Origin of the sequence: Pseudoalteromonas sp. CO325X (assembly GCF_004208955.1) — a bacterium.
Lineage (GTDB): Bacteria > Pseudomonadota > Gammaproteobacteria > Enterobacterales > Alteromonadaceae > Pseudoalteromonas > Pseudoalteromonas ruthenica.
The window spans coordinates 173015-230685 of sequence record NZ_SGPG01000026.1; the positions used below are offsets into that span (position 1 = coordinate 173015).

The 57671-nt window shown below is 42.8% G+C and carries 53 protein-coding genes (2 of these 53 running past the window's edge); 36 read left to right on the top strand and 17 right to left on the bottom strand.

All coding sequences use genetic code 11. From position 1 onward, the window contains the following. From EXT46_RS14835 to wecA, 13 genes are all read left to right on the top strand, one after another. Nucleotides 1–966: the 3' portion of a GspE/PulE family protein gene (locus EXT46_RS14835; protein ID WP_130148179.1), read on the top strand. It extends 696 nt beyond the left edge of the window; only the last 966 of its 1662 coding nucleotides appear in the window; its start codon lies off the left edge, out of view; it ends in the stop codon at nucleotides 964–966. Continuing rightward, a complete protein-coding gene (locus tag EXT46_RS14840) occupies nucleotides 963–2156 on the top strand; it encodes a type II secretion system F family protein (protein WP_130148181.1) in 1194 nt (397 codons plus the stop codon). Before EXT46_RS14835 ends, EXT46_RS14840 begins: the two co-directional genes overlap by 4 nt. Next, nucleotides 2143–2529, top strand: coding sequence for a prepilin-type N-terminal cleavage/methylation domain-containing protein (locus EXT46_RS14845; protein WP_276319723.1), 387 nt, complete (start codon nucleotides 2143–2145; stop codon nucleotides 2527–2529). The genes EXT46_RS14840 and EXT46_RS14845 overlap by 14 nt, the downstream gene beginning before the upstream one ends. After that, complete coding sequence (locus tag EXT46_RS14850) at nucleotides 2526–2939, top strand: prepilin-type N-terminal cleavage/methylation domain-containing protein (RefSeq protein ID WP_130148185.1); 414 nt, start codon at nucleotides 2526–2528, stop codon at nucleotides 2937–2939. The genes EXT46_RS14845 and EXT46_RS14850 overlap by 4 nt, the downstream gene beginning before the upstream one ends. Beyond that, on the top strand, nucleotides 2936–3676 hold the full coding sequence (locus tag EXT46_RS14855; protein WP_130148187.1) for a prepilin-type N-terminal cleavage/methylation domain-containing protein: 741 nt from the start codon (nucleotides 2936–2938) through the stop codon (nucleotides 3674–3676). The genes EXT46_RS14850 and EXT46_RS14855 overlap by 4 nt, the downstream gene beginning before the upstream one ends. Beyond that, a complete protein-coding gene (locus EXT46_RS14860) occupies nucleotides 3673–4521 on the top strand; it encodes a type II secretion system protein GspK (protein ID WP_130148189.1) in 849 nt (282 codons plus the stop codon). Before EXT46_RS14855 ends, EXT46_RS14860 begins: the two co-directional genes overlap by 4 nt. Beyond that, nucleotides 4505–5491 carry a hypothetical protein gene (locus EXT46_RS14865; protein ID WP_130148191.1) on the top strand — a complete coding sequence of 329 codons (987 nt, stop codon included), beginning with the start codon at nucleotides 4505–4507 and terminating at the stop codon, nucleotides 5489–5491. The genes EXT46_RS14860 and EXT46_RS14865 overlap by 17 nt, the downstream gene beginning before the upstream one ends. Further along, complete coding sequence (locus EXT46_RS14870) at nucleotides 5478–6026, top strand: hypothetical protein (protein ID WP_130148193.1); 549 nt, start codon at nucleotides 5478–5480, stop codon at nucleotides 6024–6026. The genes EXT46_RS14865 and EXT46_RS14870 overlap by 14 nt, the downstream gene beginning before the upstream one ends. Then, nucleotides 6023–6505: a hypothetical protein gene (locus tag EXT46_RS14875; RefSeq protein WP_130148195.1), complete on the top strand. Its 483-nt coding sequence runs from the start codon at nucleotides 6023–6025 to the stop codon at nucleotides 6503–6505. Before EXT46_RS14870 ends, EXT46_RS14875 begins: the two co-directional genes overlap by 4 nt. Further along, complete coding sequence (locus EXT46_RS14880) at nucleotides 6502–8550, top strand: secretin N-terminal domain-containing protein (protein WP_130148197.1); 2049 nt, start codon at nucleotides 6502–6504, stop codon at nucleotides 8548–8550. Before EXT46_RS14875 ends, EXT46_RS14880 begins: the two co-directional genes overlap by 4 nt. Before the next feature lie 28 nt (nucleotides 8551–8578). Beyond that, the gene (locus tag EXT46_RS14885) at nucleotides 8579–9796 is read left to right on the top strand and encodes a hypothetical protein (protein ID WP_130148199.1); all 1218 of its coding nucleotides are present in this window, start codon (nucleotides 8579–8581) and stop codon (nucleotides 9794–9796) included. Between the two features lie 111 nt (nucleotides 9797–9907). Beyond that, on the top strand, nucleotides 9908–11122 hold the full coding sequence (locus EXT46_RS14890) for a polysaccharide pyruvyl transferase family protein (protein ID WP_130148201.1): 1215 nt from the start codon (nucleotides 9908–9910) through the stop codon (nucleotides 11120–11122). Nucleotides 11123–11232: 110 nt separating this feature from the next. After that, nucleotides 11233–12297: a UDP-N-acetylglucosamine--undecaprenyl-phosphate N-acetylglucosaminephosphotransferase gene (gene wecA, locus EXT46_RS14895; protein WP_130148203.1), complete on the top strand. Its 1065-nt coding sequence runs from the start codon at nucleotides 11233–11235 to the stop codon at nucleotides 12295–12297. Between the two features lie 8 nt (nucleotides 12298–12305). Here wecA and EXT46_RS14900 read toward each other — a convergent pair whose 3' ends face one another. From EXT46_RS14900 to EXT46_RS14930, 7 genes are all read right to left on the bottom strand, one after another. Then, complete coding sequence (locus EXT46_RS14900) at nucleotides 12306–13154, bottom strand: hypothetical protein (RefSeq protein ID WP_130148205.1); 849 nt, start codon at nucleotides 13152–13154, stop codon at nucleotides 12306–12308. After that, complete coding sequence (locus EXT46_RS14905; RefSeq protein ID WP_130148207.1) at nucleotides 13154–14161, bottom strand: Gfo/Idh/MocA family oxidoreductase; 1008 nt, start codon at nucleotides 14159–14161, stop codon at nucleotides 13154–13156. Before EXT46_RS14905 ends, EXT46_RS14900 begins: the two co-directional genes overlap by 1 nt. Continuing rightward, the gene (locus EXT46_RS14910; protein ID WP_130148209.1) at nucleotides 14158–14919 is read right to left on the bottom strand and encodes a WecB/TagA/CpsF family glycosyltransferase; all 762 of its coding nucleotides are present in this window, start codon (nucleotides 14917–14919) and stop codon (nucleotides 14158–14160) included. Before EXT46_RS14910 ends, EXT46_RS14905 begins: the two co-directional genes overlap by 4 nt. Nucleotides 14920–15053: 134 nt before the next feature. Next, complete coding sequence (locus EXT46_RS14915; protein ID WP_130148211.1) at nucleotides 15054–15941, bottom strand: hypothetical protein; 888 nt, start codon at nucleotides 15939–15941, stop codon at nucleotides 15054–15056. A 331-nt stretch (nucleotides 15942–16272) separates the two neighbouring features. Further along, nucleotides 16273–17334 carry a glycosyltransferase gene (locus EXT46_RS14920; RefSeq protein ID WP_130148213.1) on the bottom strand — a complete coding sequence of 354 codons (1062 nt, stop codon included), beginning with the start codon at nucleotides 17332–17334 and terminating at the stop codon, nucleotides 16273–16275. A gap of 14 nt (nucleotides 17335–17348) precedes the next feature. Next, nucleotides 17349–18269 carry a Wzz/FepE/Etk N-terminal domain-containing protein gene (locus EXT46_RS14925; protein ID WP_165381138.1) on the bottom strand — a complete coding sequence of 307 codons (921 nt, stop codon included), beginning with the start codon at nucleotides 18267–18269 and terminating at the stop codon, nucleotides 17349–17351. Nucleotides 18270–18377: 108 nt separating this feature from the next. Beyond that, nucleotides 18378–20108: a tetratricopeptide repeat protein gene (locus tag EXT46_RS14930; protein WP_130148217.1), complete on the bottom strand. Its 1731-nt coding sequence runs from the start codon at nucleotides 20106–20108 to the stop codon at nucleotides 18378–18380. A 160-nt stretch (nucleotides 20109–20268) separates the two neighbouring features. On the opposite strand from EXT46_RS14930, the gene EXT46_RS14935 reads away from it, so the two are divergent. The 10 genes from EXT46_RS14935 (at nucleotide 20269) to EXT46_RS14980 (ending at nucleotide 32252) form a co-directional block, all read left to right on the top strand. After that, nucleotides 20269–21651, top strand: coding sequence for a phosphomannomutase CpsG (locus EXT46_RS14935; RefSeq protein WP_130148219.1), 1383 nt, complete (start codon nucleotides 20269–20271; stop codon nucleotides 21649–21651). Nucleotides 21652–21723: 72 nt separating this feature from the next. Next, nucleotides 21724–23163: a mannose-1-phosphate guanylyltransferase/mannose-6-phosphate isomerase gene (locus EXT46_RS14940; RefSeq protein ID WP_276319722.1), complete on the top strand. Its 1440-nt coding sequence runs from the start codon at nucleotides 21724–21726 to the stop codon at nucleotides 23161–23163. A 12-nt stretch (nucleotides 23164–23175) separates the two neighbouring features. Continuing rightward, nucleotides 23176–24486 carry a nucleotide sugar dehydrogenase gene (locus tag EXT46_RS14945; RefSeq protein ID WP_130148221.1) on the top strand — a complete coding sequence of 437 codons (1311 nt, stop codon included), beginning with the start codon at nucleotides 23176–23178 and terminating at the stop codon, nucleotides 24484–24486. 1 nt (nucleotide 24487) lies between these two features. After that, nucleotides 24488–25432, top strand: coding sequence for a Gfo/Idh/MocA family oxidoreductase (locus EXT46_RS14950; RefSeq protein WP_130148223.1), 945 nt, complete (start codon nucleotides 24488–24490; stop codon nucleotides 25430–25432). Between the two features lies 1 nt (nucleotide 25433). Then, the gene (locus EXT46_RS14955) at nucleotides 25434–26024 is read left to right on the top strand and encodes an acyltransferase (RefSeq protein ID WP_130148225.1); all 591 of its coding nucleotides are present in this window, start codon (nucleotides 25434–25436) and stop codon (nucleotides 26022–26024) included. Between the two features lies 1 nt (nucleotide 26025). Next, nucleotides 26026–27108: a DegT/DnrJ/EryC1/StrS family aminotransferase gene (locus tag EXT46_RS14960; protein WP_130148227.1), complete on the top strand. Its 1083-nt coding sequence runs from the start codon at nucleotides 26026–26028 to the stop codon at nucleotides 27106–27108. Between the two features lie 7 nt (nucleotides 27109–27115). Then, nucleotides 27116–28894: a hypothetical protein gene (locus tag EXT46_RS14965; RefSeq protein WP_130148229.1), complete on the top strand. Its 1779-nt coding sequence runs from the start codon at nucleotides 27116–27118 to the stop codon at nucleotides 28892–28894. Nucleotides 28895–28904: 10 nt separating this feature from the next. Then, nucleotides 28905–29969: a UDP-N-acetylglucosamine 2-epimerase (non-hydrolyzing) gene (gene wecB, locus EXT46_RS14970; protein ID WP_205988246.1), complete on the top strand. Its 1065-nt coding sequence runs from the start codon at nucleotides 28905–28907 to the stop codon at nucleotides 29967–29969. Continuing rightward, nucleotides 29959–31041: a hypothetical protein gene (locus EXT46_RS14975; RefSeq protein WP_130148231.1), complete on the top strand. Its 1083-nt coding sequence runs from the start codon at nucleotides 29959–29961 to the stop codon at nucleotides 31039–31041. The genes wecB and EXT46_RS14975 overlap by 11 nt, the downstream gene beginning before the upstream one ends. A gap of 11 nt (nucleotides 31042–31052) precedes the next feature. Continuing rightward, nucleotides 31053–32252, top strand: coding sequence for a hypothetical protein (locus tag EXT46_RS14980; protein ID WP_130148233.1), 1200 nt, complete (start codon nucleotides 31053–31055; stop codon nucleotides 32250–32252). A 101-nt stretch (nucleotides 32253–32353) separates the two neighbouring features. Here the strand turns inward: EXT46_RS14980 and EXT46_RS14985 are convergent, their stop codons facing one another. After that, nucleotides 32354–33370, bottom strand: coding sequence for a glycosyltransferase (locus tag EXT46_RS14985; protein WP_130148235.1), 1017 nt, complete (start codon nucleotides 33368–33370; stop codon nucleotides 32354–32356). Next, nucleotides 33370–34632 carry a hypothetical protein gene (locus tag EXT46_RS14990; protein ID WP_130148237.1) on the bottom strand — a complete coding sequence of 421 codons (1263 nt, stop codon included), beginning with the start codon at nucleotides 34630–34632 and terminating at the stop codon, nucleotides 33370–33372. Before EXT46_RS14990 ends, EXT46_RS14985 begins: the two co-directional genes overlap by 1 nt. Nucleotides 34633–34697: 65 nt before the next feature. Between EXT46_RS14990 and EXT46_RS14995 the strand changes: the two genes are divergently transcribed. The 6 genes from EXT46_RS14995 to galE all read left to right on the top strand — a co-directional run bounded on the left by EXT46_RS14995 (nucleotide 34698) and on the right by galE (nucleotide 40097). Further along, nucleotides 34698–35843: a glycosyltransferase gene (locus EXT46_RS14995; RefSeq protein WP_130148239.1), complete on the top strand. Its 1146-nt coding sequence runs from the start codon at nucleotides 34698–34700 to the stop codon at nucleotides 35841–35843. Next, nucleotides 35840–36997: a glycosyltransferase gene (locus tag EXT46_RS15000; RefSeq protein WP_130148241.1), complete on the top strand. Its 1158-nt coding sequence runs from the start codon at nucleotides 35840–35842 to the stop codon at nucleotides 36995–36997. Before EXT46_RS14995 ends, EXT46_RS15000 begins: the two co-directional genes overlap by 4 nt. Then, a complete protein-coding gene (locus EXT46_RS15005) occupies nucleotides 36998–37693 on the top strand; it encodes a glycosyltransferase family 2 protein (protein ID WP_130148243.1) in 696 nt (231 codons plus the stop codon). A gap of 16 nt (nucleotides 37694–37709) precedes the next feature. Then, entirely contained in the window at nucleotides 37710–38069 is a 360-nt protein-coding gene (locus EXT46_RS15010) for a DUF2304 domain-containing protein (RefSeq protein WP_130148245.1), read from the top strand. A 105-nt stretch (nucleotides 38070–38174) separates the two neighbouring features. Then, nucleotides 38175–39050, top strand: a complete 876-nt coding sequence (gene galU, locus EXT46_RS15015) for a UTP--glucose-1-phosphate uridylyltransferase GalU (RefSeq protein ID WP_130148247.1) — start codon at nucleotides 38175–38177, stop codon at nucleotides 39048–39050. 15 nt (nucleotides 39051–39065) lie between these two features. Then, on the top strand, nucleotides 39066–40097 hold the full coding sequence (gene galE, locus EXT46_RS15020; protein ID WP_130148249.1) for a UDP-glucose 4-epimerase GalE: 1032 nt from the start codon (nucleotides 39066–39068) through the stop codon (nucleotides 40095–40097). 410 nt (nucleotides 40098–40507) lie between these two features. Here galE and EXT46_RS15025 read toward each other — a convergent pair whose 3' ends face one another. The 3 genes from EXT46_RS15025 to rsuA form a co-directional block, all read right to left on the bottom strand. Next, entirely contained in the window at nucleotides 40508–41866 is a 1359-nt protein-coding gene (locus EXT46_RS15025; protein ID WP_130148283.1) for an MBL fold metallo-hydrolase, read from the bottom strand. Nucleotides 41867–41962: 96 nt separating this feature from the next. Next, nucleotides 41963–43594 carry a methyl-accepting chemotaxis protein gene (locus tag EXT46_RS15030; protein ID WP_130148251.1) on the bottom strand — a complete coding sequence of 544 codons (1632 nt, stop codon included), beginning with the start codon at nucleotides 43592–43594 and terminating at the stop codon, nucleotides 41963–41965. 127 nt (nucleotides 43595–43721) lie between these two features. Continuing rightward, the gene (gene rsuA / locus EXT46_RS15035; protein WP_130148253.1) at nucleotides 43722–44423 is read right to left on the bottom strand and encodes a 16S rRNA pseudouridine(516) synthase RsuA; all 702 of its coding nucleotides are present in this window, start codon (nucleotides 44421–44423) and stop codon (nucleotides 43722–43724) included. Between the two features lie 69 nt (nucleotides 44424–44492). Between rsuA and zapE the strand changes: the two genes are divergently transcribed. Next, a complete protein-coding gene (gene zapE / locus EXT46_RS15040; protein ID WP_130148255.1) occupies nucleotides 44493–45611 on the top strand; it encodes a cell division protein ZapE in 1119 nt (372 codons plus the stop codon). Between the two features lie 529 nt (nucleotides 45612–46140). On the opposite strand, the gene slmA is transcribed toward zapE, so the two are convergent. Both slmA and coaBC read right to left on the bottom strand, forming a co-directional pair. Next, complete coding sequence (slmA, locus tag EXT46_RS15045; protein WP_022946032.1) at nucleotides 46141–46728, bottom strand: nucleoid occlusion factor SlmA; 588 nt, start codon at nucleotides 46726–46728, stop codon at nucleotides 46141–46143. A gap of 94 nt (nucleotides 46729–46822) precedes the next feature. Then, the gene (gene coaBC / locus EXT46_RS15050; RefSeq protein WP_130148257.1) at nucleotides 46823–48010 is read right to left on the bottom strand and encodes a bifunctional phosphopantothenoylcysteine decarboxylase/phosphopantothenate--cysteine ligase CoaBC; all 1188 of its coding nucleotides are present in this window, start codon (nucleotides 48008–48010) and stop codon (nucleotides 46823–46825) included. 105 nt (nucleotides 48011–48115) lie between these two features. On the opposite strand from coaBC, the gene radC reads away from it, so the two are divergent. The 3 genes from radC to rpmG all read left to right on the top strand — a co-directional run bounded on the left by radC (nucleotide 48116) and on the right by rpmG (nucleotide 49418). After that, nucleotides 48116–48790 (top strand): DNA repair protein RadC, encoded by a 675-nt coding sequence (gene radC / locus EXT46_RS15055; RefSeq protein WP_130148259.1) that lies wholly within the window; start codon nucleotides 48116–48118, stop codon nucleotides 48788–48790. 223 nt (nucleotides 48791–49013) lie between these two features. Further along, nucleotides 49014–49250 carry a 50S ribosomal protein L28 gene (gene rpmB, locus EXT46_RS15060; RefSeq protein WP_022946035.1) on the top strand — a complete coding sequence of 79 codons (237 nt, stop codon included), beginning with the start codon at nucleotides 49014–49016 and terminating at the stop codon, nucleotides 49248–49250. Nucleotides 49251–49262: 12 nt separating this feature from the next. Beyond that, on the top strand, nucleotides 49263–49418 hold the full coding sequence (gene rpmG / locus EXT46_RS15065) for a 50S ribosomal protein L33 (RefSeq protein WP_022946036.1): 156 nt from the start codon (nucleotides 49263–49265) through the stop codon (nucleotides 49416–49418). A 41-nt stretch (nucleotides 49419–49459) separates the two neighbouring features. Here rpmG and EXT46_RS15070 read toward each other — a convergent pair whose 3' ends face one another. Continuing rightward, entirely contained in the window at nucleotides 49460–51313 is a 1854-nt protein-coding gene (locus EXT46_RS15070; protein WP_022946037.1) for a sodium:proton antiporter, read from the bottom strand. Between the two features lie 571 nt (nucleotides 51314–51884). Between EXT46_RS15070 and putP the strand changes: the two genes are divergently transcribed. From putP to EXT46_RS15085, 3 genes are read left to right on the top strand one after another with little or no spacing between them, the layout of a single operon-like run. After that, nucleotides 51885–53381 carry a sodium/proline symporter PutP gene (gene putP, locus EXT46_RS15075; protein WP_045980355.1) on the top strand — a complete coding sequence of 499 codons (1497 nt, stop codon included), beginning with the start codon at nucleotides 51885–51887 and terminating at the stop codon, nucleotides 53379–53381. A 23-nt stretch (nucleotides 53382–53404) separates the two neighbouring features. Continuing rightward, entirely contained in the window at nucleotides 53405–54511 is a 1107-nt protein-coding gene (gene proB / locus EXT46_RS15080) for a glutamate 5-kinase (protein WP_022946039.1), read from the top strand. Beyond that, nucleotides 54508–55755, top strand: a complete 1248-nt coding sequence (locus EXT46_RS15085; protein WP_022946040.1) for a glutamate-5-semialdehyde dehydrogenase — start codon at nucleotides 54508–54510, stop codon at nucleotides 55753–55755. Before proB ends, EXT46_RS15085 begins: the two co-directional genes overlap by 4 nt. Before the next feature lie 57 nt (nucleotides 55756–55812). Here the strand turns inward: EXT46_RS15085 and EXT46_RS15090 are convergent, their stop codons facing one another. Next, complete coding sequence (locus tag EXT46_RS15090) at nucleotides 55813–57033, bottom strand: methyl-accepting chemotaxis protein (RefSeq protein ID WP_205988247.1); 1221 nt, start codon at nucleotides 57031–57033, stop codon at nucleotides 55813–55815. A 102-nt stretch (nucleotides 57034–57135) separates the two neighbouring features. Next, on the bottom strand, nucleotides 57136–57671 hold the 3' portion of the coding sequence (locus EXT46_RS15095) for a glycerophosphodiester phosphodiesterase family protein (protein ID WP_022946042.1). Its footprint extends 163 nt past the window's final position; 536 of the gene's 699 nt are visible here — the last part of the coding sequence; its start codon lies off the right edge, out of view; the stop codon is at nucleotides 57136–57138.

Genomic DNA, 57671 nt, shown 5'->3' on the forward strand with positions numbered 1-57671 from the left:
GCTGAAAAGCGGAGGCCTCAAGACGGGAAAATAGAGATGAGAGCCGGTAGTACCGACCTCGACATTCGTTGCTCATCTTTGCCTCTTGGTAGTGGCGAGAGTATGGTTATGCGTTTTTTAATTAAAAATGCTGTTCGCTTTGACATTGCAAAGCTAGGTTACTCGCGTGACTTAATTGAGCAGATCAATGAAGATTTAAAACGGACTTCCGGTGTTATTTTAATGACAGGTCCTACCGGTTCGGGTAAAACAACGTCCTTATATTCGTTTCTAAACCAGATTAATACCACTGATGTAAAAATTGTTACCTTAGAAGATCCCATTGAGTATCAGCTATCTGGAATAAACCAAGTGCAAGTTAATCCTGATATAGGGTTTGACTTTTCTGCTGGTCTTAGAAGTATTGTCCGTCAAGACCCTGATGTGATTATGGTAGGTGAAATTAGGGACAATGAAACAGCAAAAATAGCACTTCAATCCGCTCTGACAGGACACTTAGTTTTCTCGACTGTACATACTAATGATGCACCTACAGCCTACACTCGCCTAATGGATCTAGGTGTAGAAGAATACCTATTAAATGCGGGGTTGGTGGCTATAATGGCGCAGAGATTGGCAAGAACGCTATGCCCGCATTGTAAAGAGCGCCATAGCCTTGAAAGTGAGCTAATAGAGCGCTATGAACTAAACCGTGTAGCAGAGAAATATTCCATTGAAGATATTAGCTTGTACCAACCTGTCGGTTGCGAACAGTGCGAACAAACTGGCTATGCTGGGCGTGTTGCCTTTTTGGAGTATTTACCTTGTACCGACGAAGTTAGGCGTATCGCTAAGGATGAAAAGCTATTAGACAACTTGTATGACTTAATGAAACGAGAGCAGTACCGAACTCTCAAAGAAGATGGATTTTTAAAAGCCTTGCAGGGTGTTACAACAGTTGATGAAGTACTGAGGGTATCGGGTTGAGTAGCGTTTTTAAGTATGTCGCTTATGACAGTGAGGGAGAGAAAAGAAAAGGCGAAGTGGTCGCTGTCAATGAAAGTGAGGCGGAGTCGATGCTTATTGGTGAGGGATTATCACCGTTATCAATCACAGAGGCAACTCGTGGAGGAATATTTGATAATACCATAACCTTAGCCGACATTGAGCAATCCACAAGCCAAATGGCCATCCTATTGAACAACGGATTAAAAGTCGATAGGGCGCTGTCTGTGTTAGTTCAATCTTGTGGAAAAAGTGCTATAGCGGGTCTTTGGAGCTCGGTTTTAGATGATGTCAAAAAAGGCACAGATCTCAGTGCCGCAATTAAAGAAAGGGAATCAGTCTTTACAAGTTTATATGCTGAAATGGTAAAGATTGGCGAAAGTACCGGTAACCTATCAAATATTTTTAGTCGCTTAGCAGATAACCTAGCTTTTCAAATCGCTTTAAAGAAGAAAGTGATACAGGCCGCTACCTACCCATTCTTTATCTTAATTGTCTGTGTCGTTGCTATATTGGCGATTTTTAACTTTGTTGTTCCAAGTATGTCGAGCGTTTTCAGTTCAATGGAAACCATCCCAAGTTATACCCAGGTTTTACTTGATACAAGTAGTTGGATGAGGAACAATCAACAATACCTATTTGCTGCTCTTGTCACATTAATTGTACTCTTCGTTTTTTCTATCAGAAACCCAGAATATAAAAAGGCGTTACAGCAGAGGTTTATAAAACTCCCGGGTGTTAAGCGTGTAGTAGTCAAAGTTGATAGGATAAGGTACGCGACTGCCTTACAATTAACTTTGGAGAGCGGTGTCAATTTATCTGGGGCCTTGGATCTATCTTCAAGGACAGTGCTGAATGAGATGCTACAGAAACGTCTCATCCATGTAGGTAAGCAAATTGCCTCGGGCAATTCTCTAGCGGATTCTTTGCGAACCTTAGATTTTTTCGATGAGCTTTCGCTTTCCCTAATTGCTGTAGGTGAAGAAAGTGGTAGCTTAGATAACTCTTTTTCAGAAATCGCTTCTAGAGCTCGTAATGACTTTGAGTCTTGGTTGATGAAGTTTACAGCCTTATTAGAGCCTTTACTAATTCTTATAATGGGTGGTCTAGTTGGTTCAGTAGTTGTCACCATGTTGCTTAGTATCGTTTCAATAAATGATGTCTCATTCTAAAGTTAAAGGGTTCACTCTAATAGAGTTACTCATAGTGCTAGTATTGATGGGGTTAGCGCTATCAATTGTTTTGCCTAACTTACAAAAACAAGTTGATAAGATACGCTTTAAAGGTGAGCTGCAAAGACTTGAGCACATCGGAGAGTATGCCCGGTACCATACTTATTTTACAAACAGCCCCCTAGTCATAAAGTTTAATGACAAGCAAATACTTGTCACTTCTGAGGAACAAAAAGATATTGTGCTTAGGACATTCGAATTTAAAAGTCTCACTTTCCCATCTAAAGAGTTACGTATAACACCGAAAGAAAATCAACCGCAAACAGTTTCTTTCACTACTCCTAAGGGAGAGCAGCAAGAGATTTTACTATGATTCATCAAAGAGGTATGACTCTTATAGAGGTGCTCATAGCAGGAATTATTCTATTCATTGCTATCGCAGCATTGTCTTTTGTTGCAAGAGTTCAGGTGGAACATCAAATACGCTTTGAGAAAACTATCGAACAAGCTTATTTAAGCGAGTTTTTAGTAGATAAGGTGAAATACCATCTCAATTATACAGAGCAGCAATCTGGAACTATCGATTATAGGGGACAGCTATTTGAGTGGCGGGCAAAGTTATCAAAACAGAAAAGCGTAGTGATGGGGGTATCTCCAGAAGATAACTTTGATCAAGGAAGAGGTGTTGCCCAATTGTATAGCGTCGATATAAGTCGGGTCGAGCATAATAAAAGTGTCAAAGTGTTGAACTTTACTCAGCTTGTTTGGAAGCCAGTAGGATGAGTGTATGCAAATATAGGGGATTCACTCTAGTTGAAGTGTTGATTTCTATGGTGATCATGTCCCTCATTATTACTCTAGCTGTATCGAGTTATCGATACTTCTTTAACTTTGGCAACCAAGATAATATCCAAGATCAGGATAAGGCTTTAAAGCGGTTAACAGAGTTACAGCCTATTAATAATGCGGTGCGCTCAAGCCTCGCTTATTATTACCTATCAGGTTATGAGCAACAAAAAAAGATTTTTTTCCAAGGTGAGCAACGTGCGTTGAGCTTTATCACAACCAAACCTGCATTAATAGACTCGCCATTAGCGATTGGTATATTGCTTGTCAGGATAGATGGGGCAGAAGACCAGCTTTTGTATTGTGAATTACCATTGGGGTCTAGAGATTTATCAACTTTCAAGGTCGTTGATTCAGATTGTGATGAAGGGAGCAAGTTCGAGTATTTAAGGGCTAATGATATTTCAATTGATTACTTCGGTTGGGAAAGTCGAACTGATATAGAGAACTTCACATCAGGGTGGTTCGGCCGTGCAGAGGTTAACTTGACTCCTAAGTGGTTTCAAAATTACGACAGTGGTAAAACTAAATTACTACCTGCTTATATTCGCGTTACTAGTATATATGAGGTTGGAAAAAAGACATGGCTCCCAGAGGAGTTGATGTGGAAGTTATCCGAGGAAAACCCGGACTCTATGCGTGGAAACAGTAATTCGGAGTTTGAAGACTTATGATGAAGAGTCAAGGCTCTGCGCTACTTTTAGTACTTATGATTACAGCAATAATGACGTCAGTTATGTTGTTAATGATGAGTCAGAATAATTACCACATGAAGATGTCTCACCTAGTGAAAACGCAAGCACAAGAGCGTCTTAACCTTTACTCTATACAGTCGAAGCTTAACTTCGATATTATGACGTCTAACATCCATATTTATGGGCCTAAAGGTACAAATAATAAGACAACAGACTTAGAGAGCTTTCAGGGTGAAAGGTTCGATTATCTTGATGCCAGCGTGTCTATATCAGATAAATCAGGTCTCGTTTCTCTTAGGCCTTTCAATAAAGAAGTTTTTGTGAAGCTTCTGAGAACTCTTGGAGCTGAAAAAGACCATGTGACCGAGATCGTCGACCGTTTTGAGGATTGGCAGGATCCCGATGGAATTGCGAGATTTAGAGGGGGTGAGCGCGGCAGTTACGATGAGCCTTTTCTTCCAAGTAACAACGATATCGTAGCTAAAGAAGAGCTGAACTATATATTTGACGGCCATAGCGAGTTGTTAAAAAAAGTACTTCCTTATCTGTCGATGTATGCCGTTAAGGATATTAATCATAGTTACATTTCTAAGCAGCTACAAAAACAACTCTATCAAGGAAAAAGTGGATCTGATATATTGCCGCAACCAGCTCCCCGTGGCGAATTCACTGAGGACGAGGGAGGAGGAAGCTATTCTTCCGGTAAGTATTACATTGTAATTCATTCTACCGCAGACGGCTTTAACATCTCTCGAGAATATGAGCTTATTAGAGGATTAGGGACATACAAACCCTTTTATATAGTGAATGAAGTCTATAGATAAAACTAAATTTTTTCCATCAGTTGCCCAAGCCGTCAACGTTGTTGCGACATATAGCAAAGCTGAAGGTCTCAAGAGCATTGCCAACGGCGAACAAGGAAAAAAAAGGATTGGGCGGCTTTGTCTGCTGATGCCAGATGCCTTTTTACGAGTAACCAGAACCCTAAAAGCATCTAACCCCATTGACTTGCTCAAGCTAGCCAAACTTGAGTCAAAAAGAGTATCCCCTTTTCCTGCTCATGTATGTTGGCAGGCGATGGATGTGCAATTAAACCAGGTTACGGTAGAATTTTATTGTATTCCTCTGGATGTTTACAAAACCGTCTCTGGTGAAAGTGAATTTATATATCCAGTTACAGACTCACGCAGTGCAGCTGAGACTTTGATTGTATCAGCAGATAAAAAGCCTCTTTTCTCTGCTAACTGCCAATCTACATTGGAGCTACTGAAGTCAACCCCCGCTTGGTGTTTAGTTGGTTTGCGTACTAAGGAGTCTCGCAGTTCCTCTAAGAGCTTGTTAACCTGGAAACAGTCGTTATTTGCAGGCGCCTCAGTAATTGCTATCTACATGGCTCTAACTTCATTTTACCTGTCTCATACTGTTAATTCATTGGAACAAAAAATAGCTGAGCAGTCTTCTTCTGTAGACGAGGCTCTAGAAGTTCAGCGTTTGGCGAAAAGTTTTGGTTCGGACTTCGAGCAACTGCAAAAATTCATGAAAAATAATACAAGCGCTTTACCGGTCCTCTCTTCGTTTGAGTTGGAAGGCAACCAATATACCCTAAATAGAATTGAAGTTTTTCCAAACACACTAGCGCTATATGGTGAGACTAGAGGGAGTGCTACAGAGCTTTTACAATCCGTAACGAGAAGCAAGAATCTTGCTGAGGTAAAGTTTGGATTACCAGTGAATAATAGGCGAGGAAAAGAGTTATTTATTATTGAGGCGGAGAGGGTATATGGCAAAGACTAATAAGAAGTTAGTTACTATCGGTGTGCCTTTGATTAGCTTTATTCTAGCGTTTGAATTTCTTTATGTGCCTTGGCAGTCCTGGGTAGAAGAGCAAAAGTCTGTTATTGAGCGGAAGTCGAAAGTAACAGAGAAGCAAGAACGTGCAATTCTAAATATGCCAAAATATGAAAAGTTTATAGAAGGCTATAAAACTGATATCGCCGCCGTTACAACTAACTTTACTACAGTCGAGGATGATAAAGAGCTGTCTATTCGATGGTTAAGTGTTATAGATGACTCGGCATCCGGATATGACTTAGTGGTTACTAACAAAATTCCCAGAGATAAATTAATAATTTCTGATAATCTAGTAGCCTTTTCCGGTAATTTAAAGGCAGAGGGCAGCGCGTTAGTTTTGTTGAACTTTATTTCAAAGCTAGAGGATATAAATAAGGGCCATAGAATTAAAGCTGTTACCTTTTTACGGAAACCAAACTCGAGGAATAGTTTGTTTATTGTCGATGTTGAGTTTATCAAGGTGTTTAGCAGAGCATGAAACAAATTATTTTTTTAGCAATTATATTCTTATGGTGTATTAACCACCTAGTTTGGCTTATCTCAGAGGAAGAGGGGGCTGGTGTAGAAACTAGAGATGTTCCTTCATTTGAAGGCGTTGGCTTGTCAACTTTGGACCAAGAGCAAAAGGAGCAAACTCTGAAAGACATTGCCACTTTACTCGGAATCGAGTTCTCCAATGTATCCCAAAAAGAAGCTGTGAAAGAGGAACAACCCGAACTAGAGCAAAAGGTTGCTGACATCAGTATTAGAATCGTAAGTATTTCTACGGTAGATGATCAAGCTAGTGTGAGAGTTTATGCAAAGAGAGGGGCTCAAGTTATCAACGACAGTCTCTCTGTGGGTAGTGAGTTATTCCAGCTCGAAGTTGTGGAAATCACACCAAAGCAAATCGTATTTACTGGTAAGGATAAAAGGTACTCGATAGATATCTATCGCCCCAAAAAGGTTAAATCATGATTTTACAGTTAGGGTTCAGACAAATGAAACGCATTATGCTTAGAGCAACAATACTCCTGCTAGCTTCTAGCACCCTGCTAGGTGGGTGCGCGTCTACCACAAAGGAAGAAAGGCTAAGTAATGGGGAAAATATAAAGATCAATAAATCTTTTTTAAAGGGAGATTATAAAGCCCCAAATAACCAAGATCCTGAAGGTGATGATGACTCAAAGAAGCGTCGTAATGCGTTAGAAGTCGACCAAGTCCCTGGAATGGCAGGGTTAGTTAAGATGAAGCAAGAGGCCGGCATATCGCCTTCATTTGACAGTAGTAAGGTAACATTTGTCGCGGACCAAATGGCGATAAAATTATTTGCTGATGAGGTGTTTGGTGATTTACTAGGGCTGAACTACGTTTTGGACCCTGCCCTTGCTGCGTCTAAAACAGCTATAACACTTAACTTCTCACAGCCCGTTGACAAAGCTGTGTTGTATCGAAATGCAATCGATACCTTGCAGCAAAATAGTGTCAATACCTATCGCAAGAACAACATTCTGTACTTGCAGAAACAGCAGGGCAGCGATAAGAAAAATGACATCCCCATCGGTATTGGTGCCAATATTAGTGATATACCGGATACAGCGGGTACTATCACTCAGCTCGTTCCTTATACCTACACTGAGAGTAAGAATATAACTAGCATTCTAGGTAAGCTATCAAGTGCAACTGTTACTGTGCATGGCCTTCAGAAGTTGATGGTTTTAGAAGGATCGCAAGAAGAGTTAAAACGCGCTTTACGTATAGTAAACATGTTGGACGTGCCACGAGCTTACGGTAGAAAAGTTCGAATGTATAAGTTCGCTAACGTAAAACCTAGTGAAGCAGAAACTAAGATCAAAGAGTTGTTAGGTGAGGATGGTTATCAAATAAACAGTGGTGGAGACATCGCATTTGTCAGCATGCCTCGTATTAATGCACTTGTTGCATATGCGGCCAGTGATGATGTCATTAACCGTATTAGTTATTGGGCTCAAGAGATCGACGTACCTATTGCTGGAGATGAAAAGCAATATTATGTTTTCAAGCCCAAGTTTTCTAAAGCTGAAGAAATGCACCAAACGCTTTCGAGACTTTTTCAGGCGTCCATACGGAATTCCTCTGATGAAGAGACAGTCAGTGATGCTCCAAAAATAGAAAACATTCGTATGAGCGTTGATAAGCAACAAAATGCTTTGATTTTTCAGGCGACCCCTGCTGAGTACCGACAGCTCGAGTCTCTCTTGTCCCAGGTGGATGTTTTACCGGGTCAAGTTATACTCGATGTTTCTATTCTTGAGGTCAACTTGCAGGATGATGTTAGCTCGGGTATAGAATGGCTGTTTAACTCAAGAGGTCTTGAAGGGAGCCGTGGTCTAACAAGCACGTTAAGCTCGGCCGGTGGAAGTATCGCCGCAGTTGCGCTAGATGGTAACTGGCAGGCAGAAATCAACTTCAAAGAAACCCAGGATGACGTAAGAATTCTATCAAGACCTTATTTGATAGTGAAAGATGGGCAGTCGGCAACTATAAACTCGGGCGATCAAGTACCGATTATTACTCAAGTTGTAGAAGGTACTAGCAATATCAATACTGGAACAGTCGCGAACTCAGTGCAATATCGTAACACTGGTGTAAATGTGACAATTGCACCGACAATAAATTCAGATGGTGTTGTGAGTTTAGATGTAAACATGTCTGTGAGTCGTTCTAGCGAAAGCTCTAATATTCAAGTTTCAACACCAAAAATCACTAACCGGTCAATACAAACAAAAGTGATTTCAAGGGATGGGCAAACGGTTGCGTTAGGTGGCCTGATCCAAGACACCGTTACAGAAGTAGAAAATGGAGTACCAGTTCTTTCTGATATCCCTCTGTTCGGAAAGTTGTTTTCAAGTAGTACAGACAATAACAGTCGTACGGAACTCATAATGTTGATAACGACGCGAATTGTTAGGGATTCTACTCAAGTGGATGAGTTTGGTAAAAAAATATCCGAGCTTTATAACACTCCTATCACTTTAGACTAATTGAATTCAGCCACGAGAGCGCTTTCTTGTGGCTGACTCCCACCATGTAAAAATTTTTAAAATGAAGCAATCTTTGCAGGCTCACGCTAGATTCATTGAGCAACTAGGCTTTTCCAGTGTCAGTTTTGTGGCCATCTTTGCCTCAGGGTTACTACTCGAGAAAGAGCAATTTTTCCATTTTTCTTATAGCTTCACTTTAGTGCAAGTTGTACTTTTTGCCGGTTTTTCGTACCTCGGAAACCCTTTCTTTGTTTTTTATAGTCAACGTAAAAGAGCTAGCTATGTTTCATCGGCTCTGTTGCTTACGTGGGGAGCTACCGTTGTTACTGCTATTCTTCTGGCTGGGGTTTTATATTATATAAAAGGCTTTTCTCTTACCTTAAGCTTTGCGTCAGGCCTTTCAGTCATTCCATGGTTAACTTACGACATACTGAGAAAGAAAGCATTTATTGACTTAAGCAACATATTTTTAATAAAAAAGTCATTGCTTTTGATAGCTATAGGAAGTGCATGCCTATTGCTGTTGTGGGGGCTGAATGTAACGAAAGCAGAATGGTTCTTCCTCGTTATTACTGTGAGTTTTGCTTCGCTTTGTAGGGGGATATCAAAGCAAGTTCAAGTTGGTAGAGTAAGAACAACACAGGCTTACATTAAAAAGAACCATGCTTTCGCTAGGTGGACATTGTTGTCCGCTGCCACAATGTGGTTTTTAAGCTCTGGTGTTCTACTTTTATTTGAGCCGTTGATAACGAGGGAAGAGTTCAATGGCTTGCGCCTAATGCTTAGCTTCATTGGCTTGGCAAACTTAATTACTACCGTTTTAGAGAACTCAATGTTGGTTGAGTATGCTGAACAGTCTCGTCAAGGTGTGGTCTCTCTTAAAGATATGAAAAAGAGAGTGTTGCAAGTTTCGATCATTGGCCTGTTACTAAGTGCCTTGATATACGTAGTTTCATGGGTTGCATTTGCCACTTTGTACAAGCCCTATCAAGAAGTGTTTTATCAGTATCAATCCTTGGTGCTGTTGGCTATTTTATTCTCAATTAATAAAGTCAGCACCGCGTGTTTGAAAATTAACCATAAGCCCAACTTTATTTTTATTAGTGCATGCTTGGGAGGCGCAGCCGCACTATTAGCCTTTATGTCTGCCCATGAGTTTGGACCCGCTTTTGCGCTACTTCTGGGAAGTGGGCTGTACGTCATGACGAGCTTTATTTCTTGTTTTTGGTTTGTAGCCAAGGAGTGAGTTATTTTAGATTCGCTGCCAAGGGGGGTTTGTGGCATACTATGCGCCCTTAAATTGGTGGTGTGTCAATAAGTGCACTGCGTTTAGTTCAGCTTTAGGATAAGATGTGATATGAACATACTTGTTGTCAATGCTTGGCATGATGATAATCGTGGAGATATGGCGTTAGTTCATTCTGCCATTTTACTTTTGAAAAGAAGATACCCCCACGCGGGCATAAAAGTTGTATCTATGGTGCCTGTCGAACATAAAGTTTGGCGTACCGCTCATATTTCATTGCAGCAAGAATTTCCAGACATTGACGTGATAGCTTCTCCTCTTCCTCTAGAGGCTTCCGATGTTACGCTGACTAAAGGTTTACGTTTAATCGCTGCTTTTTTATCAATCTTTTTCCCATGGTTTAGTCGCTTTTCAGGATTTAATACTGAGGTAAAAGAGGCAGATCTAATAGTCTCTGTTGGCGGACACTATTTATTTTCATATAACAACAATTTCAAGAGTTTATTTAGGTTGCTTCGCTTGACTCAACCAATGACTCTAGGCCTTCACTTAAAAAAGAAGGTAATATTGTTTAGTCAATCTATAGGCCCCTTCCAAGGTCGGCTAGCACACAAAGTTATGGAGAACACTTTCCGTAAAGCTAAATGTGTTGTCAGAGAAAACCTTTCGAAGGAAGTTATTTTAAGATTGGCACCTAAGGCTAGTGTTGACGTTAAGCCTGATTCAGCTTTTTATCTCGCTGACTTTGACGTCGCTCCTACCTTGCCTATTTCAGTGGCTAACCGATACGCAATATTCACTCTCAGAGAGCCAATGAAGGGAAATATCAAGAAAGTCCGGGCAGCTTATATGCAGGAGTTAAAATCAGCCGCTGAACGGCTTTTAGAGCGTGGGACTGTTGACAAAGTATACATATTCCCTCATGTAACCGGGCCTATAAAGATTGAGGATGATCGCGTGATCAGTCGAGAGTTTCGCGATTTATGTGATAATGAGGCCATTGAGTTGTTTACTTCCCCTTTAACACTGCCTCAAACACTAGCCTTTTATCAAAAAGCAAGTTTTGTCGTTGGAACTCGTTTCCATTCAGTTGTATTTGCTTTATCCCAGCTTACGCCCGCTGTTGCGCTTTCATATTATGGTCCTAAAGCAAAGGGGATCATGAGCTACATAGGGATGAGTGATTTATGCTTTGATATTGAAACAGTCCTTTCTGACGAAGTCTTAACAGGAGTCGAAAAGTGCTTAAAGTATGAAGCTGAAGGGAAAATAAAGCAGCAACAACAGCGAATAGTAGACGAATTAGAAAGTCTGTCTTTTGATTAAAGTTTTCCTATAATGATAAACAATTTGTAATCAGGTGTTAATTTGGGTTCTATTGGCTCTAAAATCTAATAGAATACGGTTTGGATAAATACATAGTTGCATAATTTGGTATGGCAATTTTCTTCGCTTTTATAGCGACTTACTTCTCAATATTGTTGGCAATTCCGTTTGCCGAAAAAATTGGTCTGGTAGATACACCTTGTCAAAGGAAAAGACATGTGGGAGCTATTCCTCTGATTGGTGGGCTGGCGATATTTTTAGCCGTTCTCGTCTCAGTGTTAGTTTTTTTGCCTTTAGATAGGTCTACATTATGTTACTTGTTCTGTGCTATGGCCATTGTGTGTTTAGGGGTCGTTGATGACTATCGGCAGCTAGGTGTAAAAATTCGTTTAGCTGTTCAAGTTGCCGTCGCCTTATTGATGATGTGGGGTTCAGAAACTTACATACATTACCTAGGAGACTTGCCTTACCTAGGAAGGGTAGAGCTAGGTGCCTTCGGTATTCCCTTCACTGTAGTCGCTGTGATAGGTGCCATAAATGCTTATAATATGATAGATGGCATAGATGGACTCGCTGGGAGCATGAGCATTGTAACATTCAGCTCTATAGCCGCTTTGATCCTTATCAATGGGGGAGAGTTAAGTATTTTGCCTCTTATCATCATAGCCACTCTTGTCCCTTATTTAGCTTTTAATTTAGGTGTAAAGGGACACCGTAGCAAGAAAATTTTTATGGGTGACGCTGGATCCATGTTCATTGGTTTGAGTGTGGTTTGGCTATTGATGGCTTTCACTCAATCTAACCACAGTAATGCGTTTTCACCAGTGACAGCATTGTGGATAATTGCAGTTCCATTGATGGATATGGTCGCGATCATTATCCGCCGAGTGCGTAAAGGGCAGTCACCTTTCATGGCGGACCGTGATCATCTTCACCATATTTTTATGCGAATAGGATTTTCCCCTCGTAAAGCACTATTCACTATCACAGTTTTTGCTGTGGTGTTGTCTATAACTGGTATCGTATTTGAAGTGTTGAATGTACCTAACTGGTTTTCACTGTTCACTTTTCTGATTATCTTTTGTTTTTATTATTATGGGGTGCAGCATGCTTGGAAATTAGCGCGCTACCTGAGGGTAGCGCTTGCAAAGAAAGAGAGGAAACTTAGAGGGTAAAAACACACTTACCTTGCCATTAATTCGTAAGTGCTTTGTATGCTGCGGCGCGATGAAGCACCAAACAAGACTGATTGTACCCCTTCAAGGTTTTTAATGTACTCAATGGCCTCTGTGGGGTTAATTGCACCAGATGCGAATATAGACATCGCGATATTGTCAGAGCGCTTTTTAGTTAAGCAAGTCTCAACTTGTGGTTGAGAAGGGTTCATTCTAAAGCCTATTTTGTTAATTGAGCTACATAGCAGCGGCTTTGATATTCCAGACTCAATAAGCTTCTGTTCCGTTAGCGGCTGATTTAAAGTAATAAAACCAGCTTTAGCACCGTATTGTCTTTTTGCATACTCAGCAAACTCGACTAGTACATCTTGCATACCAAGCCCAATCACAAGGTCTGTGACGATATTTTGTAGGAAGACATGCTCGATATCGAAACCTCTCATCATACGCATCTCTGTGTCTACTAGAAGCTTCATGATAGGTACAGGATCCTTGGTCAATGCAGAAACCAGGGAGCGATAACCCACTTTAAAAATGTTTCTCGGCATATACTTTTTGACAGAACCAACGACTCCCTCTGTAGCCATAGCATCGGCATATTTATGGGCATATGGCATACAAGGTATGAGCTTAAAGTCCCGGAACTCATTTTTGTTCTTTTTAATGAGATCAAACACCGGCTCCAGTTTATCGTGTGTTGTAAACATGAAGCTTTTCACACCTACATCATTGGCTATTCTTAAGGTATTAAAAATATCCTCAGGTGACTTAAAAGTCTCTAATTGTTGCTGAGACTTTGATTCTGACTTATGGTTGACACCGAAAAACTGGTTATCGCCTAGAATTAACTTATCCATTACTTCCCACTCTTTGAAAATATATCTGCAATTGTTTTGTCTACTTTACAAGCTGAGGCTAGATCGCAAATAGAGCTTGTTTTACTATTTAAAGAGTGGCTAAATTCTTCTAACTGGCGGCTAAATTCTTCACCACGTAGGTAGAAGCTCACGTCTGTAGAAAAATCTGTAATATACTTAAGGTTATCACCTTTCTTTATGTTGAATTGAGGGATATCCAAAGCGGAAGTTATGCTCATCTCTTGCTTTGAAACCTCGATACTGCCCCTTTCAAAGTCTATACGAACTTTGTTTGAAGCTTTCCTAACCGTATTGTCTGACCAATTTATATAAATTTCACCACTAAAGTCTGGATGAGTAAATTTTGCATCGACTATATCATCCACTTTAGTAGAAAACTTGCTTTGCAAAGATGCCTGAGTAACCTCAAACTCCGTTCCAAACAAGAAGCATATAAGATCTATGCAATGCGGGCCATAATCGTTTAGGCAGCCGCCCCCTTTACTGTAATCATTGCGCCAGCCACTCTCATGGTTTTCTGTTATCACAGGTCCGGTCATGATACTGCTGTAATTTGTAACCTGCCCAAGAGACTGACTATTAATTATTTCACGAACATAAGAAAACGTATCGCAAAAACGGTTTACGTAGCCGACTTGGATGTAGAGGTTTTTCTCTTCAGCTAATGACTGCAACTCTAAGCTTTGCTTGTAATCAAGTGTAAATGGCTTTTCAATAAATACGTTAAGACCCTTGAGTAGGCAAGCTTTTACAGCTTCAAAGTGTAAAGAGTTTGGTAGGGATATAACAACGGCATCTAGTTCTTCGAGCTCTACCATTTCCTTATAGTCTGTATATGTTGCTACTCTTAGGCCTTTATTTAATGTTTTTAACAACATTGTTGAAGTGTCAGCCATGGCTCGTACTTCTAGATTCGGGAGGCTGTTGGCTATAGCAAGGTGGGATAACCCCATCTTACCAACTCCTATAAAACCAATTTTCTTCATCGTTTAAATAACCTTTTGAGTAATAAAGAGCTTTTCATTATTGGGTAGAGAAATACAAAGCGAGGGTAAAACTTTAGCCAGCGTTTGCGGATATGCTTTTCTTTAATAAGTCGGTATAGCCACCGCAAACATAGTTTATCTACCAAAACTGGATAATACTTCTCCCTTTTTGCCGAAACCGTCTGACTAACGAAGGCACCGCAAGTGGTAATAACTTTAGTGCCTGTCAGCTTTTCGCGGAGCCTACAACCAATGAACTCCTGCAGAGGCGCGCCTGTGGATAGCAAAATAAAATCTGGTTTTTCTTTGTTAAGAGATCCAATAATTTGTTCTAGCTGAGTATCGATATTTAAATAACCGCTATGTGAGTAAACAATTTTTAAGTTGTTGAACATTGCTTGAATCCTAGATGTAAATACATCTAGCTCTTCTTTCGATGCACCAATGATCGCAACTGATTGCTGGTTTTTCTCTAAAAGAGAAAAAACATCTCCCGCTGCATGGGAAAAGTCAAAACTTAGGGTTCTATACTTTTTTCTATTGAAAATGTTGAACATTTTCGTAGCAATGGTGCCATCAAGGACAAAGCCATCTACATTATTAGATGGGTAGTCCTCTCTATAAGCTAGCGTAGCCGTATAAGGGTTTAAATAGGTAATAAATGTAGGTGAACATTGTTTATCTTTGGGTGCTTGTATGATTTCTTTTAAATGTTTCCAGTCTATTACTCGTTGCTCGATACTCTCGAGTTTATGCATTTTAGGCTAACCTTTATGATTTGTTGTAGGTGTGCTCGATAGCCTAGCTCAAAGCTCGAGCGTGAATATGGTAGCTAGATGTTCGCGAAGTTGCAATTGGAGCGTCACCTGAGTGTACTAAGATAATTTATGACCTATTTGGACCTAGTGCTAACTTTCGTATTTTTATCGATAAGGCCTGCATAGAAGGCCATTAAAGAAAAGAAAAAGTAAGCTCCTTTGTGGGAGTCCGTAGGTGAGGCCGACAAGGCATAAATCGGCACCACCGTTGCGAATGCCAATATTCCCAAATGTAAGCCCATATTTTTACCTTTTTGCATTAAAAAGAACTGTCTGCACTTGTAATAGCAGTCAAACCAGAAGCTGCCTATGAAAGCGAGGTAAGCTGTTAAACCAATCAAACCATAAAAATACAAATAGTGCGCGAACCCGTTTTCTATATTCTCATATATTATTGGGTAACCCATTAAAATGGAGTTTTCAACTGTCAATGCAATCAGGCTAATTTGGTTTAGCCGTGCCTTAGTTGAAGCGTCTGACTGCCCACTTTCTAAGCTATCTATAAATCCCCAAATATGGGCAAACTGATCTGAAAAAGTAATAAAAGTATAAGTCAAAGCGCAAGCCGATAGTGTTACTAAAGTGATTAAAAGCTTATTCGAACGGTAATTGAGGAATGAAAAACAGAGATACAGTAACAGTGTGCAGAAGGTTGCAAGGTACGCAGATTTAGACTGAGACAAAAGTAAAGTACCCATCAATAAAAGTGCTAATATTAATGATAGCGTACCACCCTCTCTTCTTATTGTTTCGTGTATAGCCATAATTAGGACTGGAGTAATGCAGAAAGCAAAAATGTAACTCCATTCTAAAGGACCTCCAATCCTAAAACCCGTAAAGTCTATAGCCAACCGGGGGGTTTGGAGTTTTACTATAGCAAGCTCAGGGGCTGCAAAATGAAACAAAATAAAAAGTAGAAGAGAGGCTACAATCATATACAAGGCTTTTCGTAAGTCTTGCAAATTAAAGTCATTATCGTAGGCTATATTATACGCTAAGCAGTAGACTAGCGCGTAGCCGAAAAACCTACAGTGATTTATAACCATTCCCAGATCCATAAAGCTTACTTTTGATATGATTGTGAGTAAAAAAATGCTCCCAAAGATAAATAAAAGAATTGCTATTGGTGGAATGATGAAGTTGTTACTTCTGTTTCTAAAAGTTATATAAGTTAAAAATAGAAGAAAAGGAAAAGACAAAAAAAGCAGCGTCTGCCCTAAAAATACCTCTTCTGAAAAAAGGTATGTAGGGAAAAAGCAAATGAAGAAGAGTATAACGAATATCAACAGCATTCTATTTTTGGCTACATAGCTGCTTTACGAAAAGCTCATAATTTTTAGCGGCTTGACTCTTAGTGAAGTTTTTAGTGTCAGGCATCGGTTTCTGTAAACCTTTTTCAATAGCTATTATGGCTTCGGCAAAAGCGTCTACATCGTCTTGCTTTATTAAATAACCGTTCTGTCCGTTACTCGTTAGTTCAGAAGGGCCATATCGACAATCAAAACTAACAGTTTGAGTGCCCAAGTAAGCTGCTTCGACTAGTACTGTTGGTAAACCCTCCCACCTCGAGGGGAGTAGTAATCCCTTGGCGTGCTTAATGTATTGGTATGGGTTGTCGCTAAAGCCATGAATAATGACTCTGTCTCGAACGCCAAAGCTACTCAATTGTGAAGTGAATGCACTTTCTTCTGGACCACTACCTACAATCACGAGTTTGAAGTCTGGGATTTGCTCAGATGCTAGTTGTACTACCTTAGCCAGCATATCCGTTCCCTTTTGGTAACTCAAGCGACCAACGAAGACCCAATAATCCTTATATTCAGTTGGTGTACTGGCCACAGTATCCACATCGGAATCAACCACCGCGTTATAAATAGTATTAACATGGTCCTCTGAAAGGCGAAGGTACTTTATAAGATTTTGACGAATACCCTCCGATACGGTTATTACCGAACTCATTCTTCTATATAGTATCGCTGCACCGAATGCTCTAAAGCAATTTTTGAGTTTGCTAACCTGTGGGAGGTTGATGGGAACGTGCTGTATAGCTACAGTTTTAATACTAAGAGGAAGTAAACAGGCATACCTAGATATCCCTCCTTTCGTGAAGACAACACATTCGATCTGATTCTCAATACAAAACTTTCGAAAGGACAGGAACCCCTCAATTGGGCTGACTTCTACGTTATGAATGTTATCGAATAGACTTTTTAAATCACCACTATTATCTAACACTTTCAAATAATAGCGATGCCCAGCGGCTTTTGCTCTATGGCCTAATTCACTTAATAGTTGATATGTGACTTTCTCTACACCACCTAAAGTGAAGCTCTCCATAACGTAACAGATATTCATAATAACCTCTTTGCCTATACGTGTTTTTTCGGCATTCTAAATATTAAAATATAGGAAGCCATCATAATCAGACCTATAAAGGACATGACAATTATGATCAGAGGTTTGTTCGGTGTATTTGGTTTTAAAGTAGATAGAGGAGGGTCTACTGTTTCGAAAACGTAGTCTGTTTTCACTTTTGCGAGTAGAAGTTTTGACGTTTGTTCTTCAATTAGTTGACTAAACATTTTTCTCATTTCGAATACTGAGGTATTAGCGAGCTCGGCCCTTAAATATTCAATGCTTTTTTCCGCTTGATCAATATCGCGCTCTCTAACTGATTTATTTACAGAAGCAACGAGCTTCTGGACAACAAGTTGTGCGACTTGAGGTGAAGGGTTATCGAAAGTTACGGTGATCATTCCTGTAACCTTATCTTGGCTTACATCAAACTGATTCCGAAACTCTTTAACTAATTGGAAGTCATTAGGCTTTTTGCTCCCTAGAACATCAGGCTTTCTATGCCACTCACCTTTAATTTCATCATATACACTATTGTCTATCAGCGCTTCATTGCCTTTGAAGTCAAAGCCTTTATACGCGAACAATGGTACGGATAAGTCGTTGTTATTGATAAACTCAATGATGAACTTATGTGAGTTAAGGATTTCGATGGCTAGAGTGGTATTATCATTTTGATCTTCACCTAAATCCACTCCTGCAATTGATGCTAATCCCCCAATTTGACCAGCAAGTCCTCCCAAGTTGCTTCCTGAACTTGAAGATGAAGGAAATAAAATTGCTTGAGAGCGATACATTTCAGGCATTGAATAAGCTATGGCTGCACCCATTAATGCCCCGAATATAAAACCTAGTACAAGCTTTATTTTATTTTGCCATAGTGCTTGTAATACGTCGGATAGAGAGGTGAAGCTTTGAGCCTGAATTTGAGACATAGGTTTTCGAATTGTTGGTATTGTTGAATGCATTATACAGAAGAGGGAAGTCAGCTACTACACCTTAACTGGTAGAAGCTGACAGGTGGCGAAAATATCGCCAGCTTTCTAACCTCGAATTAGATTCATCAGCTTTCTAATTTCCTGATTATTTGGGGCTAGTTTTTGGGCGCGAAGTAGAGCTTCTTTTGCCTCATCGAATTTACGCTGCACTCCGAGAGATTTTGCATATAGTAATAATGTCCCCACATCATTTGGTGAATAACTCAAGGATGTCTTAAATCGCTGTTCTGCCGACTGAGCGTCCCTTCTGGCCATTGCAGCTGTGCCATAAACTGCCCAAGCCTTTGCTAAAATTGGTCCTTTTGTTTCTCGTTGGGTGATCTTTATCGCTATCTCTTCAGCTCTTGCTATATTCTTTTGCTCGAGGTTCCAAATCATGATGTTTGAAAGCACGGTGCTTGTTGACATTAATTTGCTATCACTTTGTTCTAACTCATCCATTCTCTCGTATAGGCTTTGAGCTTTATCGAAGTTGCCTGAATTAGTGTAAGCGTGCGCAAGGTTATTCATTACACGCAAGTTACGTGGTTCCAAAGATAGCTCATATTCATAAAAGTCAGTAGGTGATTGCCATAGCGTGTTACGAGAAAACGTCAGACTACCCAAAATAAGAATAATAATAGGCAAAATAAATTTGGTGGCTTTGGGTGTGACAGTGCCGTGTTTATATATAAGCTCCCCTAAGCCGGCAAGTACAAATAGTAGACCAATATGTGGAAGATAGGTTCTGTGCTCAAATGCTATATCTCGAATAGGCACTAGTGCTGATTCGACGGAATGGGTGATATAGAAGAAAAATAAACCAAAAGAAATAAGGGTGTATTTCTTCAAATTTTTTAATGCAAAGCATAGTAAAAAAACGTGCGCTGAGAGCGCCAATAAGGTACCAACCCGGGAAAAAGATTGGGTTGTATAAGGATATTCCAGGCGAAGCTCCATAGGAAAAACCCACTTGCCTAAATAGATGAAGATAACGTTGAGCTGCGCACAAAAGTATTGCCAGCGGCTGTATATGTCGGTTTCGCTAGTCAGATCTCCTAAGCGAGTAAAGAATGCTTCGAAATGCGCGTTCAGAACAGGTAGGGGGTATAGTATGCTTAAGGCTATAAGAAATATTACGATGGTTTTCAGAACATGGTTGAGCTTTATACGATTAAAGAAACACAACTCGAACGCTAGTAAAACACCAATCAGAGTAATCGCATTTTGCTTTGTGAAAAAAGCAAGTATCCCAAATATCAAGCAGCCAATCACCCATGCAGCAACTTTTACATGTTTTGTACTTTCTCTTGCAAATATGTAGCAACTCAAGGCGAGCAGGAAAAATAGTGTTGCAAGCGATGCATATCGTTGTACTAAGTAGGTTACTGCTTGAGTATTTAATGGGTGTAATGCAAACAATGCCATTATAAAAAGGGTTACCCATGGTATGACCCGTTGAGAGCAACTGGCTAGGTTTAATAGTTTGAAAGTAAGAAAACCAACTAGCAGAATATTACATAAATGAATGAACAAATTCATGGTATGTAGGGATGCCAAGCTGTCACCAAATAAAACATAATTTGCTTTGAAGCTGAGTAAACCAACCCAGCGAGCTTTATCTGATTTTATGACATCGGTCCAGCTACCCTCTTGGAGAACGAGGTTTTGTTTAATGGAAATGTAATCATCTAGATAAAATGGGACGCTTAGTGATGGCCAATAAGCAAGAAATGTTAATGTTAGTAGCATAGCAGCTAGAAACAGATAAAGCAGATTTGAGTTTTTGCTAAGCACGGTGGTTCTCTTTTTACCTAGTATTCAATATATAGCGTCGATCATTACATAAAAAGAAATAAAAAATAAGCAGAGACGAGCTATTGATTCGATGGCGCTAGAATTAGTATCTGTAAATCTTTAACATATGCGCCTGATATAGATATTGGCATGCAGAAATATGGCACATCAACTCAATTGTTTTAAGGCTTATGATGTCAGGGGAGAGTTAGGTGAACAGCTTAACGAGGATATAGCCTATCGTATAGGGAGAGCATACGGGGAGTTTTTTAAGCCGGAGAGGGTTGTGCTTGGTGAAGATGCGAGAGCGTCTAGTAACGCTTTGAAGATGGCACTTGCTGAAGGACTTATGGATTCCGGCGCCGATGTGTTGGACTTAGGAGTCACAGGAAGTGAAGAAACTTATTTTGCTGCATTCTATCTGAGAGTGGGTGGAGCCATACAGGTCACGGCTTCTCATAACCCTATAAACTACAATGGCATGAAGTTTGTTCAAAGTGGAGCGCGTCCAATTACATATAGTAATGGGCTGGGTGAAATAAAAAAACTTGCGGAACAGCAGCCATGGAAGGGACAAGCTCAAACTCGCGATAGAGGGAAGCTCGAAAGCGTTAGTCTAATTAATGAGTTGGTTGATTTTTACTTGAGTTTTATTAATTGTGACCAGCTTAAACCCCTAAAAGTGCTAGTGAATGCCGGAAATGGTACGGCTGGGCATGTGATTGACGAAATAGAAAGGCGCTTCGATGAGTTGGCGGTACCGGTAGAGTTCATTAAGCTTTTCCATAACCCTGATCCAACCTTCCCAAATGGCATTCCTAATCCTTTACTTAAAGAAAACCGTAGCGTCACGGCTCAAGCTGTTGTGGAAAACAAGGCTGACTTTGGGGTTGCATGGGATGGTGATTTCGACCGCTGCTTCTTCTTTGATGAGCATGGCAATTTTATTGAAAGTTATTATATCGTTGGTTTACTGGCTGAAGCATTTTTACTGAAAGAGCCAGGAGCTAGTGTTGTCCATGATCCGCGTCTAACTTGGCATACTGTTGATGTAGTAAATAGGCTTGGAGGCCGCCCTATTCAATCAAAGACTGGGCACGTTGTTGTCAAGGAGTGCATGAGAGAAGTAGACGCAATATACGGAGGTGAAATGAGTGGGCACCACTACTTTAAAGACTTTGCATATTGCGACAGTGGCATGATCCCTTGGCTGCTTATAGCTGAGTTGATATCTAAAAAATCCACTAGTCTTCATCAATTAACAAAAGAAGCTGCTTTGAAGTACCCAGTGTCAGGTGAATTAAACTTCAAAGTCGTGAGCCCTAAGGATGTGGTGGCAAAGATCAAGGAGCTCTACACTCCATTGGGCATAAAAGTTGAGACTATCGACGGTTTAAGTGTTGAATTCAGCACTTGGCGTTTTAACCTGAGAGAGTCGAATACAGAATCGCTCTTGCGCTTAAACATAGAAACCAAAACAGATACTCGGCTTTTAAAAGAAAAGACCTCAGAACTCGTGAAGCTTATCAAAGCGATAGGTTGAAATCGCGATACTTATTCACTTCCAAGGTTGAATTAACGGTTCATTAATATAGACTACCACTCCAGAATACGGATGTTTACTAGTGTCTCTAAAACCTCAAAGAAAAATATGCCTAACCCAGACGTTTACCCAGTAATTTTGTCAGGTGGTTCCGGTACTCGTCTCTGGCCACTGTCAAGAAAGCATTATCCAAAGCAGTTTTTAAAGCTTTCAGGTGATCATAGCATGATTCAGGATACTGCTTTACGCGTGAGTGATTACAATAATCCAATTTTTGTTTGTAATGAAAGTCACCGTTTTGTTTTAGCAGAACAGCTTCGGGAGATCGATTTACTTCCAAGTGCAATTTTATTGGAACCTTGTGCTCGTAATACGGCTCCAGCATTATCACTAGCAGCCTTTGAAGCGTTGTCCAAAAATAAAGACGCTATCCTAGTCGTCCTAGCCTCAGATCATGTAATTACAGATTCTAAAGCATTCGAGGTCGCTGTTCAGAAAGGGATTGCTGCGGCCCAAGAGGGAGCTATTGTTACCTTTGGTATTCATCCTACCAGGGCTGAAACTGGGTTCGGTTACATAAAGGCTGAGCATAAATCCGAGTTAAGCCCCATCCAAGAATTTGTAGAAAAGCCTGATAAGCATACAGCAGAGTCTTTCTTGGAGCGTGGCGGCTATTTCTGGAATAGTGGAATATTTGTATTAAGGGCAGATACTTTTCTGTCTGAGTTAAAAACCTTCCACACAAGCATGTATGAGATTGTGCAATCGGCTCATAAGAATGCCAAGAAAGATTTGGATTTTATCAGAGTATCACAAGAGGAGTTTGCTAAAGCACCTAGCGACTCCATTGATTACGCTGTAATGGAAAAAACCACTAAAGGGTTAGTTTTGCCTGTCAGTATTGGTTGGAGCGATTTAGGCTCATTTACCACCTTGTGGGAGAGCCGAGAAAAAGATGCGTCAGGGAATGTGAGTTTTGGCGATATTATTAATATAGATTCAAATAACAGCTTCGTTCAAAGTGAGAGTCAATTTGTTGCAACTGTTGGGGTCAGTGATTTAGTCATCGTAAGTACCAAAGACTCTCTTTTAGTTGCGCACAAGGACAAGGTTCAAGATGTTAAGAAGGTTGTAAACCTTTTGGCTGATGAAGGTCGAAGCGAGCATATAGAGCATCAGCAGGTGCATAGACCTTGGGGAAAGTTTGAATCGATAAACACAGGGGAGCGCTATCAAGTTAAGCGAATCTCTGTGAAGCCAGGGGCCTCTATATCAAAACAAATGCACCATCATAGGTCTGAACATTGGGTTGTTGTCAAAGGAACAGCTTTAGTAGAAATTGATGGCAATGAACAAATTTTATCAGAGAATGAATCGGTTTATATCCCTTTGGGAGCAACTCACAGGCTGACAAACCCAGGGAAAATGATGTTAGAAATAGTAGAAGTTCAAAGCGGTGGATATCTAGGTGAGGATGACATTGTACGCTTTGAAGACATATATAACAGATAGAACGGACTAAGTATGAGTTATTTTAGCGAATTAAAGAATAAACTGGATTCTAAGGATGCCGTGATTGGCATCGTTGGATTGGGCTATGTTGGTCTACCACTGCTTATTAGGTATGCGTCTGTCGGTTACAAAGTGATCGGTATAGACATAGATAACAGCAAGGTTTCTTCCTTGATGGCTGGTGAAAGCTACATAGAACATATAGAACCAAAAGCGATTAAGTCTGCGCTTGATAATGGCGCCGAAGCAACAAGTGACTTCGCTAAAGCAAGCTTATGTGACGCGCTTGTGTTGTGTGTACCTACACCGCTGAACAAACACCGAGAGCCAGACTTAAGCTTTGTTATAAATACAACTGATGCATTAAGTCCTTTCTTCCGAAAAGGCCAAGCTTTGTCTTTGGAGAGTACAACTTATCCCGGCACAACTGAAGAAGAACTGCTTCCTCGAGTTGAAAAGCAAGGTTTAAAAGTTGGGGATGACTTCTTTTTAATCTATTCGCCAGAGAGAGAAGACCCGGGCAACCCAAATTTTGAAACTCGAAATATTCCAAAGGTATGCGGTGGCCATACTAAGCAATGCTCAGATATAGGCGTGTCTTTGTATCACTCTGCAATTGATAAGGTTGTACCCGTCAGCTCTACAAAGGTTGCTGAAATGACTAAGCTCCTTGAGAACATTCACCGAGCTGTCAATATCGGTCTTGTGAACGAAATGAAGATAGTTGCTGATCGAATGGGTATCGATATTTTTGAAGTTGTTGACGCAGCAGCAACCAAGCCGTTTGGCTTTACTCCTTATTATCCAGGCCCAGGACTAGGTGGGCACTGTATACCGATTGACCCATTTTATTTGACTTGGAAAGCTCGCGAGTATGGTCTTCACACTAGGTTTATAGAGTTATCAGGCGAAATAAATAGAGGGATGCCTGAATACGTTGTAGGAAAATTGATGGATGGCTTAAATGATCACGGCAAAGCGCTCAAAGGCAGCAATATTCTGGTACTCGGTATTGCCTATAAAAAGAATGTTGATGACATGCGTGAGTCGCCGTCGGTAGAAATTATGGAGTTATTAAGAAACAAAGGGGCAAATGTTCAATATAGTGATCCACATGTGCCTGTTTTCCCGCAAATGAGAGAGCACTCATTTGACTTAACATCAGTAGAACTACTTCCCGAAAATATTTCATCTTATGACGGTATCGTATTGGCAACCGATCATGATGATGTAGATTACAACAGTTTGCTTTCTCACGCTCAGTTGATTGTTGATACGCGAGGAAAGTATAGAACACATAATGAAAATGTATTGAAGGCCTAAAATGAAAAAGTTTGCATTAATTGGTGCTGCAGGATATATCGCACCGAGACACTTAAAGGCTATTAAAGAAACGGGTCATGAGCTAGTTGTAGCTATGGATGTGAATGACTCCGTGGGTATTATGGATAGCCACTTTCCTGAAGCTGAGTTTTTTACTGAGTTTGAGGACTTTACAGCGTTTGTTGAAGATCAAGAGATGAAGGGCGAGAAATTAGATTATATCGCGATTTGTAGCCCTAACTATCTCCATACTCCACACATGAAGTATGCCCTAAAAAATGGCATAGATGTTATTTGTGAAAAGCCTTTAGTATTAAACTCCAGTGATATGGATACACTGAAAGAATACGAAGCCAAGTATGGTGCTCGCGTCAATTCAATCTTGCAGTTAAGATTGCACCCTTCAATTATTGCTTTGAAAGAAAAAGTAGCCGCCGCATCACCCGATCATGTTTTTGATGTTGACTTAACGTATATGACTTCTCGCGGAAAGTGGTATATGAAATCTTGGAAGGGCTTTGACCATAAATCAGGTGGTGTCGCGACTAACATCGGTGTTCATTTTTACGACATGTTGCATTTCGTTTTTGGTGAGCTAAAAAATAATGAAGTTCACTACCGTGATGAAAAGACTGCCAGCGGCTACCTAGAGTATGAGAAAGCGCGTGTTCGTTGGTTCTTGTCTATCGATGCGAATAACCTTCCAGAAAACGCTGTTCGTGGTGAAAAGCTGACCTACAGAAGTATTACTATTGGTGACGAAGAATTAGAGTTCTCAGGTGGTTTTACGGACCTTCATACCCAAAGCTACATGAATATATTGCAAGGCAACGGCTTTGGTGTTGATGAAAACAGAGTCGCTATTGAAACCGTAGAAAAAATTAGGTTGATGCCTATTTCTGAAGCGAAAGGTAAGGGTCACCCGTTATTGAGCAAGGTTCTATAAGATGAATAAGGGTTATAAAGTACACGAAAGTGCCATTGTTGATGATGGAGCACAAATAGGTCTAAACACCCGAGTGTGGCACTTCGTTCACGTATGTGGTGGCGCGGTGATTGGGGAGGGATGCTCCCTAGGCCAGAATGTCTTTATTGGTAATAAAGTAACGATTGGAAACAATGTCAAAGTCCAAAACAATGTTTCTGTCTACGACAACGTACATTTAGAGGACGATGTCTTTTGTGGACCTAGCATGGTCTTTACAAATGTTTATAACCCTCGTTCTTTCATTGAGCGTAAAACTGAATACCGGGACACTATTGTTAAAAAAGGTGCCACATTAGGAGCTAATTGCACTATCGTATGTGGCGTAACAATCGGTGAATATGCATTAGTTGGCGCCGGTGCGGTGATCAATAAAAATGTTCCCCCCTTTGCTCTTATGGTTGGCGTTCCTGCTAAGCAAATAGGCTGGATAAGTAAGTATGGCGAACAGTTGGATTTACCTATCGAGGGCGAAGGCAGTGTTCGTTGCCCGCACACAGGCGATCTTTATCAATTAGAGGGCAAGAAACTCTCGCTGAAAGAAGAAAAATAATATGCAATTTATTGATTTAGCTGCACAGTATCAGCACTTGAAAAGTAAAATAGATGCTCGCATTGGGCAGGTCCTACAGCATGGACAATATATCATGGGGCCAGAAGTCAGAGAACTTGAGGAAAAGCTAGCAGAGTTTGTGGGCGTCAAGCATGTTATTACATGCGCAAATGGCACTGATGCTTTAACACTCGCTTTGATGGCTTTAGACGTTGGTGAGGGGGATGCTGTATTTTGCCCTACGTTCACATTTTTCGCGACTGCTGAGGTCATAGCGTACGAGGGAGCGACTCCTGTATTTGTAGATTCAGATGAGGATACCTTTAATATTTGCCCACTTGACCTAGAAAGGCAAGTACAAAAAGTGCTCAGTGAAGGTGAGCTTCAACCAAAGGCTATTATTGCTGTGGATCTGTTTGGGCTTCCTGCGAACTATCCCGAGATTAAAAAGGTTGCAGAAAAATATAACTTAAAGCTTATCGAAGACGCAGCTCAAGGCTTCGGAGGCAATATAAACGGCCAGCGTGCTGGTAGTTTTGGTGATATAGCAACCACAAGCTTTTTCCCTGCCAAGCCGTTAGGCTGCTATGGGGATGGTGGCGCTATTTTCACTAATAATGAGCAATATGCAGAGTTAGTGCGCTCATTACGGGTTCATGGCAAGGGGACTGACAAATACGATAATGTTAGGATCGGGATGAATAGCCGGTTGGATACTATTCAAGCTGCTATTTTGCTGGAAAAATTGGCAGAGTTCCCCATTGAATTGGAAAAGCGAAACCTAGCGGCTCAGCAGTATCATAATGAGCTCAACGGCAAGTATAAGACCCCAATCGTCCCTGAAGGCTACTACAGTTCTTGGGCACAATACACTCTAGTTTCTGAGCATCGCGAAGAGCATATGGCAAAGTTCAAACAGCAGGGAATTCCTACCATGGTCTATTACAGAACCTGCATGCACCAACAAACCGCTTTCCAGTACTTAGGGTACAAGCCGGGAGACTTCCCTGTTGCTGAGCGCTTGGCCGACAGAGTGTTTAGCTTACCCATGCATCCATACCTCGAATCAAGCTTAAAGGAGTAACTTGTCAGTGGAAAATACCAAAAAAACCAAAGTCGTATCTATGGTTCTCAACTCTGTAATGCATGATGCAAGGGTGTTAAAACAGGCTGAATCATTAGCAAATAATGACTATGATGTGACGGTAATTGGGATTAAAGATAATAAAAACAATTTCGATCTCAAAATGCTGAGCTCATCGCTGGTGGTCAAGCTCGTTCCATGGAAGCATGAACTACACTCAAAAGCCGCCAGTTTAGTTTTTATCTCTATGCTTGCGATGGCATTTGTTTCACTATGCCTCGCTGTTGGCTCATTCTTCTTCTTTAATTCCCTTTCAGCAGAGAGCTTTCAAATGGTGACTCTGCAAGGCGTAGCATCAGTTGTTGTAAGCATTCTTTTATTGTTATGTTTGGCTTTCTTAACGTACAAGATTTTTTATGCTCGATATTCAGAGCAGAAGAAGTTCAGCTTTAATTACGGGCTAGTTGAAAATGTCACAAATGGAAAAAGTTCCAGCTTTTTGAATAATTATTTTGAAAAGTCCAAACAAGATAAAGTTGTATCTGCAATTGTGAGTGAAGCGCCAGAAATTCTTCATTGTCATGATGTACACGGTATAAAAATTGCGGAGCAAGTTAAAAAGAAGTGTGGCTGTAAAGTTATTTTCGATGCACATGAAATATACGAAGAAGTAGCCCAAGGAAGCAGTAGTCAAAAGAAGCATAACTATCAATTGCAGTGTATTGCTGAACGCGTAAGTGATGGATTCGTTACGATTAATGAAAGCATTGCTGATTACTATAAAGCTCGCCATCCGGGGTTACCTGCACCAGTAATTATTAAGAACGCGGTAAAATATAGAGAGTTACCGCCTTATGATGGAAGGCTTCATGAAGCAGCAGGGTTAGACACCGATCGTAATATTTTACTTTATCAAGGTGGCTTTGCTCAAAAGCGTGGCTTGTTCAATCTTTTAAAAGTAGCCAAATATTTACCTGACAACTGGAGCCTAGTGTTCATGGGGTGGGGAAATATTAAAGATGAATTGCTTAGTGCCATGGAAGAGGAAAAGGCTGAATATATAAACAAAGCTGTAGCTCGTCGTGAACAAAATCCGATGAGTCAAAAAAAAGCGCAATTAATAGAGGAGGCGCTTCGTGTCGTAAATCAGTCAGTACGTGTAAAGGCTGATGACAATTCCCATCCAGACTTAGATACTAACACTCCCTCAAGTGATAGTGAGCAGGAAGAAAGTGCTCAAGGTGAAGCTATTCGCGACCAGCAGAAAAAGGAAGAGCTCTCATTCGATAATTTTCTAGATAAAGAGATGACCAATGAGATCCTGCGTAAAGTAAATAATCATGTGAATGGGTTGATGCAGTTAGAAAAGGCTGTCAGCGATAACAAAGCAAGTGGTACGCTTTTTGATAAAATTGTTTTTGTCGATAAGGCTGAGCAGTCGGAGCTTCCACTTTGGACAAGTGGGGCAACTATTGGCGTCATCCCTTATGAGAATATCGGCCTGAACCACTATTTTTGTACACCCAATAAGCTTTGGGAGTATCCGGTGGCGGGTGTTCCGCTGCTTGTTAGCCCTTTCCCCGAAATGAGAAAGGTTGTTGAAGGGAACGATATTGGCTGGTTACTACCAGACCCCATTAACCCCAAAGAAGTAGCGAGCTTTATCACAAATTTATCTATAGAGACGATAGAAGAAAAGTCAAACAATTGCCTTAACTTCATCCAGAGTGATAATTGGGAAAAGTATTCAACTCGTCTACTGGACCTATATAAAAGTTTAAATTAAGGATAAACAAGTGATAAGAATCTCAACGGTTATAGGAGCAAGACCACAGTTCATTAAAGCAGCCGTGGTTAGCCGAGCTATTAAGTGTTTCTCTGACATGCATGAAGAGATAATCCATACAGGTCAGCACTATGATGAAAACATGAGTGATGTATTCTTCGATGAGTTAGATATTCCAAAGCCCACTCACAACTTAAAAGTCAACGGTGGGGGTCATGGAAGAATGACAGGGCAGATGATGGAGAAGCTTGAAGAGCTCTGGTTAGAGACTCCTCCCGATATGGTGTTAGTGTATGGAGATACCAACTCAACGCTTGCAGCAGCGCTGGTTGCCGCTAAGTTACACATACCGCTGGTTCATGTTGAAGCTGGGTTAAGAAGTTTCAACAAAAAAATGCCTGAAGAAATAAACAGACTACTCACAGACCATGTTGGCGAGTTATTGCTTTGTCCAACCCCAAGAGCAGTTGAACTATTGAGTCACGAAGGGATTGCAGATAAACGAGTACATCATGTTGGTGATGTAATGTTTGATGCCGTTCAGTTTTACAAAGAGAAAGCGATGGACGTTGAGTTGCCTTGTTCTATTGACGACTATGTGCTTTGCACTCTACACAGGGCTGAAAATACTTCATCAAAAGAGCGTCTAATCGAAATAATCAATGGTTTAAAGTCGATTAACCATAAAGTGTTGCTACCATTACACCCTCGTACCAAAGCTACGTTTGCTGAACTAGAAATCACGCTGCCAGAAAATATTCAAGTGGTACCTCCAATGTCATACCTGCAGATGATTAAAGCGTTAAGTGGTTGCGAGTTTGTTGTAACCGATTCTGGCGGCTTGCAGAAAGAAGCTTATTTCATGGGCAAAATGTGCATCACAACCCGTGATGAAACTGAGTGGCAAGAGCTAGTTGACAGTGGTGTCAATAAACTAGTAGGCGCTAGTGCAGAAAAAATTAAAGTAGCGGTGGAAGAGGTTAGCTCAATTTCTACTCTCCCAACCCTTGATAGTTATGGCTCTGGTAAGGCAGGTGAAGAGATCGTTAGGTTAATAAGAAACCATGCCCAATAGGTCACAACAAGTAAAACAAGCAGCCTTAGAGCTTTTTAATCAGTTGGACAAGGCTGCTTGCTATGGAAAAGATGAGTACTGCAGTAAAGATATTTACCACCCAATGGCCGATGCGCTCTTAGTTCAAAGCGCATTCAATCTGAGAAAAGCACAGTGCATTACTTCGGCTCGAGAGAAGCAAGTCGTTATAAAGAGTTTTAAGCGCTTGTTAGACCACACTCTGGCACAAGATAGCCTACAAGGGTGGGGCTTAGGGTTTGAGTGGAACGACTTACCTGAAAATGAGGTGTTTACCATAACTACAGCAATGGTACTGCGCGCGGCATCCAACTACCAAAAAGAGCTGGAACTTGCTCAACAAGTGATAAAAATAGGTCAAAGCTGCTTAAATCACCCTTTATTAAACAAGGCTCTAATCGGGCCCATAAAAGCCCCAACATACTCGCTAGGCATCAATGAGCATATTACAAATACGTGGCTTTACGCTGCTGCAGCGCTAAAAAAAGTCGAAGGGATAGGGCGTTTGAAAGCTAAGCTTTTGGGTTATATGGGCGCTCATATTTCCAAGGCAAGCCTAGGTTGGAAGTATAGTAAGAGAAACCATCGGGTTGATTTGTTACACCAAGCATATATATGTCAGTCATTAATGGATCTAGGGTATATCAGTAAAGCTCATGACTTTTATGTCGAGGAGTTCGATAACTTTAGTAGTGATAATGGTTATATTGATAAAATTGATTTATTGTCAAAGCGTGAGTTTGAAGTTGATATTGGAAGGTTAAAAAAAGTTAAGGCGATTAAGCGCGGTCGTGGCTATATACTATACCATAAAGCTGAAGCTAGATATTGGTCTGTCGGAATGCATCTTAGTATACTTTCTCAAATGGTAAGGAATATTGAATCTGACACTTTTTTACCAAAGCTTAAAGAGCAGCAATCAAAATTAGTCGATTATTGTTTGAGTAAAGGTTCAGATGCAGAGACTCCCAGGAACTTAGCGCATACTCTTTTAGGGTATACTGACTTTTTACTTTCTCAAAAGTTGTTGATTAATAATCCAGAGAAGGTTTAGAGTTTTCTGTCATGGTGGTTTTTAAAAAGCTTTTTTTTATAGTTTATCGAAATTTAAATCATAATATTTTTTTATGCTCAGTATTTAATGCTTTACATATGTTTTTAGGGCTACTTGGGTTCGCTTTATTTGCATTAGTGTTGACGGAAAAGGATTTGAGTATCTCGCTTCCCTTTGGGGGACTTCCTAGCTTAAATGAAGGAGTTTTTTATTTAGATAAAAACTGGGGCGTATTTATTTCGAGCCTGATGTTTGTGCTTTCATTGCTTTTTCATTCATTATACAGGGCTGTTATATCTAGAATAAAAAGAAACGTTCTCAAATCAATAGAAAATGATGCTGAAGCGGATGTGTTGGCTTATTTCTGTATCCCAACTTTAAAGAAACGGCTAAAGGTTGCGGCGGTCAATATTTCATATACAACATTACCGTCCATGCTTTCTGCATTCTGTATTATTAGCATTTCTTTTTTTATTGACACCTTTTTAGGTTCAATTCTTATAGCGTCTTTCTTGGCTTCGGTGTTGTTCTTTCTCACTCTTTGGTATTTTTTCATATATCTCAAGGATGGCACTAAGGTAGTAGACTCTTGGAAGAGTGCTGTAATTACTGGTATTTCTTTTGCAGTAGTGATTTGGGGGGGGTATTGGGGGACGTCTGAATCTTTGTTTGAAATAGGTTATGGAGATTCCACTGCCATAATTTTATTGGTTCTTTTACTACGAGTAATTTACGGTTCATACAAAACATCGGCGTTAGGCTTTTTCAGAGCAATGGACGGTTGTGTCGAGGAAAGGTTAGAAGATAAGCTCTACCCCCCTGACTATACCCTAAAAGTACTGAGTGAATTGAAACCAGGCTTTTATTGTGCTTCCAATGGTGAAAAGTTGTATACTGCTTGTGCTAGAGCAATCTATCATGCTAAAGATAAAAAAGGCTTTTCACAAGAAAATATATTTATTGATGAGTTATCTAAAAGTGTAAGTATCATAAAATATAAAGATATTTCATTTTGTCCCGATGATCTCCTTCAGGGAGTCGCTAAAGCGAAGTGGTCTTACTTCATGGAGAGGCATAGCGAGGATATGGGGGTGTTTATAATTTTAGGCGGGACGATGAAGCGTCATAGTAGCTTTGAGGCAGCATCCAGTTTGAAAAGACTCTCCCGAGTGGCAGCTTTCTCTACGAGGTCTAAGTATTCTCTAAATTAGGGACTTTTTAAACAAACCTTAGATTAGTATTACTCACTTAGTGAGCTAAATCACACTAGGTAGTTAGCTTATAGTAGATGAGCTATTACGGCTGGCGGCGTCTACCTAAGGCTGTTAATGGCACATGCAATAGACTCTGAGCTATAGTCTTTTGAGTAGTAAATATTGTTTTGCCAACTTTTGAGTTCAATCATACCAGGTAGAGGGGTTGTGACAGTTCTCAACCCTGCTGCATGGTATTCGAAAACCTTATTAGGCCATGCGTGTGCTAAGTTAAAGGTGTTTGGCTTACATATAAATAACCCAATATCGTATGTGCTTAATACGTCAATAATCGATTGCTGTGGGATAGGTGGGTTCAATTTCACTCTGTCACAGCTGTCCACCAAGGCTTTTATCTTCCTATAATATCTGTGATTGTTATTGACCAGATATAAGTCCAAGAGGTAATTATCTGGTAGTAACTTAACAACCTCGATCATATCTTCGATATTTCTGTTTGGGTTGGCAACACCATGATGAACTAGTTTGACTGTTTTACCTATTGGTTTTAACGGCAAAGCCTTCACTTGGGGAATGCTTGGTTTTAGTTCGCATTTTATTTTATAGAATTTCTCGTAGGCTTTTTGCAACCCTGGCGATACGGTCCAGTGCTCTTCAGCTTTTGCTAAATACTTTTTACAAATAAATTTGTAAAGAGGGGCAAAACTCACACTCCATATAAAGTTATGCTCAAACTGTTTAGGATAATACTCTCTTAGGTCAACAACGAGCTTGGTGTACGTTAGGTGAGCAGTTATAAAAGGCAGGCAAATTAAGTCAAAGCAGATAATTGTGTCGAAGTTTTTGTCGGCTAGTTGATGTGCTTTCTGTTCGTTGAGATACGAAGTATGCATTCTAAGCAGAAGCTTTATAAACCGCCGAGCTTTTGACAGCGTTGTACCTTGGTTCTTGAAGTGATAGTTATGGGCTATGTTGCTCTCTTGCATACTCATGTTGTGGCTGAGTACCGATAACTTACACCCCTCATTATGGTAAGTATGCGCCAGTCGCTTGGCTCTTATACAATAAGAGTAATCACCATTGACGACCAATAAAGTGTTTTTTTTATTGTTCATTATTTAACTCTTTTCTTAATGTAACTAAGTAGCGGCGCATTGGCATTTTTTTGTGAGTAAGATTCAAGCAGTGCGGGTGGGGTACTGACTTGCGCAAGCTCATTTAATTTCAAGATACTAGTTGCAATGTTGTCACTGTGGTAATCGCACCGGGTATACTTTGGGAATGCTTTAAGGTGTTCAGTCGCATCACTAAGAGTAACTTTTGTCATTTGTAAGATTGCTAAATCATACTTGATATACTCATTTACCTTAACAGGTATGATACCCAAGAACTTTTCATCATTTAAGTCAAAAGAAACACCTGCATGAGCCTCTTTTAAAAGTGTTTCGCAATGCGACTTATCCAATTGCCCATAGTGATGAACTATCTCTGTTAAGCCATGCTTGATAGCGAGATTCACGATATGCTCATATTCATTCCCCGCAAAGTAAACTCTAATTGGGTTAGGTAAGCGCTTTTTGACTTGTGTTAAGGCGACAAAAAAGGGTTCTATATCTTGCTTGTGCTTATATATGGAGCCTGTATGAACAAGTACTAGAGGGCTTTGTCTTTGTTTTGCTGTGTTTGGAGTGGCGAGGCCGTAAAACCCATTTTTTATAGCTAGCACATTGTCTGCATTAGTCAGTTTGCATAATAAAGGAGTTGCTGCGCAAATAAGGTCTGCAGATGAGTTTACTTTTTTCTCGAGTAATTTCTCTAATGGATGTAAAAGCCTCACTCCTTTAAAGAGGTGATGCGTTAACCAAGGGTCTCTGTAATCAGCTATAAACACTTTGGTTCGTTTTTTCTTCTTTAGGTAGCTGCCAATAAGCAGGTTAGAGTAGGGCGCATATGAGCTGATGACAACATCCCACTTTTCTTCCCGTTTTTTAAGGTGCTTTTTTACTATAAAGTACCAAATATCAGACACATCAGGCATTCTCCCTAAAAACAATATGCCGCTGCTTTTTCTATAGTTATTAATAAATTTTAATAATAATGATAGCACCCCTGATTTTTGTGAGGGAGTGCTGGGCGTTGTTTCCTTCGCGCTACTGAATAACTTATTTAAAGCTCTCAAAAAAGGGTTTGTGATTGATATAAATTGGACCTGATTAGATAAAAAAGGCTCGCTCAACTCTTTGCATGTCAAAACGGTTACATCGAACCCTTCGTCTAGAAGAGAAGTAACAAACCCAATGTTTCTATGTGATGCGACCGAGCCATTTTCTGAGAATTGATAACTAACTACTAACGCTTTAGGGCTATTTGATGACACCGTTATCTAACTTCTATCCTCGACATGTTACAATGCTAACCTATTAAAAGTATTTGACCAGAGCAATGAAGAAAAAAGAACGAGAAATGCAGGTGCTCTATGATTATCTGAAGGTCAACGGTGGAGCTGAAGCCGTGTTTCATTCCATTTTGGATACCCTTGGAAAATCGGCAAATGGGGTCGTGGATTTTATCAGCAAAGGTTATCCCCTTATTTCAAACGCCCAACCGCCTATAAGAACGCTGCAAAAAAGAGAGTATCGCGTTGGTAGCTTTTCCCATTTCTTTACGCCGTGGAAATTTTATCGATTTACGCCAGCCTCTTCTAATGAGGTCATCTTCTCCAGTGGTTTGTATGCGATCTTTAGTTCAATGAATGTCACGGCACAAACCTTAAGAATTTACTATTGTCATACACCGCCTAGGCACTGGTACGATCTTCGCTCATTTTACTCTAAAAACACCTCCTTATTTGTGAGAGTTGCCTTGTCCCTACAAGAGTTGCTGTTTAAGAGCCGTTATGAGCTAGCTTGTTCGAGGCAGCATCTTATAATTGCAAACTCCGTGCACGTAAAAAATAGAATCGAGAAATATCTAGGTTTAGATAGCGTGGTTATATACCCACCGTGCAATATTAAAAAGTATGATTGGTTGGGTCAGGGCGACTACTACTTATCAACATCGCGCTTAGAGCCTTATAAAAGAGTAAAGCTTATTGTTGAAGCCTTTACCCGCATGCCTCACAAAAAGTTAATTGTTGCTTCAGGAGGCAGTCAACTGTCGGAGTTAATAAAGTTAGCAAAAGGGCATGCAAATATTTCATTTACCGGCTGGTGTGACGAGCAAAAGCTTATTTCTCTGATTGGAAATTGTATCGCAACGATTTATATGCCCATAGCAGAAGATTTTGGTATATCGCCCGTTGAGTCGATGGCTGCAGGAAAACCAGTTATTGGAGTTCAGGAGGGGGGGGTTATTGAAACTGTAATTGATGGAGAGACAGGGGTGCTTTGCCCCTCAGACCCTAGCGTCGAAAATGTTATCGATGCTGTCGCTAGTCTCGGTAAAGATGTAGCATTGACGATGAGAGAGTCTTGTGTGAGTCGTGCACAACGTTTTTCGGAAAAAGTCTTTACCGATAAAATATCACTGCTTTCACAGGCGGATAGTACCTCAATAAAAGATGTAGCAAAGAAGGTTGATGCTTCGTGAGTTTGTATAGAGTACTTCATGTAGGGAAATACTATAGTCCATTCATGGGGGGGATTGAAAATTTTACTCGGGATCTCGTAGAGAGTCGGCCTTATCAAGAAAACGTTGAGGTCGCGATAATCGCACATCAACATACCTCTTCTTCACCCACAACTAAGGAAATGATAAATGGTGTAAAAGTGGTAAGGGTCAAAAGGCAAGCTGTTATGCTTTATACCCCTATTTGTTTGTCTTTCTTAAAAGAACTGAATGGTTTGATTGCTGAGTTTAAGCCTAATGTGATCCATATCCATATGCCAAACTTATCGGCTTTCGCTTGCTTGCTGTCATCCTCTGCGAAAAAGCTTCCTTGGGTAATTCATTGGCATGCTGATGTGCTGGGCTCTCTTCCTGATTGGAGAGTAAAACTTGCTTATAATGCATATCAATTTTTGGAGGCTAGGCTACTCGCAAGAGCCGTGAAAATTATCGCGACGTCCGAGCCGTATATGTTAGGCAGTAAACCTCTTGCCCCGTTCCAAAATAAAGTGAGAGTGATCCCCCTTGGGCTTAATATGCTCGACAGGTCATACCCAAGAAGTAAAGACCGTCATGCCGGTTTATCCCTTCTGATGATTGGTCGGCTCACTTACTACAAGGGCCATGAACTGCTAATAAATGCGATAAAGCAGATTGAGCACGTTAATTTGACAGTGATAGGCACTGGAGAGTTAGAAAGCTCCCTAAAAAGCTTAACTGTGGAACTAAAGCTTGAGAGTCGGGTTACTTTTCTTGGTTCCGTGTCTAGTGAGGTGTTGCGCACTGAAATAGCAAGTTGTGACTTGCTCTGTCTACCCTCTATAGAGAAGACTGAAGCATTTGGGCTTGTTTTACTTGAGGCCGCAAGGCAGAAGCGACCTGCGTTGACAGCAAACGTTTCAGGGAGTGGTATGAGCTGGGTGGTACAACATTTAGAAACAGGAATTATTGTCGAACCAAATAGCTTAGAAAGCTTAAGTAATGCGCTTAAGTTTGTGCTTAAAAACCCTGAGTTATGCCAGTTATGGGGGGAAAACGCTCACAAACGCTTCCATAGTCTTTTCAAAATTGATGAGGTGGCATCACAAATACTGTCGGTATATAATGAAAGCGTTGAAAGTAGAGACGGATCTTAAATGTCCTCGCCCTTTATTGTTATACCCGCACACAATGAGTCAGCCACGATAGGTACCGTATTACGCGACCTAACTAATAATGGTTACAAAAATATTCTCGTTGTTGATGATGCCAGTACAGACTGCACAGCAACCATCGCTATGGAATGTGGCGTGAAAGTGATGTCGTTACCCTATAATTTGGGTGCATGGAAGGCTACACAAGCCGGCCTCAGGTATGCCAATGAGATAGGAGCCAAGCAAGTCGTTACTTTTGATGCGGATGGGCAGCATCTTGCAGCTTCAATACAAGAGCTTTGTCACTGCGGCGGCAAAGCAGATATAGTCATCGGCTCTTGTTTATCTAGAGGGAGTATAGCGAGACACTTAGCGTGGAAAGTCTTTCGCAAGCTTTCTAGGGTGGGGGTATATGATTTAACGTCAGGCCTTCGTCTATATAATCAGCGAGCGGTGGAGGTTCTTAGCAAGCAAGAAGCTTCATTGTTAGAGTATCAAGACGTTGGTGTGTTATTACTACTTCGAACATTTTCGCTTAACAAAGCTGAGGTAACCGTACCAATGGAGGAAAGACGCTCCGGCGCATCAAGAATTTTCCACTCTTGGGCTGCAGTTACATACTATATGGCTTACACAACAATGCTTTGCATTAGTAAGTTTGCAAAAACGAGAGTACTAGAAATTAAAAACAATAATTAAAGAAGCGTAGGACTCTGTGGCTTATTATCAAATTTTTACCTCTATTATTTCTATCCTTTTCTTTGGCACGGTTTTTCTTCTTATCAGGAGAGATTCTATTCTTATGGGGGCTGCACTAAGATGGTTTTCGTTAGCTATTGTAGTTTTGGTGTTAGGTTTATACCCGCAACTGTCTAATATAGCCGCTGGGTGGTTAGGCATTTCTTACCCACCAATTTTACCTGTGACCCTTACTTGCGTTCTGCTATTAATAAAAGCTTTGCTGGCCGATATAGAGAGAGCAAAAGCCCAGGTAAAGGTGGATAGAATTGCACAGAAGCTAGCTATGATAGAAATGCGCGTACGCGAATTAACAGAACATCAGTCTAAAGAATGAGAAACATTTCAGCTGTTACAATATTAAACTTATTTTAAAGGTATGAAAGGTTTAATATGTACGGCTTACTTTTACCCGATTGTTTCAAATAAAGAGAAGTGAATTATGAAAGCCGTTATCCCCGTAGCCGGTTTGGGCACCCGTATGTTACCGGCAACCAAAGCAATACCGAAAGAAATGTTGCCGCTGGTAGATAAGCCGCTTATTCAATATATCGTTAATGAGTGTGTGCGAGCAGAAATTAAAGAAATAGTCTTGGTTACACACTCATCAAAAAATGCCATTGAAAACCATTTTGATACCAGCTTTGAGTTAGAAGCAACACTTGAAAAGCGTGTCAAGCGCCAACTCTTGGATGAAGTGCGCTCAATTTGCCCTGAAGATGTAACTGTTATGCACGTACGCCAGGGTGAAGCTAAAGGATTAGGTCACGCTATAATGTGTGCTGAACCGCTAGTAGGTGATGCGCCTTTTGCGGTTATTCTTCCGGATGTCATCTTAGACGAGTACAGTGCCGACCAAACCAGTGAAAACTTAGCCGCAATGATTGCCCGTTTTAAGGATACGCAAACCAGTCAAATTATGCTTGAGGCCGTAGCGCAACAAGACGTTAGTAAGTACGGTATTGCTGATATTAATGGCGAGCAAATTGAACCTGGTCAGAGTGCAGTCATCAAGTCTATGGTAGAAAAGCCTAAAGTCGAAGACGCACCGTCTAATCTCGCGGTTGTAGGTCGCTATGTACTGTCTCACAATATTTGGCCACTGCTAAGAAAGACACCTATTGGTGCTGGTGGTGAAATACAATTGACCGATGCCATTGATATGCTGATAGCTCAAGAGGCGGTCGAGGCATTTCGCATGAGTGGCATTTCTCATGACTGCGGCGACAAGTTGGGATATTTGAAGGCGTTTGTACGCTATGCCCAGCAACACCCTGAGTTAGGTGCGGACTTCTCGGAACACCTCAAGAGTATTTAAAGCGAAGGAGTTAAAATGGCAATTTTAGTGACAGGTGGTGCCGGATACATTGGTTCTCACACCGTGTTGGAACTGCTAAATCAAGGAAGTGAGGTGGTGGTTTTTGATAACCTGAGTAACGCCTCCAGAGAGTCGCTACGTCGCGTTGAAGCGCTCGCCGATAAGCCTGTCACCTTTGTGAAAGGTGATGTGTGTGATAAAGGCGCACTTGATAGCGTATTTAAGAACCATGATATTGATAGCGTTGTGCACTTCGCGGGTTTGAAAGCCGTGGGTGAATCTGTTGCTAAGCCTACGCTGTATTACCAAAATAACGTACAAGGTTCATTGACGTTAATTTCGGCCATGCGCGATGCTGGTGTGTTTTCTTTAGTATTCAGCTCATCGGCGACCGTTTATGGTGATCCTGAGACTCTGCCCATTAAGGAATCGGCACCAGTGGGAGGGACGACCAACCCATACGGCACGTCAAAGCTAATGGTTGAACAAATCATGCAGGATGTGGCGCAATCGGATGAGCGTTGGCGTTTCGCTATTTTACGTTATTTTAATCCGGTGGGTGCGCACCATAGCGGGCAAATAGGTGAAGACCCCAATGGTATTCCAAACAATTTGCTGCCTTATATTTCTCAAGTGGCGGTAGGTAAGCTCAAGCAACTGGCAGTTTTTGGTGACGACTACAACACCAAAGATGGCACCGGAGTGCGTGATTATATCCATGTCGTTGATCTTGCTATTGGCCACCTAAAAGCTTTGGATTGGCTTAGCCTGCATAGCGGTGTGCACATCTATAACTTGGGTACAGGGAATGGCTACTCAGTTCTGGAAATGGTCAAAGCGTTTGAGCAAGCCGCCGATAAAGCCGTGCCATACGAAATTGCACCACGCCGCGATGGTGATATTGCTGCCTGTTACGCCAGCGCTCAAAAAGCCGCTGATGAGCTTGGCTGGCATGCACAGCGAGGTATCGAGCAGATGATGCAAGATACGTGGCGCTGGCAAAGCAAAAACCCGGATGGGTATCAAGACAGTCAGGCTAAAGCCTGACCCACAACGGGTGTGTGTTGTAGGCAAGGCTTCAGCCTTGCACAGGTATCAGATATATCCAGACTGTCAGGCTAAAGCCTGACCTACAATCAGTGTGATTTGGTTGTTGTAGGCAAGGCTTTAGCCTTGCACAGGTATTAGGTGTAGCTAGATAGCCAGGCTAAAGCCTGACCCACAACCGGTGTTTGGTTGTTGTAGGCAAGGCTTTTAGCCTTGCACAGGTACTAGTTTTATCTAGATAGTCAGGCTAAAGCCTGACCTACAGCGGGTGTATAGTTTGGTTTTTGTAGGCAAGGCTTCAGCCTTGCAAAGGTATGAGGTGTATCCAGACAGTCAGGCTAAAGCCTGACCTACAACTGACCCACAATCGGTGTTTGGTTTGTAGGCAAGGCTTTTAGCCTTGCACAAATTCAGGTGGCTATTTCTACCTTGGTTTGCTGCGCAAGCTTACTTCTGAGCTGTTCTGCCAACGCTTGTTTGGCCTCATTATCGCCATGAACAATTTTAATATGCTGAGGCTTTTTACGCATGCCGGTAACAAAGCGTATCAGCCCAGCCTGATCGGCGTGTGCACTGTAACCACTGATGGTGTGGATATGTGCATTGATATCAATGCGTTGCTCATTTAGTTCAACATAGCCTCCTCGCGGGCCATATTTTTGAATAGCTCGCCCTGGCGTGCCTGCACCTTGGTAGCCAACAAAAATAACATCGGTCGTGGGCTCTGGTAAAAACTCAACGAGGTAGTTAACTATACGCCCGCCACTGCACATGCCGCTAGCAGCAATGACAATCGCGGGCTTTTGTCTTTGCTTAAGATATTGCAGTAGCTGCACATGCTGTTGGTGAGTATCTATCGTCACTATATTATCGAAATCGAGAGGGTGGCGACCTTTAGCCACTCTTGCTTTGGCTTCTTTATCCCATAATGACTTAAAGCGCCGATATTCTCGGGTGAAATTTGCTGCCATGGGAGAGTCAATAATCACTTCGATATCTTGCCAGAAAGAGTGCTTTTTAGCGCTGTGTATAATCTGCTCAAGCTCGTATAGTAATTCCTGTGTGCGGCCAATGCTAAAGGCTGGAATGAGCACCACGCCGTTATCTGACACCGCGCGTTCAATCACGGCTTTAAGTTGCTGTGTACGTTGTTTACGGCCATGATGAAGGCTATCACCATAGGTGGACTCAATAACCAAAGTATCGGCTTTGTAGGGCGCTTTCGGCGCCGGTAGTAATGGGGTGTAAGGGGCTCCAAGATCGCCCGAGAACACCACGCGATGACGGGTCTCGTTATGCGGCAAATCCACTTCCACATAGGCTGAACCAAGAATATGGCCCGCGCGTTGCAGTCGAAAGCGACAATCGGTGTTGGGTAAATCATACCAGTGCTTAAAATCAACGCTCACCAATTGGCGTTTAAGCAAACGAATACAGGTGGCCACTAACTCTTGCTCTTGAGTAACCCCCAGTTTGAGAGCATCTTCAATGACCAAAGGCAGTAATGCCGATGTCGCCTGTGAAGCATAAATAGGGCCCGTGAATCCCGCTGCAAGTAAATAAGGTAAGCGGCCGACATGATCAATATGACAGTGCGTGATGATAACCGCAGTCACGGCACTTATATCAAAGTCGATGGCCAAACTTGGCTTAGCCTCGGCACCCTGAAACAACCCACAATCTACCAGCACCGACTGTGCCTTACTCACCTGAAGTTCATGGCAAGAGCCCGTAACACCGTTTACCGCGCCATGATGGCGTATTTGCACCTCATCCATTGCTAATCATATCGCTTTTATTCGCTGCTTATGCCTTCACTGTAGCACTTAAGTGCCGAGAACATTAGCCCTTCGAGATGCAAGGTTTTAGGTTTCAAATTTTTGCGTTTGTTGCTCTAGTTGCTCAGTAAGTGCACGCATGCTTTCGCTGGCCTCATGCGCCTGTTTTGATACCTGCGCTGTGTTCGTGGCGGTATCAGAGATCACCACCACGCGATTTGCCGTATCTTCACCTGCACCGAGCTGCTCTCTCGCGGCACTTGCTATTTCTTGGCTCATACCGGCTAGGGTACTCAACGACTGGGCGATATGCACTAACTCGGTGCGCACTCGTTGCGATTTACTCACGGTTTGTTCACTGGTCTCAATGCTCATTTGTACCGACTGTTTAGCCTCGCTGGTGGCACTTTGTAAATTAGTGATCATGCTGTGAATTTCTTCGGTGCTACTTTGGGTGCGCTGCGCGAGTTGCCTCACTTCATCCGCGACCACAGCAAAACCTCGGCCTTGCTCGCCCGCGCGAGCAGCTTCAATGGCCGCATTCAGCGCCAGTAGGTTTGTTTGTTCGGCAATACCTTGAATAACCCCGAGCACATTGGCGATATTATTGACTTCGTCATCGAGTAGCTGAATATTATTACCAGCGCTGTCAATTTGTTTCTCTAAAAGGGAAATGGTGTCAACAGCCTCCTCTGTTAACGCGCTCGCTGCTTGGCCTTGCTGCTCTGCTTCGCCAACGGCGTAAGCTGATTGCTCGGCAAGGTCGACCACACTTTGCGCTGAGGCCGTAAGCTGAGTAATCGCTGAGGCCACAATGGCCGTATCTTGCTGTAACGATTGCGTTAAGCGCTCCAGCTCAACCGAGCGTTTATCGGAGTCTACGCTTTGCTGCTGTAAGGTGTCTGCAACTTCTTTTATGCCTGTTACCACTCCCTGCAATCCTTGTTGCATGTAGGCCATGCTACCAATAATGCTATCTTTGTTGTGCTCTTGATGGGCGATAGTATTGTTCAAACGCCCACGTGATACTTGCGTTACGATATCTTTTACTGAGCTTAATTCAGCGCCTAAGGCATTGGCCAGTGCTAAACCAAACTTAGCTAAGGCGAGGGTGAGTAATACCGCGATGATAAGCGATAAACCGAGTAACCAGCTGGCGGTGCTCCAATAACGCTGATCGACTTCTTTGTAACTGATGCCGGTACCAATATACCAACCCCAACGAGGCGTTTTTTGTACAACTGAGGTTAAATCAACGACTTCACCATCGCGTTCAGAAGTCCAGTGATAGGTGATGATCTCACCCGTTTTGTTACCAACCAAGCGCTCCACCATGGCGCCAATGCTGTTGCCTTGGGCATCTTTGAAGTCATTAAAGCTGGTACCGTGCAATTGCGGATCATGCGGTGCGGCAACAAAGTTGAGATCGCTGCTGACTACATACACATACTCAGAGTCATGGTAAGTATTATTTTGTAATATGGTGCTGGCGTAAGCTTGTGCTTGCGCGTCACTAAGCTCACCCTGAGCCGCTAAGGTTTCGAGCTCCTCAACCACATTGACGGTGCTTTTCATCAGTTGATTAATACGGGCAATATTGTCGTTTTCACTGGCATGACGCAAAGCTTGCAAACCTAGTAAAGCGACGGCAATAAGGGCAATAAATAGGGTGACAGCAAAAGCAATAATTTTGCTTCGTAAAGAGAACGTTGCGAACACAGCAAGCTCCAAGTCGATGAGCGGTTTGTTACACTTATCACTTTTTCAGCGGCTTTTTAAGGCAAAAGCCGCAAAAACAGACTTTTTTCTGTTGAATTTTTTTTGAGTGTATGTTTGGTAGGTACGCTCAACAAAGGTTTATTTCATCTTCGTTTAAGGCTCGGTACTCCCCTGGAGCAAGCGCGTCATCAAGAGTCACACCGGCTATGGCCTCTCGGTGCAGTGCGACCACCTCATTGCCAACGGCGGCTAGCATACGCTTCACCTGATGATATTTACCCTCAACAATATGCAAGCGAATTTGATAGGGGGCTAATACCTCAACTTTAGCTGGGCGAGTGAGTTCACGTTCGCCATGTAGCTGCACCCCTTGTTCAAGTTCATGCACCGCGTGTTCGGTAATAGGTTGCCCTAACTCCGCCACATAGGTTTTGTATTTTTGCTTCTTTGGGCTAGTTATTTGATGTGTCCATTGACCATCGTTACTCAGCAGCACTAAGCCGGTGGTATCTATATCCAAACGCCCAGCAACATGCAATTCCTGCAAGTTGGGCTCATCCATTAAATCGAGCACCGTAGCATGTAAATCGTCACTATTAGCACATACATAGCCTTCGGGCTTATTAAGCATAAAGTAGCGCTTGCCCAAATAATGTAACTGTTCACCGTCTAGCGTAACCACGGTGTTCTCATCAATAGCGGTGTTTTGCTGTGTGGTCATCTCACCACCTACACATACCCGCTTGGCTTTGATCACGGCCTTGGTTTTGGTACGTGGTAATTGGGTAACGTGGCTAATGAACTTATCTAAACGGCAAGGAAACTTCATTGGGTCGGGGCTTTAATTTCGCTACAATGGCGCGAGTATAGCTTATGCGTCTCAGCGAAAACAGCCACCGTGAATAAAATCCTCTCACAGTACCAACAGCAAATTGATGCGCAAATACTTGCCGTTGATGACGCGCAACAACGGGCGGTCGAGGAGCTTGCCCGTTTAGCGCAGGAACTTGAGCAGCGCTCATCGTCTCAGTGCTTTTGGCGTCGTCCTAAAGTCACGACCGGGGTATATTTATATGGCCCCGTAGGGCGGGGCAAATCAATGCTGATGGACTTATTCTTCCAGCATCTTAATAGTGATAAAAAGCAACGCTTACACTTTCATCACTTTATGGCTTTTGTACATCAACGCTTGGGGCAGTTGCAGGGGGTGAAGAATCCCATGCGTCAGTTGGCAAAAGAGTATGCCAGAAGTACCGATGTGCTGTGTTTTGATGAGTTCTTCGTAAGCGATATCGGTGACGCCATGATTATGGCTAGGCTATTCGAGGCTTTGTTTGCCCAAGGTATGGTCTTGGTAGCAACCAGTAATTGCCATCCGCAGCAATTGTATCGCAATGGGTTACAGCGAGCGCGCTTTGAACCTACTATCGCCTTACTTGAGGCACATTGCCATGTCTGTGATGTCAGCGGTGAGCAAGATTATCGGCTGCAAGGATTTGCTGGCTTTCGTTACTACCTCGCCTATGGCCCAGAGGTGTTGAGTGGGCTGTTTAAGCAGCAACAACGCTGTTCTATTAAGCCTTGCATACGAGAGATAAACCGACGAAGCATGCATTTTATGGCTTATGCCAGCGATGCGGCCATGATTGATTTCTTTGCCTTGTGTGGCGATGGTCGCGCCAGTGCAGATTATATGGAGCTGGCCCAGCAACTGCAGGTGCTTTATGTGGACAAAGTCCCTGCTATGGGAGTCGCTATGCACAGCGCACATGTAGCCCAAGGCACAGAAGATGGTTACATCCGCGACCAGGCCCCACGGCGCCAGGCTCAGTATGACGATGAAGCGCGGCGCTTTATTGCTTTGGTTGATGAGTTTTATGATAACCATAAGTTGCTAATTATCACTGCGGAGGTGGAGCTAGAGTCGCTTTATCAAGGAGAGCGTTTAGCTTTTGAGTTTGCACGAACCCAGTCGCGCTTAATTGAAATGCAACGTTGGTCTTTACCAAGCCACTAATGTTGTAGGGCAGAGGTAGGCAAGGCTTTAGCTTTGCTCAGGTGTGAGGCCGGTTTACATTGTCAGGCTAAAGCCTGACCCACAACGGATGTGTAGTTTGATTTTGTAGGCAAGGCTTTAGCCTTGCGCAGCTGTTAGATTGATGTCCATTGTCAGGCTAAAGCCCGACCTACAACGGGTGTGCAGTTGGTTGGTGTAGGCAAGGCTTTAGTCTTGCGCAGGTGTGAGGCCGGTTTCCATTGTCAGGCTAAAGCCTGACCTACAACGGATGTGTAGTTTGATTTTGTAGGCAAAGCTTTCACCTTGCGCAGGTGTGAGGCCGGTTTCCATTGTCAGGCTAAAGCCTGATCTACAACGGGTGGGTAGTTTGATTTTGTAGGCAAGGCTTGTAGCCTTGCGCGGGTTTGAGGTCTGTTTCGGTTGTCAGGCTAAGCCCGACCTACAACGGGTGTGTAGTTTGATGTTGTAGGCAAGGCTTTTAGCCTTGCGCGGGTTTGAGGACTGTTTCCATTGTCAGGCAAAACCTGATCTACAACCAAATTTTCTGTAGCTCTTGCCACTGCTTATCAAATTGGCCACTGGGTTTTATAGTGAAATTAGAGCGTACAAACTGGTTCATTTTCCCTTCAACAAACGCTAGGAAAAGGTTCGCTAGGGTTCCCTCGTCACTTGCAAAGGCTTTACCCTCACGCAATTTACGTTCACGTAAAACCTGTTTGAACTGGGTTTCTAGCTTTTCAAATAGACTCTGAATGCGTTCACGTAATCGTTCGTTTTCGCCTTGCAGTGCATCACCAGTGAGAATTCGAGTAATCCCAGGATTCTTTTCTGCAAACGCTAGCAGTAGCATCAAAATGTTGTAGACACGGCTTTGCGTTTCTTTCTCGTTCTCTAAGATTAAGTTAATGCGAGACAGCAAGGTGTCTTCAATAAACTCAATTAATCCCTCGAACATACGCGCTTTGCTAGGAAAGTGGCGATAGAGAGCTGCTTCTGAAACGCCTACTTCGGCGGCCAATTTGGCGGTAGTGATACGCTGACCGGGACTAGTTTCCAGCATTTGCGCGAGTGATTGTAAAATCTGCTCTTTACGGTTAGTGCGACGTGAGGCAGCCATGGCGTTCCTTTTTAACAACTTTGGTGGTCACTGACCTTTATTATGAACGCCATATTAATGCTTTGTGAGGTCCCTTTCCAGTCTTTTGCGACCTTTACACTAACTTTGTAGCAATTGCTTCGATGACAGTAAGTGCTAACTTATCTTTTTTCATAAGCGCAATGCTTTGTGTGCTGTCATGACTAAATAAAGTCAGGGCATTATTATCGCTGTTAAACCCTTGCCCTTGTACCGACACATCATTAGCGCAAATCATATCTAGCTTTTTATTCTTTAATTTGCCCTGTGCATAGGCGGCGACATCTTGTGTTTCCGCAGCAAACCCAACAGTAAACGGCCTATTCTCACTCAGCGCAGCAACATCAGCAATAATATCTGGGTTTTTCACTAGCGTGAGAGTGAGTTCATCGCCTTGCTTTTTCATTTTCTGCTCAGCGATATCAGCAGCACGATAATCGGCCACGGCAGCGCAGCCAATGAAAATATCGGAGCTTGGCGCCAAAGCGAGTGCTTGCTGGTGCATTTGTTGTGCGCTTTGCACATCAATGCGCGTGACTCCCACAGGCGTTGGTAAATTAACCGGGCCGGAAATAAGATTCACTGTCGCTCCCATTGCCACGCCTGCAGCGGCTAAGGCATAGCCCATTTTGCCTGAGCTGTGATTAGAGATATAACGCACAGGGTCTAGCGCTTCGCGGGTGGGGCCGGCGGTGATGGTGAGAGTTTTCCCCGCTAATAATGGCTGTACTGTAGGAGTGCACACTAACTCAACAAGCTCGTTGGGCTCTAGCATACGCCCGGCTCCTACGTCGCCACAGGCTTGTTCGCCCGCACCTGGGCCCCAAATGGCAATGTCTCGCTGTGCTAAGGTGGCTAAGTTTGCTTGCGTTGCCGCATGAGCATACATTTGCTGGTTCATAGCGGGAGCGATAGCAACTTTAGCTGGGGTGGCCAGCAATAAAGTAGTCAGTAGGTCATCGGCAATACCGGCCGCCATTTTGGCAATGATATTGGCTGTAGCAGGGGCAACGAGAATCAAGTCGGCCCATTTGGCAAACTCAATATGGCCCATCGCTGCTTCGGCCTGAGGATCGAGCAGTGAATGAGAAACAATTTCTCCTGATACCGCTTGCATCGTGAGCGGAGTGATAAAATGCTTAGCGCTGTCGGTCATAACCACTTTGACCTCACAACCGCGCTCTTTCAGCCGTCGGGTTAGCTCTGCACATTTGTATGCGGCGATGCCGCCACTGATCCCAAGGACCACCTTTTTATTTTGCATAACAATAGACAATATCGCTTGTGTGACTGCTTAGAAGATACCAGATGTGCCGCTATTGCACTATAGTTGAGGGAGGTTCATAAGCGCAAAAGCGAAGGAATGCCCATGCGACTCACTGACTTGCCAGCCCAACAACGGCCTAGGGAGAAATTACTTACTCAGGGTGCCGGGGCGCTGAGTGATGCCGAATTACTCGCTATCTTTTTTAGAACGGGCATTGCCGGTTGCAATGCTATTGACTTAGCCCAGCAGATACTCAGTCAAAGCCAAGGGCTGCATACTTTGTTAGCTGCTGAGCACGACCATTTCTGCCGCTTTAAAGGTATGGGCACTGCGAAGTATACGCAATTGCAGGCGGCAATTGAGTTGGCGCGGCGATATTTACAAACAAGTTTGGAACGAGAGCTCAGCTTTGACTCACCACAAGCGGTGCAAGATTATCTCAAGTTAGAATTAAAAGGGCTACAACGGGAAGTCTTTTTAGTGTTGTTTGTTGATGCCCAACACCGTTTAATAAGCACAGAAACGCTGTTTCAAGGCACCATAGATGCGGCGTCGGTATACCCCAGAGAAGTCGTTAAAGCAGCACTCAAGCATAATGCCGCTGCCGTTATTTTTGCGCATAATCACCCCAGCGGCATCGCCGAGCCGAGCCAGGCCGATGAAGTCATTACCCGCAAGCTAATTCAAGCTCTTGGTTTAGTGGATATTCGTGTGCTCGATCATTTAGTGATAGGCGGTTGCCACGCAGTCTCTTTTGCCGAGCGTGGCCTACTGTAGCTATTTGTGCAATTTAAATGCAGTTTTTGCTTTCCCTTTGCTGCGTTGATCTTTATAATTAGCCGCTATCAAATTTACATATGAGCTGATTCTGAGATCAGGTTTCTTGATCTTTGCCTGTCTATGCTGTATAAAGAGCGCCCTTCGATTTATCCCGGGGCAGTATACAAAAAGGCCGTAAGGGAAAATTAAGCTCGAGCGAAGTTATTGGAGATAAATAGACATGTCTAAAGTCTGTCAAGTTACAGGTAAGCGCCCAGTGGTAGGTAACCACCGCTCACACGCGCGCAACGCGACTAAGCGTCGTTTCCTACCTAACCTACAAACTCACCGTTTTTGGGTTGAAAGCGAAAAACGCTTTGTATCACTACGCACTACTACTAAAGGTATGCGTATCATCGACAAAAAAGGCATCGACGCGGTACTGACTGATATCCGTGCTCGCGGCGAAAAAGTTTAAGGAGCCTGAGTCATGCGCGATAAGATTCGTCTAGTTTCAACTGCCGGTACTGGTTTTTTCTACACTACCGACAAAAACAAGCGTAACATGCCTGAAAAAATGGAAATCAAAAAATACGATCCTAAAGCTCGTAAGCACGTGATTTTCAAAGAAGCAAAAATCAAGTAATCTGATTTTAAGCGTACGCTTCCAAATTTGAAAACCCGACTTTATGTCGGGTTTTTTGTTGGCTGTAATTGCGGATTCTTGGTCGGTGGGTTTTGCTGTGCATCTTTCACCATCGACATTTTTGGTGGTTGCAGAGCAACAACCTTCTCACCACTGGCTGGTGGATTCTCCATTTGCGCGGTAATAATACGCACTACTTTTTCGTTACCGATAATAAACAGCGGAATCGCTTCGCTATTTACTTCTTGATATTGTTGCCAGTCAAATTCATCACTTAGTCGAGTCGCACTGACCTTACCGCCTTTGGCTATCAGGCTACTGAGCTTGGCATAAGAACCATTCTCGCCAAATAGAATTTGTCGAGAGAGGAAAGTAGCACTGTCTTTATTGGCTTTCGCGTGGTTTTGTGATGACTTGAGTGAGAACACTCGGTTTTCGCTAAATAGGTGGCTAAAGTATTGCACCCCTAATGCGTTGTGATGGCGGTTAGGCGACAGTGCCAACACCTTACTGATGCTTGTTAGTGGCAGATACCGCTCGGCATGTTCCGATTGCGGATTACCATAATAGCAGGGCAAACCATCCATACGGGCCATTTTACAGTTTTCCCATGCCGGATCGGAGAGGTGCACATCGATATCTTGCTCTTTTAGGCCACAGGCTATAGCTCTGGCAACGTGGTTCGCACCAATGATGAGTAAGGTCGAGGGAGCAGGTTGGCGGACCCCGAGCATTTTGGCTAATGGGATGGCGGTGAGGCTATTTAAAACCACAGTGACAATTATCACCGTGAAGATTAAGGGCACCATTTTATTGGCATCCACAATACCGGCATCGGCCATACTGAGCGCAAACACCGAGCCGACAGCGGCGGCAACAATACCGCGAGGCGCAATCCATGCCAGTATCAGCCGCGATTTAACGGGCAAGTCACTGCCATAAGTAGAAATTAAAATATTCAGTGGTCGAGCGACAAACAGCACAATGGCTAAAAAGATAAAGACTTGTGCATCCAGAGCCAGTAAATCTTCAAGCTTGAGGCGTGCTGCCAGCAAAATAAACAAGCTGGAGATAAGAATCATCGACAGATCTTCTTTAAATTCAAGCACCGAATCAATTTCCAAGTCGTCTTGGTTCGCAAGCCAAATACCAAATACCGTCACCGCTAGCAGCCCAGACTCGTGACTGAGATGGTTCGAGACGGTAAAGCTGATAAGCACTAGCGCAAGAATACCAAATTTATGCAGCTCATAAGGGAGCCACTCGCGACGAATCAACTGCGTTGTTAACCAACCTGCGGCAGCACCGAGCGAAAAGCCCACACTCAGCGTGGTGACCAATGCCCCTAAGGTGTGACTAAACACATCGCTTTGCCCCACTAACATCACCGCCTCGAACACTAACACAGCGAAGAGCGCACCGATGGGGTCAATCACAATGCCTTCCCAGCGTAGTACTCGGTCAATGTCTTGAGTGGGGCGCATGGCGTTAAGTAGGGGCGCGATAACCGTGGGCCCGGTAACGACCAATACTGCGCCTAGCACTGCTGCGACACGCCAATCGAGCTCAAGCAACCAATAAGCACTTAAGCTGACGACTAGGCAGGTTATGAGCATGCCTATGGAGCACAGGTTGCGCACCACCTTACCAATGCCCTTTAGCTCTCTAAAGTGGAGCGTGAGCGCGCCCTCAAAAAGAATAATAGCCACCGATAAGGACACCACTGGAAACAGCAAGTCGCCAAGGAGTTCGTCGGGCTCAAGCAATGAGGTGGTTGGCCCAAGTAATAAGCCAGTGAGTAAAAGAAATAAAATAGCGGGAACACGGAAGGCCCAGGCGAGCCATTGCGCAATAACACTACATAAAGCAATTCCTGCAATATAAATTGCTGACATAAAGACCCTTATTATCTGTCCATGAAAACTCAGTATGAGATAAGCAGAGCGTGATGACAACGTTTTGCTGCATCAGTCAAACACGCATAACTACCCACCTTTTAACGTGTGATACAGCGAAGCTGATTACTCTTTAAGTAAAAAAGAGCCTTAGATCACTAAAAATTCATAATAGGTCAAAATTTTATGTATTCATCGCTAGAGTGCATTTTTACGCGCTTAGGAGCTATTTCAATGCGCTATAAATAGCATGAATACTGGCTATGGCTAAGTTTTGACCTTGATTTTTATATCTAAATCCGCATAATAACGTTCGTAGACAAATTATTAGAGTGCTAATTAATTGTGGTTTTTAGCCTGCCTCGTCGTATGCAACCGCTGTTGTCACAGCGTAAACCACAACTGTTAGTGCTTTCCTTTTAATTGGTTTTGGAACAGCTTGATGCCTGTGCTTGTTAGCGTTGGGTAGGTAAAGCCGTAAGCAAAATTTAGCGTCGCCCCAGTTGTTATATCGCGACGCTTTTTATTGCCCAAAACAAAGTCCACCTAGGGTGGCCAAACAGGATAAGGAATGCATTTTTATACATATCTCTCTCTCGCATTGTATTTTTTAGCCATGCTTGGCATTGGCTTGTTCGCTTATCGCAATTCTACAAGTGATATTTCTGGCTACATTCTAGGTGGCCGTCAAGTGAGCCCTCATGTAACTGCCTTGTCTGCAGGAGCATCGGATATGAGTGGTTGGATGCTAATGGGCTTGCCAGGAGCCATGTTCTTAACTGGTTTCGACACCGTATGGATTGCACTGGGTTTGGTTTTAGGTGCACTGGCCAATTATTTATTAGTTGCACCGCGCCTGCGGGTGTACACAGAAATGGCCGATGATGCACTGACGCTACCGGACTTCTTCGATAAGCGTTTTAACATGAGCAAAGGACCGATTCGCGTGATTTCAGCGGCAGTGATCATCTTGTTCTTTACGCTCTATACCTCGGCAGGGTTAGTTGCAGGCGGGAAGCTGTTTGAATCGGCGTTCGGTTTAAGCTACCACCTTGGCTTAATCATTACCGTTTCGGTGGTTGTGGCCTACACTTTATTAGGTGGCTTTTTAGCTGTGAGCATGACTGACTTTGTCCAAGGCTGCATTATGTTTGTGGCATTGATACTCGTGCCGATTGTGGCTTACATGCAGTTCAATGGCAGTGCCGATATGCTTAATTTTGCGCAGCAATCGATTCCAAGTTTTAGTGAATCTTGGCAGAGCATCACCTTGCTGGGCATAGTATCAAGCTTGGCTTGGGGGTTAGGTTATTTTGGTCAGCCTCATATTATTGTGCGCTTTATGGCGATTCGCTCGGTAAAAGATATTAAAACGGCACGTAATATTGGTATGAGCTGGATGACAGTCACCATTTTAGGCTCGCTTGGAACAGGCTTAGTTGGGGTTGCTTATGCCAATAAATTTGGTTTGCAAGTGGCTGACCCAGAGACAATTTTTGTTATTTTCTCAGAAATTTTGTTCCACCCTTTAATTAGCGGCTTTTTACTCGCCGCGATTTTGGCGGCGATCATGAGCACCATCTCATCACAGCTGTTGGTGTCATCAAGCTCGCTGACCGAGGACGTATATCGTGCTTTTTCAAAAACTGAGGTAGAGCAAAAAACCTTAGTAAAAATCGGTCGGATAGGGGTTTTCGCCGTGGCACTCGTTGCCACCTTACTGGCACTGGACAAATCTAATAGCATTTTGTCATTGGTCAGTAATGCCTGGGCTGGTTTCGGTGCCGCATTTGGCCCATTAGTATTATTTAGCCTGTGTTGGTCGAAAATAACCCACCAAGGCGCGCTCGCCGGAATCGTTGTCGGCGCAGCAACTGTTTTATTCTGGATATTTGCACCAGTGCTTAGTGACGGGGGCACGCTAAGCAGTGTTATTTACGAAATTGTTCCCGGATTTATCGCAAGTTCACTTGCAATCGTTGTGGTGAGTAAGCTTTCTCAGGCACCTTCAGCCGAGGTGAAAGAAACTTTTCATGCAACTGAGCAAAAACTTGAGCAACTTAGCTAAAGCTAGTAAGGAAAGTAATCGCAATGCAAAATTTTAAATGGCAACGCATCGTACTCAAAGTAGGCAGTGCCTTAATTGCACCCGAGCAAAATGGCTGTAGTTCACGCTATTTACTCACCATAGCTCAGTTTATTGTTCGTTGCCGCGCCCAAGGTATTGAAGTTATTTTGGTGTCATCTGGCTCTGTGGCTGCGGGCTCACACTTATTCCCAGAGGATAAGCCGCGCTCTGTAGCACTTAAAAAAGCAATGGCAGCTGCTGGGCAAATGGAGATGATGGCAACATGGGACCGTTTCTTCGATTTCCCATCAGCACAGATTCTGCTAACACACGGTGACTTACGTGACCGTGAGCGTTACACCAGTGTACGCGACACCATTTTTACCTTGCTTGATCACGGTGTTCTACCTGTCATCAACGAAAATGATACGGTGACCACTGATGATTTGAAAGTAGGTGATAACGACAACTTATCAGCTATGGTAGCAGCGGCTGCTGATGCCGACGCATTAATGATTTTCTCAGATGTGGATGGCCTTTATGACAAGAATCCTAACTTGCATACCGACGCTGTACTGTTACCTGAGATCAGTGAAATTGATGAATCTATTTACGCCATGGCTGGGTGTGCTACCAGTGCGGTAGGTACCGGCGGCATGAAAACCAAAATTGAGGCGGCAGAAAAAGCCACTTCCCATGGTATTACCACATTTATTCTAAATGGCTTTAAAGAGCAGACCTTTAACTTGTTGTTAGAAGGTAAAAACCCGGGCACTATCTTCTTGCCGTATGAAAAACCAATGCAAGAGGCAGTCCATTGGCGTACACATACCGCCAGTGAGCAGGGTGAGGTGATTGTTGAAGGTGACTTCAGCGAGCCATTAGATGAAAACGCCGAGCAGATTAACCCGCAAGGCATTATCGAGGTTCGGGGCGAGTTCTCCGTTGGCGACACTATTTTGGTGCGCAGCGACGACGGCACTAAGCTGGCTAAGGCACGAGCAAACTACAGTAGCTGTTTGCTGAACTTTATTGCCGAGAATGAAACCAGTGAGTTTAGCGATGAAGCACAAGATTCCATCGGCCCGATTATTTCAGACGAAGACATTGCAGTATTGGAGAAATCATGAGTTTAGTTAAGGATATTTCAGCTCAAGCAGCAAAAGCCGCTAAGGTGCTTGCTCTGCTTGATACAGAGAGTAAAAACAACGTACTTAAAGAAATGGCTGAGGCACTGCGTGCCAACAAAGAGCATATTAAGGCGGAAAACGAATCAGATCTTGCCAATGCGCGAGACAACAACTTAGCTGCAGCCATGGTCGACCGTTTGACGCTGACCGATGAGCGTATTGAAGATATGGCCGTGGGCATTGAAACCATTGCCGATCTCGATGACCCAGTAGGTCAGTTGCGTTCATTGGGTGAGCGTCCCAATGGTATCAAAATCAATAAAATGCGAGTGCCTCTTGGGGTGATCTGCATGATTTATGAAGCCCGTCCAAACGTAACAGCCGATGCCGGCGCACTGTGCTTCAAATCAGGTAATGCGGTTATTTTGCGTGGTGGTAAAGAGGCGCTAGCCTCAAGTAAAGCCATTGCCAGTGTACTGCACAGTGTGCTTGAGAAACACAACTTGCCAACGGCGCTTATCTCGGTGATCCCAGACCCAGACCGTGGCCTGTTGATGGATCTTATGCAGCAGCGTGACACCATTGACTTGATTATCCCTCGCGGTGGCGAAGGACTGATTAATTTTGTGACTGAAAACAGTACCGTACCGGTTATTCAGCACTTTAAAGGAGTGTGTCACCTGTATGTTGATAAAGATGCAGACCTTGATGTGGCGATGAACCTATTACTGAACGGTAAAACTCAGCGTACCGGTGTATGTAACGCCCTAGAGGGCTTGGTTGTGCACCAAGAGGTAGCAGAAGCGTTTTTAGCTCGTGCGGCAAAAGAGCTTGAAGCAAAAGGTGTACGTGTTAATGCTGATGCTCAAGCAGCGAAATTCTTCAGCAATGCGAATGTCATTGGCGATGATGAATTTGGTGAAGAGTACCTTGATCTTGAAATCGCGGTACGTATCGTTGCTGACTTTGATGCAGCGGTGGCGCATATTGACCGCTTTGGTAGTTTCCACACTGAAGTTATTTGTACCAAAGACGAGCAAACCGCCAACTTGTTCCAGCGCAGTGTTGATGCGTCGGTGGTGATGGTAAATGCCTCTTCACGCTTCTCTGATGGTTCGCAGCTAGGTCTAGGCGCCGAAATCGGCATCGCAACCACTAAGTTGCACGCTTACGGGCCTATGGGCCTAGAGTCACTGACCACAGAAAAATACTTAGTGAATGGTGAAGGACAAATTCGTAGCTAATCACGACTAAGGTTTACAAAGCCCAGCTTAGTGCTGGGCTTTTTTATGCTTTGAAGGTTATTTTACGAAGCGCTCTAGCTCGCTTTGAGTGGTGCGGGTTAGGTGCTCTGAGCGTGCGCATTGCTCTGCGGCTTGGTCTATTTGCGCTTTTGCGTCTTCACCTAAGGTTTTAATTTGCTCCACCGATTGCTGAGTATTGGCCTGGGTTTGCTCCAGTTCATGCACTGCTGCAACAATATCCTGCAATTGTTGTTGGTTTTTCTCAAAGTCTTGCACTAGTTCACTAAAGCCTGAAGCCGTGTTACCGATTGCTTGTTCAGCGCTTGAAGAGTGCTCAATAAGTTGCTCTGACTCTTGGTTAGTATCGCTTACCAGAGTGCCCATTTTATTAATAAAGTCGCTAATTTGCTGGGTCGCATCACTGACTTTAAGTGACAGTGAGCGTACCTCATCAGCAACGACAGCAAAGCCTCTGCCTGCTTCACCGGCGCGAGCAGCTTCAATGGCTGCATTAAGGGCGAGCAGGTTAGTTTGATCGGCAAACCCTTCGACCATTTGCAAAATACTGCGAATGTTCTCTGAGTTTTCTTTCAAGCCTGCAACGGTGTCGGCAAATCGCCCTAATAGCTGCGTGATCTTATGAATTTGCGATACTAATTGGCTAAGCTCTTCAGATGAAGTGCGTACAAAGGTGAGGTTCTCACTGTTGTCGCTGAACACTGCATCCGTATTGGCGACGATTTGCTCTAGGCTATGCGTGACTTGCGTGGTGCTCGCTGCAATCTCACTACTAAATTGTAATTGTCGAGCTCCCAATTCAGCTGTGTTTTGCATGGATAAATTGACCTGCTGATTGCTATCAGCAGCTTGGGCTGCACCTTCATAGGTGGTATTTAAAAGGGCGCTTAGATGGTGTACAAACTTATTATATTGCTCTGATAAGTCACGAAATTCATCATACGTGAACTGTGGTAATCGCGCATTTAAGTTGGCATCCTGTTGATTGATTTGCTCTAACGTATCGCGCATCGCTTGCACAGGGCGCACGATTAAATGGCGCATATAGAACACCGTAAAAATAAAACCACCGACGACTAATAGCGAGATCACCGCAAACAGCGCCAAATTTTGTTCTTGGGCGCTCAGTTCGCGGTACAGCCAAACTAAAGTAAGTAACTGTAAAGCAAACAAAAAGCTAAGGTTGCCAACAATTTTACGAGTTAGCGTATAAAAAAATGTTTCTTCAATATAATTGTACATGCGCATAAACCAACTCATTGATGAGGGCTCCGTTTGCCTGAGTAGACGTCAATGTATACATGCTCAGTATTGTATAAAGCAAAAGATTTTCAAGTGTTTAGCGATGAAGTAAGCGCCTAGCTAGGCATCATTCGCTAAAATCATCTTAGTATTGCACGGGTAATTGGTGAAAATACCATCCACTCCCAGTGCTCGCATATCAAGAATATCTTCTTTCTTATCTACAGTATAAGCATAGACCTCGAGCCCGCGCTGTTTCGCATCGGCGACAAACTCGTGGTTTACGAAGTTTTTGTCTAAGTGCAAGCTATACGCATGCAATCGTTGAGCAAACTCAGCATAGTTGAGCGGGATAGAGGAAGTCAGCGCCCCAATTTTCACCCAAGGTAGATGTTGCTTCAACCATACGAGTTGATGGTGATCAAAAGAAGAGACAATAAGCTGCTCTCGCTGTAATAAACCCTGTTGTACATTGTGCTCAAGGGTAGCAACGAGCTTATCGAGTGAGAATGTGTGTTTAAGTTCTAGGTTCAGTAGGGTCTTATTCCCTATCCAGTCGATCATGTCTTGCAGCCCCGGCACGCGCTGCCCTTGGCCGGCATCATAACGTTGAATTTCTGCTAAAGGGGTTTTATTGACCTTGCCTTGACCTGAGG

Excerpts from the sequence above, each read along its gene's own strand:
- proB (WP_022946039.1), top strand. The coding sequence starts at position 53,405 with ATGCAAAATTTTAAATGGCAACGCATCGTACTCAAAGTAGGCAGTGCC.
- EXT46_RS14905 (WP_130148207.1), bottom strand. The coding sequence starts at position 14,161 with ATGAAGAAAATTGGTTTTATAGGAGTTGGTAAGATGGGGTTATCCCAC.
- EXT46_RS14975 (WP_130148231.1), top strand. The coding sequence starts at position 29,959 with ATGCCCAATAGGTCACAACAAGTAAAACAAGCAGCCTTAGAGCTTTTT.
- EXT46_RS14910 (WP_130148209.1), bottom strand. The coding sequence starts at position 14,919 with ATGCATAAACTCGAGAGTATCGAGCAACGAGTAATAGACTGGAAACAT.
- EXT46_RS14870 (WP_130148193.1), top strand. The coding sequence starts at position 5,478 with ATGGCAAAGACTAATAAGAAGTTAGTTACTATCGGTGTGCCTTTGATT.
- slmA (WP_022946032.1), bottom strand. The coding sequence starts at position 46,728 with ATGGCTGCCTCACGTCGCACTAACCGTAAAGAGCAGATTTTACAATCA.
- rpmG (WP_022946036.1), top strand. The coding sequence starts at position 49,263 with ATGCGCGATAAGATTCGTCTAGTTTCAACTGCCGGTACTGGTTTTTTC.
- EXT46_RS14850 (WP_130148185.1), top strand. The coding sequence starts at position 2,526 with ATGATTCATCAAAGAGGTATGACTCTTATAGAGGTGCTCATAGCAGGA.
- wecA (WP_130148203.1), top strand. The coding sequence starts at position 11,233 with ATGGCAATTTTCTTCGCTTTTATAGCGACTTACTTCTCAATATTGTTG.
- EXT46_RS15090 (WP_205988247.1), bottom strand. The coding sequence starts at position 57,033 with ATGAGTTGGTTTATGCGCATGTACAATTATATTGAAGAAACATTTTTT.
- EXT46_RS14845 (WP_276319723.1), top strand. The coding sequence starts at position 2,143 with ATGTCTCATTCTAAAGTTAAAGGGTTCACTCTAATAGAGTTACTCATA.
- EXT46_RS14935 (WP_130148219.1), top strand. The coding sequence starts at position 20,269 with ATGGCACATCAACTCAATTGTTTTAAGGCTTATGATGTCAGGGGAGAG.
- EXT46_RS15005 (WP_130148243.1), top strand. The coding sequence starts at position 36,998 with ATGTCCTCGCCCTTTATTGTTATACCCGCACACAATGAGTCAGCCACG.
- EXT46_RS14855 (WP_130148187.1), top strand. The coding sequence starts at position 2,936 with ATGAGTGTATGCAAATATAGGGGATTCACTCTAGTTGAAGTGTTGATT.
- EXT46_RS14985 (WP_130148235.1), bottom strand. The coding sequence starts at position 33,370 with ATGAACAATAAAAAAAACACTTTATTGGTCGTCAATGGTGATTACTCT.
- EXT46_RS14995 (WP_130148239.1), top strand. The coding sequence starts at position 34,698 with ATGAAGAAAAAAGAACGAGAAATGCAGGTGCTCTATGATTATCTGAAG.
- galU (WP_130148247.1), top strand. The coding sequence starts at position 38,175 with ATGAAAGCCGTTATCCCCGTAGCCGGTTTGGGCACCCGTATGTTACCG.
- EXT46_RS14980 (WP_130148233.1), top strand. The coding sequence starts at position 31,053 with ATGGTGGTTTTTAAAAAGCTTTTTTTTATAGTTTATCGAAATTTAAAT.
- EXT46_RS14875 (WP_130148195.1), top strand. The coding sequence starts at position 6,023 with ATGAAACAAATTATTTTTTTAGCAATTATATTCTTATGGTGTATTAAC.
- EXT46_RS14925 (WP_165381138.1), bottom strand. The coding sequence starts at position 18,269 with ATGTCTCAAATTCAGGCTCAAAGCTTCACCTCTCTATCCGACGTATTA.
- coaBC (WP_130148257.1), bottom strand. The coding sequence starts at position 48,010 with ATGCAAAATAAAAAGGTGGTCCTTGGGATCAGTGGCGGCATCGCCGCA.
- EXT46_RS14950 (WP_130148223.1), top strand. The coding sequence starts at position 24,488 with ATGAAAAAGTTTGCATTAATTGGTGCTGCAGGATATATCGCACCGAGA.
- radC (WP_130148259.1), top strand. The coding sequence starts at position 48,116 with ATGCGACTCACTGACTTGCCAGCCCAACAACGGCCTAGGGAGAAATTA.
- galE (WP_130148249.1), top strand. The coding sequence starts at position 39,066 with ATGGCAATTTTAGTGACAGGTGGTGCCGGATACATTGGTTCTCACACC.
- putP (WP_045980355.1), top strand. The coding sequence starts at position 51,885 with ATGCATTTTTATACATATCTCTCTCTCGCATTGTATTTTTTAGCCATG.
- EXT46_RS14865 (WP_130148191.1), top strand. The coding sequence starts at position 4,505 with ATGAAGTCTATAGATAAAACTAAATTTTTTCCATCAGTTGCCCAAGCC.
- EXT46_RS14860 (WP_130148189.1), top strand. The coding sequence starts at position 3,673 with ATGATGAAGAGTCAAGGCTCTGCGCTACTTTTAGTACTTATGATTACA.
- rpmB (WP_022946035.1), top strand. The coding sequence starts at position 49,014 with ATGTCTAAAGTCTGTCAAGTTACAGGTAAGCGCCCAGTGGTAGGTAAC.
- EXT46_RS15070 (WP_022946037.1), bottom strand. The coding sequence starts at position 51,313 with ATGTCAGCAATTTATATTGCAGGAATTGCTTTATGTAGTGTTATTGCG.
- EXT46_RS14955 (WP_130148225.1), top strand. The coding sequence starts at position 25,434 with ATGAATAAGGGTTATAAAGTACACGAAAGTGCCATTGTTGATGATGGA.
- EXT46_RS14920 (WP_130148213.1), bottom strand. The coding sequence starts at position 17,334 with ATGAATATCTGTTACGTTATGGAGAGCTTCACTTTAGGTGGTGTAGAG.
- rsuA (WP_130148253.1), bottom strand. The coding sequence starts at position 44,423 with ATGAAGTTTCCTTGCCGTTTAGATAAGTTCATTAGCCACGTTACCCAA.
- EXT46_RS15085 (WP_022946040.1), top strand. The coding sequence starts at position 54,508 with ATGAGTTTAGTTAAGGATATTTCAGCTCAAGCAGCAAAAGCCGCTAAG.
- EXT46_RS14890 (WP_130148201.1), top strand. The coding sequence starts at position 9,908 with ATGAACATACTTGTTGTCAATGCTTGGCATGATGATAATCGTGGAGAT.
- EXT46_RS14945 (WP_130148221.1), top strand. The coding sequence starts at position 23,176 with ATGAGTTATTTTAGCGAATTAAAGAATAAACTGGATTCTAAGGATGCC.
- EXT46_RS14900 (WP_130148205.1), bottom strand. The coding sequence starts at position 13,154 with ATGGATAAGTTAATTCTAGGCGATAACCAGTTTTTCGGTGTCAACCAT.
- EXT46_RS14880 (WP_130148197.1), top strand. The coding sequence starts at position 6,502 with ATGATTTTACAGTTAGGGTTCAGACAAATGAAACGCATTATGCTTAGA.
- EXT46_RS14960 (WP_130148227.1), top strand. The coding sequence starts at position 26,026 with ATGCAATTTATTGATTTAGCTGCACAGTATCAGCACTTGAAAAGTAAA.
- EXT46_RS14940 (WP_276319722.1), top strand. The coding sequence starts at position 21,724 with ATGTTTACTAGTGTCTCTAAAACCTCAAAGAAAAATATGCCTAACCCA.